54 protein-coding genes (1 of these 54 running past the window's edge) are annotated in these 57671 nt (G+C 63.9%); 35 read left to right on the forward strand and 19 right to left on the reverse strand.

The genetic code is table 11. The features are described 5' to 3' along the window. From AWB80_RS44635 to ureG, 17 genes are all read left to right on the forward strand, one after another. Positions 1-277, forward strand: a 277-nt coding sequence (locus AWB80_RS44635; protein WP_143328108.1) for a hypothetical protein, incomplete at its 5' end; no start/stop codon positions are given. Positions 278-344: 67 nt separating this feature from the next. Then, the gene (urtA, locus tag AWB80_RS21100; RefSeq protein WP_061176611.1) at positions 345-1652 is read left to right on the forward strand and encodes an urea ABC transporter substrate-binding protein; all 1308 of its coding nucleotides are present in this window, start codon (positions 345-347) and stop codon (positions 1650-1652) included. Positions 1653-1733: 81 nt separating this feature from the next. After that, on the forward strand, positions 1734-3338 hold the full coding sequence (gene urtB, locus AWB80_RS21105; RefSeq protein WP_061176612.1) for an urea ABC transporter permease subunit UrtB: 1605 nt from the start codon (positions 1734-1736) through the stop codon (positions 3336-3338). Positions 3339-3341: 3 nt separating this feature from the next. Further along, on the forward strand, positions 3342-4535 hold the full coding sequence (gene urtC, locus AWB80_RS21110; RefSeq protein ID WP_061176613.1) for an urea ABC transporter permease subunit UrtC: 1194 nt from the start codon (positions 3342-3344) through the stop codon (positions 4533-4535). Continuing rightward, a complete protein-coding gene (gene urtD / locus AWB80_RS21115) occupies positions 4532-5401 on the forward strand; it encodes an urea ABC transporter ATP-binding protein UrtD (protein WP_087131484.1) in 870 nt (289 codons plus the stop codon). Before urtC ends, urtD begins: the two co-directional genes overlap by 4 nt. A gap of 683 nt (positions 5402-6084) precedes the next feature. Then, positions 6085-6777 (forward strand): urea ABC transporter ATP-binding subunit UrtE, encoded by a 693-nt coding sequence (urtE, locus tag AWB80_RS21130; protein WP_061176614.1) that lies wholly within the window; start codon positions 6085-6087, stop codon positions 6775-6777. 29 nt (positions 6778-6806) lie between these two features. Beyond that, on the forward strand, positions 6807-7667 hold the full coding sequence (locus AWB80_RS21135) for an urease accessory protein UreD (protein ID WP_061176615.1): 861 nt from the start codon (positions 6807-6809) through the stop codon (positions 7665-7667). A gap of 172 nt (positions 7668-7839) precedes the next feature. Next, on the forward strand, positions 7840-8628 hold the full coding sequence (locus AWB80_RS21140; protein ID WP_061176616.1) for a transporter substrate-binding domain-containing protein: 789 nt from the start codon (positions 7840-7842) through the stop codon (positions 8626-8628). A gap of 13 nt (positions 8629-8641) precedes the next feature. Further along, the gene (locus tag AWB80_RS21145) at positions 8642-9319 is read left to right on the forward strand and encodes an amino acid ABC transporter permease (RefSeq protein ID WP_061176617.1); all 678 of its coding nucleotides are present in this window, start codon (positions 8642-8644) and stop codon (positions 9317-9319) included. Continuing rightward, a complete protein-coding gene (locus AWB80_RS21150; RefSeq protein WP_061176618.1) occupies positions 9316-9966 on the forward strand; it encodes an amino acid ABC transporter permease in 651 nt (216 codons plus the stop codon). Before AWB80_RS21145 ends, AWB80_RS21150 begins: the two co-directional genes overlap by 4 nt. Further along, positions 9953-10672 carry an amino acid ABC transporter ATP-binding protein gene (locus AWB80_RS21155; protein WP_061176619.1) on the forward strand — a complete coding sequence of 240 codons (720 nt, stop codon included), beginning with the start codon at positions 9953-9955 and terminating at the stop codon, positions 10670-10672. Before AWB80_RS21150 ends, AWB80_RS21155 begins: the two co-directional genes overlap by 14 nt. A 75-nt stretch (positions 10673-10747) precedes the next feature. Then, positions 10748-11050, forward strand: coding sequence for an urease subunit gamma (locus tag AWB80_RS21160; protein ID WP_008342482.1), 303 nt, complete (start codon positions 10748-10750; stop codon positions 11048-11050). A gap of 4 nt (positions 11051-11054) precedes the next feature. Next, complete coding sequence (locus AWB80_RS21165) at positions 11055-11360, forward strand: urease subunit beta (protein WP_061176620.1); 306 nt, start codon at positions 11055-11057, stop codon at positions 11358-11360. 15 nt (positions 11361-11375) lie between these two features. After that, the gene (gene ureC, locus AWB80_RS21170) at positions 11376-13082 is read left to right on the forward strand and encodes an urease subunit alpha (protein WP_061176621.1); all 1707 of its coding nucleotides are present in this window, start codon (positions 11376-11378) and stop codon (positions 13080-13082) included. A gap of 6 nt (positions 13083-13088) precedes the next feature. Further along, positions 13089-13694 (forward strand): urease accessory protein UreE, encoded by a 606-nt coding sequence (gene ureE, locus AWB80_RS21175; RefSeq protein WP_061176622.1) that lies wholly within the window; start codon positions 13089-13091, stop codon positions 13692-13694. Continuing rightward, positions 13681-14361 (forward strand): urease accessory protein UreF, encoded by a 681-nt coding sequence (locus AWB80_RS21180; RefSeq protein ID WP_061176761.1) that lies wholly within the window; start codon positions 13681-13683, stop codon positions 14359-14361. Before ureE ends, AWB80_RS21180 begins: the two co-directional genes overlap by 14 nt. 11 nt (positions 14362-14372) lie before the next feature. Beyond that, positions 14373-15023 (forward strand): urease accessory protein UreG, encoded by a 651-nt coding sequence (gene ureG / locus AWB80_RS21185; RefSeq protein ID WP_061176623.1) that lies wholly within the window; start codon positions 14373-14375, stop codon positions 15021-15023. Between the two features lie 9 nt (positions 15024-15032). Here ureG and waaA read toward each other — a convergent pair whose 3' ends face one another. From waaA to AWB80_RS21205, 4 genes are all read right to left on the reverse strand, one after another. Further along, a complete protein-coding gene (gene waaA, locus AWB80_RS21190; protein WP_061176763.1) occupies positions 15033-16352 on the reverse strand; it encodes a lipid IV(A) 3-deoxy-D-manno-octulosonic acid transferase in 1320 nt (439 codons plus the stop codon). A 32-nt stretch (positions 16353-16384) separates the two neighbouring features. After that, positions 16385-17269, reverse strand: a complete 885-nt coding sequence (kdoO, locus tag AWB80_RS21195) for a Kdo hydroxylase KdoO (protein ID WP_061176762.1) — start codon at positions 17267-17269, stop codon at positions 16385-16387. A 52-nt stretch (positions 17270-17321) separates the two neighbouring features. After that, entirely contained in the window at positions 17322-18263 is a 942-nt protein-coding gene (waaC, locus tag AWB80_RS21200) for a lipopolysaccharide heptosyltransferase I (RefSeq protein WP_244206650.1), read from the reverse strand. A 191-nt stretch (positions 18264-18454) separates the two neighbouring features. After that, on the reverse strand, positions 18455-19855 hold the full coding sequence (locus AWB80_RS21205) for a phosphomannomutase/phosphoglucomutase (protein ID WP_061176625.1): 1401 nt from the start codon (positions 19853-19855) through the stop codon (positions 18455-18457). 458 nt (positions 19856-20313) lie between these two features. On the opposite strand from AWB80_RS21205, the gene AWB80_RS21210 reads away from it, so the two are divergent. The 5 genes from AWB80_RS21210 to AWB80_RS21230 all read left to right on the forward strand — a co-directional run bounded on the left by AWB80_RS21210 (position 20314) and on the right by AWB80_RS21230 (position 25796). After that, positions 20314-21576, forward strand: a complete 1263-nt coding sequence (locus AWB80_RS21210) for an oligosaccharide flippase family protein (RefSeq protein WP_061176626.1) — start codon at positions 20314-20316, stop codon at positions 21574-21576. Then, on the forward strand, positions 21573-22379 hold the full coding sequence (locus AWB80_RS21215) for a glycosyltransferase (RefSeq protein ID WP_061176627.1): 807 nt from the start codon (positions 21573-21575) through the stop codon (positions 22377-22379). The genes AWB80_RS21210 and AWB80_RS21215 overlap by 4 nt, the downstream gene beginning before the upstream one ends. A 28-nt stretch (positions 22380-22407) precedes the next feature. After that, a complete protein-coding gene (locus AWB80_RS21220; protein ID WP_061176628.1) occupies positions 22408-23547 on the forward strand; it encodes a glycosyltransferase family 4 protein in 1140 nt (379 codons plus the stop codon). A 24-nt stretch (positions 23548-23571) separates the two neighbouring features. After that, positions 23572-24618, forward strand: a complete 1047-nt coding sequence (gene galE, locus AWB80_RS21225) for a UDP-glucose 4-epimerase GalE (protein WP_061176764.1) — start codon at positions 23572-23574, stop codon at positions 24616-24618. A gap of 68 nt (positions 24619-24686) precedes the next feature. Beyond that, the gene (locus tag AWB80_RS21230) at positions 24687-25796 is read left to right on the forward strand and encodes an MraY family glycosyltransferase (protein WP_061176629.1); all 1110 of its coding nucleotides are present in this window, start codon (positions 24687-24689) and stop codon (positions 25794-25796) included. A gap of 63 nt (positions 25797-25859) precedes the next feature. On the opposite strand, the gene AWB80_RS21235 is transcribed toward AWB80_RS21230, so the two are convergent. The 3 genes from AWB80_RS21235 to AWB80_RS21245 are packed head-to-tail and all read right to left on the reverse strand — an operon-like array spanning position 25860 to position 27495. Beyond that, on the reverse strand, positions 25860-26555 hold the full coding sequence (locus AWB80_RS21235; RefSeq protein ID WP_061176630.1) for a dienelactone hydrolase family protein: 696 nt from the start codon (positions 26553-26555) through the stop codon (positions 25860-25862). Positions 26556-26590: 35 nt separating this feature from the next. Continuing rightward, complete coding sequence (locus AWB80_RS21240; RefSeq protein WP_061176631.1) at positions 26591-27064, reverse strand: hypothetical protein; 474 nt, start codon at positions 27062-27064, stop codon at positions 26591-26593. Further along, complete coding sequence (locus AWB80_RS21245; RefSeq protein ID WP_061176632.1) at positions 27052-27495, reverse strand: ImmA/IrrE family metallo-endopeptidase; 444 nt, start codon at positions 27493-27495, stop codon at positions 27052-27054. Before AWB80_RS21245 ends, AWB80_RS21240 begins: the two co-directional genes overlap by 13 nt. 664 nt (positions 27496-28159) lie before the next feature. Here AWB80_RS21245 and AWB80_RS21255 point away from each other — a divergent pair. Next, complete coding sequence (locus tag AWB80_RS21255) at positions 28160-29482, forward strand: hypothetical protein (RefSeq protein WP_244206642.1); 1323 nt, start codon at positions 28160-28162, stop codon at positions 29480-29482. Here the strand turns inward: AWB80_RS21255 and AWB80_RS21260 are convergent. Continuing rightward, positions 29476-29934: a hypothetical protein gene (locus tag AWB80_RS21260; RefSeq protein WP_061176765.1), complete on the reverse strand. Its 459-nt coding sequence runs from the start codon at positions 29932-29934 to the stop codon at positions 29476-29478. The two genes, AWB80_RS21255 and AWB80_RS21260, sit on opposite strands and share 7 nt — an antisense overlap. Positions 29935-30133: 199 nt before the next feature. On the opposite strand from AWB80_RS21260, the gene AWB80_RS21265 reads away from it, so the two are divergent. Further along, positions 30134-30439: a hypothetical protein gene (locus tag AWB80_RS21265; RefSeq protein WP_061176634.1), complete on the forward strand. Its 306-nt coding sequence runs from the start codon at positions 30134-30136 to the stop codon at positions 30437-30439. Between the two features lie 34 nt (positions 30440-30473). Here the strand turns inward: AWB80_RS21265 and AWB80_RS21270 are convergent, their stop codons facing one another. The 5 genes from AWB80_RS21270 to AWB80_RS21290 all read right to left on the reverse strand — a co-directional run bounded on the left by AWB80_RS21270 (position 30474) and on the right by AWB80_RS21290 (position 38161). Next, positions 30474-32714 (reverse strand): polysaccharide biosynthesis tyrosine autokinase, encoded by a 2241-nt coding sequence (locus tag AWB80_RS21270; RefSeq protein WP_061176635.1) that lies wholly within the window; start codon positions 32712-32714, stop codon positions 30474-30476. Positions 32715-32787: 73 nt separating this feature from the next. Then, entirely contained in the window at positions 32788-33942 is a 1155-nt protein-coding gene (locus AWB80_RS21275) for a polysaccharide biosynthesis/export family protein (RefSeq protein WP_061176636.1), read from the reverse strand. Positions 33943-33992: 50 nt separating this feature from the next. Further along, positions 33993-35369 (reverse strand): undecaprenyl-phosphate glucose phosphotransferase, encoded by a 1377-nt coding sequence (locus AWB80_RS21280; RefSeq protein ID WP_061176637.1) that lies wholly within the window; start codon positions 35367-35369, stop codon positions 33993-33995. 117 nt (positions 35370-35486) lie between these two features. After that, on the reverse strand, positions 35487-37019 hold the full coding sequence (locus AWB80_RS21285; protein ID WP_061176638.1) for a mannose-1-phosphate guanylyltransferase/mannose-6-phosphate isomerase: 1533 nt from the start codon (positions 37017-37019) through the stop codon (positions 35487-35489). Positions 37020-37162: 143 nt separating this feature from the next. Next, on the reverse strand, positions 37163-38161 hold the full coding sequence (locus tag AWB80_RS21290) for a GlxA family transcriptional regulator (RefSeq protein ID WP_061176766.1): 999 nt from the start codon (positions 38159-38161) through the stop codon (positions 37163-37165). Positions 38162-39266: 1105 nt separating this feature from the next. On the opposite strand from AWB80_RS21290, the gene AWB80_RS21295 reads away from it, so the two are divergent. From AWB80_RS21295 to AWB80_RS21310, 4 genes are all read left to right on the forward strand, one after another. After that, complete coding sequence (locus AWB80_RS21295; RefSeq protein ID WP_061176639.1) at positions 39267-39719, forward strand: GDP-mannose mannosyl hydrolase; 453 nt, start codon at positions 39267-39269, stop codon at positions 39717-39719. Positions 39720-40029: 310 nt separating this feature from the next. Further along, the gene (locus AWB80_RS21300; protein WP_061176640.1) at positions 40030-41100 is read left to right on the forward strand and encodes a GlxA family transcriptional regulator; all 1071 of its coding nucleotides are present in this window, start codon (positions 40030-40032) and stop codon (positions 41098-41100) included. 42 nt (positions 41101-41142) lie between these two features. Beyond that, positions 41143-41730, forward strand: a complete 588-nt coding sequence (locus tag AWB80_RS21305; RefSeq protein WP_061176641.1) for a phosphatase PAP2 family protein — start codon at positions 41143-41145, stop codon at positions 41728-41730. 106 nt (positions 41731-41836) lie between these two features. Next, entirely contained in the window at positions 41837-42766 is a 930-nt protein-coding gene (locus AWB80_RS21310; protein ID WP_061176642.1) for a LysR family transcriptional regulator, read from the forward strand. Here AWB80_RS21310 and AWB80_RS21315 read toward each other — a convergent pair. The 5 genes from AWB80_RS21315 to AWB80_RS21335 form a co-directional block, all read right to left on the reverse strand. Then, a complete protein-coding gene (locus AWB80_RS21315; protein WP_061176643.1) occupies positions 42693-43787 on the reverse strand; it encodes a glycosyltransferase family protein in 1095 nt (364 codons plus the stop codon). The two genes, AWB80_RS21310 and AWB80_RS21315, sit on opposite strands and share 74 nt — an antisense overlap. A 15-nt stretch (positions 43788-43802) precedes the next feature. Further along, entirely contained in the window at positions 43803-45698 is a 1896-nt protein-coding gene (locus AWB80_RS21320; protein WP_061176644.1) for a polysaccharide biosynthesis protein, read from the reverse strand. 12 nt (positions 45699-45710) lie between these two features. After that, entirely contained in the window at positions 45711-46736 is a 1026-nt protein-coding gene (locus AWB80_RS21325) for an MraY family glycosyltransferase (protein WP_061176645.1), read from the reverse strand. Positions 46737-46931: 195 nt separating this feature from the next. After that, positions 46932-47900, reverse strand: coding sequence for an NAD-dependent epimerase/dehydratase family protein (locus AWB80_RS21330; protein WP_061176646.1), 969 nt, complete (start codon positions 47898-47900; stop codon positions 46932-46934). After that, the gene (locus AWB80_RS21335) at positions 47897-48724 is read right to left on the reverse strand and encodes a glycosyltransferase family 2 protein (RefSeq protein WP_061176647.1); all 828 of its coding nucleotides are present in this window, start codon (positions 48722-48724) and stop codon (positions 47897-47899) included. Before AWB80_RS21335 ends, AWB80_RS21330 begins: the two co-directional genes overlap by 4 nt. Before the next feature lie 260 nt (positions 48725-48984). Here AWB80_RS21335 and AWB80_RS21340 point away from each other — a divergent pair, with 260 nt between their 5' ends. Continuing rightward, complete coding sequence (locus AWB80_RS21340) at positions 48985-50406, forward strand: UbiA family prenyltransferase (protein ID WP_061176648.1); 1422 nt, start codon at positions 48985-48987, stop codon at positions 50404-50406. Positions 50407-50436: 30 nt separating this feature from the next. On the opposite strand, the gene AWB80_RS21345 is transcribed toward AWB80_RS21340, so the two are convergent. After that, positions 50437-50835: a GtrA family protein gene (locus AWB80_RS21345; protein ID WP_061176649.1), complete on the reverse strand. Its 399-nt coding sequence runs from the start codon at positions 50833-50835 to the stop codon at positions 50437-50439. A gap of 247 nt (positions 50836-51082) precedes the next feature. Here AWB80_RS21345 and AWB80_RS21350 point away from each other — a divergent pair, with 247 nt between their 5' ends. From AWB80_RS21350 to AWB80_RS21375, 6 genes are all read left to right on the forward strand, one after another. Next, positions 51083-52504: a UbiA family prenyltransferase gene (locus AWB80_RS21350; protein ID WP_061176650.1), complete on the forward strand. Its 1422-nt coding sequence runs from the start codon at positions 51083-51085 to the stop codon at positions 52502-52504. 3 nt (positions 52505-52507) lie between these two features. Then, a complete protein-coding gene (locus AWB80_RS21355) occupies positions 52508-53824 on the forward strand; it encodes an FAD-binding oxidoreductase (protein ID WP_061176651.1) in 1317 nt (438 codons plus the stop codon). Next, positions 53821-54561 carry an SDR family oxidoreductase gene (locus tag AWB80_RS21360; RefSeq protein WP_061176652.1) on the forward strand — a complete coding sequence of 247 codons (741 nt, stop codon included), beginning with the start codon at positions 53821-53823 and terminating at the stop codon, positions 54559-54561. The genes AWB80_RS21355 and AWB80_RS21360 overlap by 4 nt, the downstream gene beginning before the upstream one ends. 88 nt (positions 54562-54649) lie before the next feature. Continuing rightward, complete coding sequence (locus AWB80_RS21365; RefSeq protein ID WP_061176653.1) at positions 54650-55906, forward strand: hypothetical protein; 1257 nt, start codon at positions 54650-54652, stop codon at positions 55904-55906. Between the two features lie 54 nt (positions 55907-55960). After that, positions 55961-57481, forward strand: a complete 1521-nt coding sequence (locus AWB80_RS21370) for a hypothetical protein (protein ID WP_143328111.1) — start codon at positions 55961-55963, stop codon at positions 57479-57481. 61 nt (positions 57482-57542) lie between these two features. Beyond that, a protein-coding gene (locus AWB80_RS21375; RefSeq protein ID WP_061176655.1) for a YfhO family protein crosses the window boundary here: on the forward strand, positions 57543-57671 show its beginning. 2127 nt of this gene lie beyond the right edge of the window; 129 of the gene's 2256 nt are visible here — the first part of the coding sequence; it begins with the start codon at positions 57543-57545; its stop codon lies off the right edge, out of view.

Genomic DNA, 57671 nt, shown 5'->3' on the forward strand with positions numbered 1-57671 from the left:
CCGGCTGGAACAAGCTGTTTCTTTGGTTACTTTCTTTGCAGCAGCAAAGAAAGTGACTGCCGCCCCGCACAGGGGCAACACTAATAGACCTACACGAAAACGGGATCCGGCGAAAAACCAAGCGAACGATACAAAGGCGAACCCGCACCGCAACGATGCACGCAAGCACGAGCTTGCACCAAAACCCCACCACAAGCCGAATATCCCCTCAGTAAAAAATTCCCCCACACAAGCATCAAACCCGCGCCACTCGGGCATTTCACCCCCATTGGCATAACCCTTGCAGAACGATGCGGGCAATCGTCATTGCTCAAACAAACACATCGGCAAGGGGAACACTCATCATGAAACGACGCAGTCTGCTGAAGTTCGGCTCCATGTCGGGCGCACTCGCCCTCGCAGGTCAGCTTCCGATCACGAAAGCGCAAGCCGCCGATACGGGTCCGATCAAGGTCGGCATCCTGCACTCGCTGTCGGGCACGATGGCGATCTCCGAGACGTCGCTGAAAGACACGGCGCTCATGACCATCGCCGATATCAACAAGACCGGCGGCGTGATGGGCCGACAACTCCAGCCCGTGGTCGTCGATCCGGCCTCGAACTGGCCGCTCTTCGCCGAGAAAGCGCGCCAGCTTCTCACGCAGGACAAGTGCGCAGTCGTGTTCGGCTGCTGGACGTCCGTCTCGCGCAAGTCGGTGCTGCCGGTCTTCGAAGAACTCAACGGCCTGCTCTTCTACCCCGTGCAATACGAAGGCGAAGAGATGTCGCGCAACGTGTTCTACACGGGCGCCGCGCCGAATCAGCAGGCGATCCCCGCCGTCGAATATCTGATGGGACCGGAAGGCGGCAGCGCCAAGCGCTTCTTCCTGCTCGGCACCGACTACGTGTACCCGCGCACGACCAACAAGATCCTGCGCGCCTTCCTCCACTCCAAGGGCGTCAAGGATGCGGACATTCAAGAGGTCTACACACCATTCGGACATAGCGACTATCAAACCATCGTCGCGAACATCAAGACCTTTGCCCAAGGGGGAAAGACGACTGTCATCTCTACGATCAACGGCGATTCCAACGTACCGTTCTACAAGGAACTCGGCAACCAGGGCCTGAAGGCGACCGACGTGCCCGTCGTCGCGTTCTCGGTCGGCGAAGAAGAGCTGCGCGGCATCGATACCAAGCCGCTCGTCGGCCACCTCGCCGCATGGAACTACTTCATGTCGGTGAAGAACACCAACAACTCGAAGTTCGAGAAGGAATTTTTCGAGTACGTGAAGGCGCAGAACCTGCCGGGCGGCGACAAGCGCGTCACCAACGATCCGATGGAAGCGACCTTCGTCGGCATCCACATGTGGAAGCAGGCCGTCGAAAAGGCCAAGAGCGCCGATGTCGACAAGGTCCGCACCGCGATGATCGGCCAGACCTTCGCCGCGCCCTCGGGATTCACGCTGTCGATGGACGGCAACCACCATCTGCACAAGCCGGTGATGATCGGTGAAATTCGCGGCGACGGGCAGTTCAACGTCGTGTGGAAGACCAAGACCGCGGTGCGCGCGCAACCGTGGAGCCCGTATATCGCGGGCAATCAGGGCAAGCCGGATGTGGTCAGCTCCATTCCCGCGTTCCTGCGCCGTCAGCGCGTGCAGCTCGCGTGAAGCAGTGATGGTTTGAAGCAGTGAGGCCGCGCGCTCGTTCGTGATTCGCGCGGCCGTCCATGTCTCATCAGAAAGGCCATCATGACTGGTTCCTTGATGCGGGTCCTGCTCGCGCTCCTCATCGCGATCGCGCCATTCAGCGCCCGCGCGCTCACCAACGACGATCTCGCGCCGCTCGCCGGCGACGACTTCGACGCCAAATCCGCCGCCATCGACAAGCTCATCGCGAACGCCGACGCGCCTTCGGTCGCCGTGCTAACCGCGTTGTCCGATGGCTCGCTCGTCGCGACCGACAACGGCCATGTGTACATCCAGACCGACGACGTCAACAAGGACCCGCTCACGGGCAAGACCGTCGAAGCGCCCGATGCGCAACAGATCACGCTCTCCAACACCCTGCGCTCGAAAGTCGCGGGCGCGTTGTCGGGCCTGCAGCTCGCTTCCGCCGATACAGCGAAACGCCGCGACGCGATCGCAGCGCTCCTGAAGAACCCGGACGCCGCGATGAAGCCGATGATCGACCGCGCCCGCGCCATCGAAAAGGATCCCGACCTGAAGAAGCGCCTCGACACGCTCTGGGCGATGACCGCGCTGCACGATCCCGACGTCGGCAAGCGCCTCGAAGCGGCGCAACTCGTCGCCGCGCGGCATGACCTCGACATGTACGAGCTGCTGCGCCCGATCGTCGCGAAGAAAGCCGACGGCACCTTCAACGAGCCCGACGAGCGCGTGCGCAACGCGGCGCAGGAAGGTCTCTACGCGCTCGACTCGATTCAACGCCGCAGCGAAATCTTCGGCACGCTGTTCGCGGGCCTGTCGCTGGGCAGCGTGCTGTTGCTCGCGGCACTCGGCCTCGCGATCACGTATGGCCTGATCGGCGTCATCAACATGGCGCACGGCGAATTCCTGATGATCGGTGCGTATGCGACGTACGTCGTGCAGAACCTCGTGCAGCACTACGCGCCCGGCGCGTTCAACTGGTATCCGTTGTTCGCTGTGCCCGCATCGTTCATCGCGGCGGCGCTGGTCGGCATCGTACTGGAAAGACTCGTGCTGAAGCATCTCTATGGACGTCCGCTCGAAACGCTGCTGACGACCTTCGGCATCAGCCTCATCCTCATTCAGGCGACGCGCACGCTGTTCGGCGCGCAGAACGTGCAGGTGATCAATCCTTCGTGGATGAGCGGCGGCGTCGCGGTGATGCAGAACCTGATCCTGCCGTACAACCGTCTGACGATCCTCGCGTTCTCGGTCGCGGTCGTGCTGATCGCGTGGGCCGTGCTCACCAAGACGCGTCTGGGCCTCTTCGTGCGCGCGGTGACGCAGAACCGCCGCATGGCAGCGTGCGTCGGCGTGAAGACCGCGCGTGTCGATTCGTATGCGTTCGCGTTCGGCGCGGGCATCGCGGGACTCGGCGGCTGCGCGCTCTCGCAGATCGGCAACGTCGGGCCGGATCTCGGCCAGAGCTACATCATCGATTCGTTCATGGCGGTGGTGCTCGGCGGCGTCGGCCAGCTTGCGGGCACGGTGATCGGCGGCTTCGGGCTCGGGCTCGTCAGCAAGGCGGTCGAACCGTTCTGGGGCGCGGTGCTCGCGAAGATCGCGGTGCTCGTGCTCATCGTGTTGTTCATCCAGAAGCGGCCGCAGGGCATGTTCGCCCTGAAGGGCCGCAGCGCGGAGGCCTGAGCCATGACCGCCTCGACCAATATCGGCGCGAATCTCGACGTCGCGCCGCAACCCGATCCAGCCGCCGCGCGCGCGGGCTTCGCGCTCGGCCTTCCGCCGCGCGCAGCGCTTCTACCGCGCAACGGCTGGCTCGCGCTGATCGCGCTCATCATCGCGATGGGCATCTTCGTGCCGGTCAGCGCGCTCGTGTTGCCGGAGACGAGCACGTTCCATCTGTCGGCCTACGCGATGACGCTGACGGCCAAGCTCATGTGTTACGCGATCGGCGCGCTCGCGCTCGATCTCGTGTGGGGCTATTGCGGCATCCTGAGCCTCGGCCACGCGCTCTTCTTCGCGCTCGGCGGCTACGCGATGGGCATGTACCTGATGCGCTCGATCGGCCGCGAGGGCGTGTACAAGAGCGACCTGCCCGACTTCATGGTGTTTCTCGACTGGCACAAGCTGCCGTGGTACTGGGAAGGCACCGAGCATCTCTGGTATGCGTTGCTGCTCGTCGTGCTCGTGCCCGGCGTGCTTGCGTGGGTGTTCGGCTTCTTCACGTTCCGCTCGCGCGTGAAGGGCGTGTATCTGTCCATCATCACGCAGGCGATGACCTTCGCCGCGATGCTGCTCTTCTATCGCAACGAAACGGGCTTCGGCGGCAACAACGGCTTCACGGACTTCAAGCGCATCGCGGGCTTCGCCGTCACGCATCCGGGCACACGCACCGCGTTGTTCCTGATCACCTTCGCGGTGCTCGTGCTGGCGTTTCTCGCGGCGCGCTGGATCGTCACGTCGAAACTCGGGCGCGTCGTGACCGGCGTGCGCGATGGCGAAACGCGTCTGATGTTCCTCGGCTACAGTCCGCTCGCGTACAAGCTTTTCATCTGGACCGTGTCGGCGGTGCTGTGCGGCATCGCGGGCGCGCTGTATGTGCCGCAGGTGGGCATCATCAATCCGAACGAGATGTCGCCGGCGAACTCGATCGAAATGGCGATCTGGGTCGCGGTCGGCGGACGCGGTACGTTGATTGGACCGATCATCGGCGCGTTCGCGGTGAATGGCGCGAAGAGCTTTTTCACAGCGTATTTCGCGGAGTACTGGCTGTTTTTCCTCGGCCTCATCTTTACGCTCGTGCCCTTGCTGTTGCCCAACGGCATCATGGGTCTCATCGAACTCGCGCGCCGCAAAAAGACCGCAGGAGATGCAGCAGAATGACCGCACATAACGCACTGATCGTCGATCTGCCGCCGATTCCGCCGCTCGACGAGCGCATCGGCCTCAACAGCGTCGCGGGCCTGGGGCATGTGCTCGCGCCCGGCGAGATCGACATATCGCACGGCACGATTCTCTATCTCGAAGACGTGACCGTGAGCTTCGACGGCTTTCGCGCGTTGAACAAGCTGACGCTTTCCATCGATGTGGGCGAATTGCGCTGCGTGATCGGCCCGAACGGCGCGGGCAAGACCACGATGATGGATGTCATCACGGGCAAGACGCGGCCCGATGCGGGCAAGGTCTTTCTCGGGCAGACGCTCGATCTCGCGCGCATGTCGGAGCCGGTGATCGCGCGCACGGGCATCGGTCGCAAGTTTCAGAAGCCGACTGTGTTCGAGAATCATCCTGTGTGGGAGAACCTCGAACTTGCGATGAAGACCGACAAGCGGTGGTTCGCGTCGTTGCGTGCGCGGCTGGATGGGCAGGCGCAGGCACGCATCGAAGAGACACTGGAGCTGATTCGCCTGCAGCATCAGGCGACGCGGCTTGCGGGCGAGCTCTCGCATGGGCAGAAGCAGCGGCTCGAGATCGGCATGTTGCTGATGCAGCAGCCTTCCCTTCTGCTTCTCGATGAACCCGCCGCCGGGATGACCGATCACGAGACGATGGAACTTGCTGAGCTCTTGAACAAGCTGCGAGGTTCGTGTTCGATGATGGTCGTCGAGCATGATATGGAGTTTGTCGCTGCGCTTGCCGGGGTGAATGGGAAGGTTACTGTGATGGCTGAAGGGAGTGTTCTGGCTGAAGGCTCGCTGGATGACGTCAAACGGGACGAGGCCGTTATTGAGTCTTATCTTGGGCGTTGATGGTTTTTTTGAGCTTCTATGGAATCCTGATTTCGTGTCGGTCTATTGGCACTGCCCCTGTGCGGGGCGGCAGTCACTTTCTTTGCTGCTGCAAAGAAAGTAACCAAAGAAACAGCTTGTTCCAGCCGGAATGCTTCATACCGGCCGCGGCACAGGCGAACGAGTTTGGGCACAGCAGTAGCGAGTGCCCTCGTAAGCCCCATCGGGCTTGGACCGCGCACGGTCTGACAAGCTAGTACCCCAAGGGCGCAGGTTCAGCACGAAACAGTTCCGGCACAGCGCTACGCGCTGCCGTCGGGTATGCAAGCGAAACCAACGAGAAAACAGAAACGCAGAAGCACACGCAGACCCGATTGACCCATCGGCCGCGCAGCGGGCCGGAGCTATTTGGTGCTGAACCAGTGTGTTTTGTGGTGCGATGTGGCGGACCGTGCGCGGTCCAAGCCGGATGTGGCCTATGAGGGCACTCGCTACTGCTGTGCCCTATCGGCTCGCCTGTGCCGCGGCCGGTGTGAAGCGTTCCGGATGGGGAAAGCTGCTTTCTTTGGTTACTTTCTTTGCAGCAGCAAAGAAAGTGACCCCCGCCCCGGGGAGGGGCAGCGCCAATAGACCGACACGAATACAGGATTCCATAGAAGCACGAGCCGGAAACCCAACCAAGCCCAACCCGAGCAAAGCAAAAAATGCTGGAAGTCGAAAACCTGAACCAATACTACGGCGGCAGCCACATCCTCCGCGATGTGAGAATGACCGTCCCCGACGGTAAGCTAACCGTGCTACTAGGCCGCAACGGCGTCGGCAAAACGACGCTCCTGCGCTGCCTGATGGGCGTCGTGCCAACCAAAAGCGGCACCATCAACTGGCGCGGCAACAAGATATCGTCGATGCCCACCCACGCGCGCGTGGCAAGCGGCCTCGCCTACGTCCCGCAAGGACGCGATATCTTCGGCCGCCTCACCGTGGAAGAAAACCTGCTTGTCGGCGCAGCGAGCCGCAAGTCGCCTTCAAAAATCCCCGACCACATCTACGCACTTTTCCCGGTCCTCAAGGACATGAAAAACCGCCGCGGCGGCGATCTCTCCGGCGGTCAGCAACAGCAACTGGCCATCGGCCGCGCGCTGATGAGCGAGCCGCAACTGCTCATCCTCGATGAACCGACCGAAGGCATTCAACCCTCGATCATCCGCGACATCGGCCGCACCTTGCGACAGCTCGTCGATGAAATGGGCATGACGGTGCTGCTCGTCGAGCAGTATTACGACTTCGCCCGCGAGCTCGCCGACCGCTACTGGGTCATGAGCCGCGGCGAAATCGTCGCGGGCGGCGCGGGCGCGGAGATGGATGCGCATGGAGTGCGCGAGCTGATCGCCGTATGATTCAGGCTCAGCTCTGACACGCACCGCTCATGCACCACGAATCCCATGCAACGCTGGTCGATCCGAACATCTGGCGCGGCTCGCTCGAACTCGGCTACGCGCATCAGCACGGCCGCACGGTCTGCGTTCATCGCAAGCATGAAGGCCCCTTGCGATTGCAACGGCCGCTCTATCCCGAAGGCGATATCTGTCATTCGGTGATCGTGCATCCACCGGGCGGCGTCGCGGGCGGCGATCGCCTGTTCATCGACGTCCGCCTGCAAGAGCACACGCACGCCGTCATCACGACGCCCGGCGCGACCAAGTGGTACAAGGCCAACGGCAAGCTCGCGACGCAGCGCATCGACATCGGTCTCGCGGCGCACGCGAAGCTCGACTGGCTGCCGCAGAACAATATCGTGTTCGAGTCATCGAACGTCGAACTCGAATTCGAACTCACGCTCGATGAAGGCGCGAGCGCCATCGGCTGGGACGCGATGCTGCTCGGCCGCGCCGCCGCCGGCGAAAAGTGGACGCAAGGGCATATCAAGGCGACATCGCGTATCGCGCGCCGCGACGGCACGACGCTCTGGTTCGAGCGCACCCTGCTCGATGCAGCCGACCCGCTGCGCGATGGCGCGCAAGGGCTCGCGGGCTTCCCCGCCTACGGCACGCTCTGGGCGATCGGCCCCGCTTGCGACGATGCGCTCGCCGAAGCGCTCACCGCGCAACTGCCCTTCGACGATGAACTGCGCGCAGGCGCGTCGTGCGTCGCGCCGGGCGTGCTGATCGTGCGCGCAATCGGCCGCTCGATGGAGCCGCTGCAACGCGCGCTCACCGATTGCTGGACGCAGCTTCGGCCACTCGTACATGGCGTCGATGCGCGGCCGCTGCGGTTGTGGACTACCTAGTACGCACCAGCGCGGCGCATCGGGCTGCACATCGGTTGTGCGTGTCGCTCGACACGGAACCGGCAAACGCAGACGGCACAACAGTGAAGCATCGATGGCACGACTCTCGCTTTAAGCCTCGGCTCAAGAACCGCGCTTTCCAACGCGGCCGCTCAAGACCGAAGGATCATCGATGCTCATTACGTTCTCCCGCGCGCGACGCACCGCACTCGTCGCGCTGCTGCTTTCTCTCGCGCCCTTCGCCGCGCACGCCGACGCGCTCGACACCATCGCGAAGAACGGCACGCTGCGCGTGGCCGTGCCCGAGGACTATCCGCCCTTCGGCTCGGTCGGTGCGGACATGAAGCCGCAAGGCTATGACGTCGACATGGCCGCGCTGCTCGCGAAGTCGATGAACGTGAAGCTCGAACTCGTGCCCGTCAACAGCGCGAACCGCATTCCGTATCTCACCACCAACAAGGTCGATCTCGTGATCTCGTCGCTCGGCAAGACGCCGGAACGCGAGAAGGTGCTCGACTTCTCGACCCCATATGCGCCCTACTTCCAGGGCGTGTTCGGCCCCGCCGACATCAAGGTGAGCAATCCCGCCGATCTCACCGGCAAGACCGTCGGCGCGACACGCGGCGCGCTCGAAGAAATCGCGCTGTCGCAGATGGCGCCGAACGCGACCATCAAGCGCTTCGAGGACAACAATGCGACCATCTCCGCGTTTCTCTCGGGACAGGTGCAACTGATCGCGGCGGGCAATATCGTCGCGGCGGCGATCCTCGCGAAGAATCCGCCGCGCCGGCCGGAAGCGAAGTTCATCATCAAGGATTCGCCGTGCTTCGTCGGCATGAACAAGAACGAGCCGCGCCTGATGGCCAAGGTCGACGACACCATCGCGCAGGCGAAGAAGGACGGCACGCTCAATACGATGTCGAAGAAGTGGTTCAGTCAGCCGCTGCCCGCGAGCCTTTGATCGAGAGCACGGCATGGCCTATGAACTCCAATTCGCCGATCTCGCGCAATACGCGGGCATGTTCGCGAGCGGCGCGGCGACGACGCTCGCACTCACCGCCGTCGCGACGACGCTCGGGGTCACCGTCGGCGTGCTCGGCGCAGCGGCGCGCGGCAGCCGGCATGCGTGGGCGAGCGCGATCGTCGGCGGCTATGTCGAGGCGGTCCGCAACACGCCGTTCATCGTGCAACTGTTCTTCGTGTTCTTCGGCCTGCCCGCGCTCGGCATTCACCTGAGCGAATACGTCGCGGCCATTCTCGCGATGACGCTGAACCTCGGCGCGTATTCGGTCGAGATCATCCGCGCGGGCATCGGCGCGGTGCCGAAGGGACATCACGAAGCGGCGGCCTCGCTTGCGATGTCGCGCGGCGAGACGTTCCGCCATGTCGTGCTGCCGCAGGCGCTCGCGAAGGTGTTTCCCGCGCTCACCAGCCAGATCGTCATCACCATGCTCGGTTCGGCGGTCGTATCGCAGATCTCGGTGCCGGACCTCACCTATGCCGCGAGCTATATCCAGTCGCGCAACTTTCGCGCGTTCGAGACGTTTTTCTTCATCACGGCCGCGTATCTCGCGATGGCGCTCGTTCTGCGTACCGCGTTGAACGCCGTGGGCAAACGCTTCCTGATGAACAACCGGAGCGCCGCGCGATGATCGAATTCACCCTCGCGCAGATCGTCGAGAACCTGTTGCTCGCGGCGCGCTGGACCGTCGTATTGTCGATCGTGTCGTTCGTGCTGGGCGGCGTCGTCGGCTTTGCGCTTCTCGTGATGCGCGTGTCGAAATCGCATGGACTGCGCACGCTCGTCAAAGGCTATATCCAGATCTTTCAGGGCACGCCTTTGCTGATGCAACTGTTTCTCGTGTTCTTCGGCTTGCCCTTGCTCGGCATCGACGTATCGCCCTGGCTCGCAGCGACGGTCGGTCTCACGCTCTTCACCAGCGCCTATCTCGCGGAGATCTGGCGCGGCGCGGTCGAAGCGGTGCCGCAGAGGCAGTGGGAAGCGTCGTCGTCGCTGGCGATGAGCTACTTCGAGCAGTTGCGGCATGTGATCCTGCCGCAGGCGACGCGCATCGCGGTCGGTCCGACGGTCGGCTTCGCCGTGCAGGCCGTGAAGGATACGGCGCTCGTATCGATCATCGGCTTCACCGAACTCACCAAGGCCGGCACGATGATTTCGAATGCAACGTTCCGGCCGTTCCTCGTGTATGGCCTCGTCGCCGTCATCTACTTCCTGCTTTGCTATCCATTGACGCGCTATGCACGCACGCTCGAAAGGAAATGGAATGCCGCTCGTTGAAACACGCAATCTTCAAAAACAGTTCGGCGCGAATCAGGTGCTGAAGGGAATCGATTTTTCGGTCGAGCGCGGCCAGGTCGTGTCGATCATCGGACGCAGCGGTTCGGGCAAGAGCACATTGCTGCGCACGTTGAACGGATTGGAAAGCATCGACGAAGGCTCGATCGAAATCGACGGCGAACATGTCGATGCGCGTCACGCGGACTTGCGCGCGCTGCGCCTCAAGGTCGGCATGGTGTTTCAGCAGTACAACCTCTTTCCGCATCTCACCGCCGGCGAGAACGTGATGCTCGCGCAGACCGTCGTCAGGAAGATCCACAAGGCGAAGGCGCGCGCGACCGCGCATACGGTGCTGGAGCGCGTCGGTCTCGGCGACAAGTTCGACGCGTATCCCGATCAGCTTTCCGGCGGACAGCAGCAACGCGTGGCGATCGCGCGTGCACTGGCGATGAAGCCGACCGTATTGCTCTGCGACGAGATCACGTCGGCGCTCGATCCCGAACTCGTCGGCGAAGTGCTCGCGGTCGTCGAAGACCTCGCGCGCGATGGCATGACGCTCATCATGGTCACGCACGAAATGCGCTTCGCGCGCCGCGTGAGCGACAAGGTCGTGTTCATGCATCAAGGACGTGTGTGGGAATCGGGCGCGCCGGAAGCGATTTTCGAGCGGCCGTCGACCATCGAGTTGCAACGCTTCATCCAGTGACATGCAAGCTCGCCGAAAGCCCATCCGATGCTAGCATTGCGAGGCCCGAAACGCCTTTCTTCGTAAAAGAAGCTCATGAAACTCACGCCCAGAGAAAAGGACAAGCTGCTGATCTTCACCGCAGCCTTGCTCGCCGAACGCCGTCGCGCGCGCGGCTTGAAGCTCAATCATCCCGAAGCCGTCGCGTTCATATCGGCGGCATTGATGGAAGCGGCGCGCGACGGCAAGACCGTCGCCGAAGTCATGCACTACGGCACGACGCTCCTCACGCGCGACGACGTGATGGAAGGCGTGCCCGAGATGATCCCCGACATCCAGATCGAAGCGACCTTCCCCGATGGCACGAAGCTCGTGACGGTTCATCATCCGATCCCTTGAAAACATGATCCCCGGCGAATATTTCATCGACGATGGCGAGCACGAACTCAACGCGGGACGCGAGACCGTGACGGTCGTCGTCGCGAATCATGGCGACCGGCCCGTGCAGGTCGGTTCGCATTTCCATTTCTACGAAGTCAACGCGGCGCTCAAGTTCGAGCGCGAAACGGCGCGCGGCTTTCGCCTGAACATCGCGGCGGGCACCGCCGTGCGCTTCGAGCCGGGACAGGAACGCACGGTCGAACTCGTCGCGCTCGCGGGCGACCGGCGCGTCTATGGCTTCAATGGCCTCGTGATGGGCCCACTCTGAACAGGAAATGAAAACATGACGCTACGCATCGGCCGCCGCGCTTATGCGGAAATGTTCGGCCCGACCACCGGCGACCGCGTGCGCCTTGCCGACACGGACCTCATCATCGAAGTCGAACGCGATTTCACCACCTACGGCGAAGAAGTGAAGTTCGGCGGCGGCAAGGTGATTCGCGACGGCATGGGCCAGTCGCAACGCGCCGCCGCCGACGTAGTCGATACCGTCGTGACCAACGCGCTGATCCTCGATCACTGGGGCATCGTGAAGGCCGATATCGGCATCAAGGGCGGACGCATCTTCGCGATCGGCAAGGCGGGCAATCCGGATATCCAGCCCAACGTGAACATCGCGATCGGCGCGGCGACGGAAGTGATCGCGGGCGAAGGCATGATCGTCACGGCGGGCGGCGTGGATACGCACATCCACTTCATCAGCCCGCAGCAGATCGACGAAGCGCTCGCGAGCGGCGTCACGACGATGCTCGGCGGCGGCACCGGTCCCGCGACCGGCACCAACGCGACGACCTGCACGCCGGGTCCGTGGCACATGGAGCGCATGCTGCAGGCCGCCGATGGCTGGCCGGTCAATCTCGGCTTTCTCGGCAAGGGCAACGCGAGCTTGCCGGAGCCTCTGATCGAACAGGTGAAGGCCGGCGCGATCGGTCTCAAGCTGCACGAGGACTGGGGCACGACGCCCGCCGCGATCGACAATTGCCTGAGCGTCGCCGACGACACCGACACGCAAGTCGCCATTCACACCGATACGCTCAACGAAGCGGGCTTCGTCGAGACGACCATCGCCGCATTCAAGGGCCGGACGATCCACACGTATCACACCGAAGGCGCGGGCGGCGGCCATGCGCCGGACATCATCAAGGTGGCGGGCGAATCGAACGTGCTGCCTTCGTCCACCAATCCGACGCGTCCCTACACCATCAACACGCTCGACGAACATCTCGACATGCTGATGGTGTGCCATCACCTCGATCCGTCGATTGCGGAAGACATCGCGTTCGCGGAGTCGCGCATTCGCCGCGAGACGATCGCGGCCGAAGACATCCTGCACGATCTCGGCGCGTTGTCGATGCTGTCGTCCGATTCGCAGGCGATGGGCCGCGTCGGCGAAGTCATCATCCGCACGTGGCAGACGGCGCACAAGATGAAGGTGCAACGCGGCGCGCTGGCCGAAGACAACGCGCGCAACGACAACTTTCGCGCGAAGCGTTATGTCGCGAAGTACACGATCAATCCGGCGATCACGCATGGCATCGCGCATGAAGTCGGTTCGATCGAGCCGGGCAAGTGGGCCGATATCGTGTTCTGGGAGCCGGCGTTCTTCGGCGTGAAGCCCGCGATGATCGTCAAGGGCGGCATGATCGCGGCGGCGCAGATGGGCGACCCGAACGCATCGATTCCGACGCCGCAGCCGGTGCATTATCGCGAGATGTTCGCGACGCGCGGCGGCGCGCTCGGCAAGACGTCGCTGACGTTCGTGTCGCAACTGGCGGCGGAGTCGCGCATCGCGGATCGTTATGGTTTGAAAAAGCAGATCGTCGCGGTGAAGAACTGCCGCAATGTGACGAAGGCCGACATGATTCACAATGCATGGCAGCCGTCCATCAGCGTCGATCCGCAGACCTACCAGGTGATCGCCGATGGGCAATTGCTCACCTGCGATCCCGCCACCGTTCTGCCGATGGCGCAGCGCTATTTTCTGTTCTGAGTGCCCATGCGTACCATCGACAAACGTCTGACCGCGAAACTCGCGCCCGTGCTCGTGAAGCGCGCGCCCACCCTGACCCTGCCGTTCGACGCGCGCGGCAAGAGCCGTCTCGCCGCCACGCTCGACAACGGCGAGGAAGTCGCCCTCGTGCTGCCGCGCGGCACCGTGCTCGCTGACGGCGACATGCTCGTAGCCGATGACGGCGGCTTCGTGCGCGTGGTCGCTGCGGCGGAAGATGTGCTCGTCGTGCGCGCGCCGAGCGTGCGGCTCCTGACACGCGCGGCCTATCATCTCGGCAACCGGCATACGCCTGTGGAAGTCGGCGCGGACTATCTGAAGCTCGAAGCCGATCCCGTGCTTGAAGACATGCTGAAGCGCCTGGGCGTGCTCGTCGCGCATGAGTCGCAGCCGTTCCAGCCCGAGACGGGCGCGTATGGTGGCGGCCACAAGCACGGCCACGACGAGACCTTCAGCGAGGACTACGCGCTCGCGCAGAAGGTCTTCGACGAGCATCATGGGCATGATCACTCGCACGACCACGATCATTCGTCGTGCGGGCATGACCACAGTCACGACCACGATCATCATCATCACGGCCATGCACATCGCTGAGCTGACGGCGCTGCTGCATCTCGCGTCGCCGGCGTTGCCGATCGGCGCGTTCAGCTATTCGCAAGGCCTCGAAGCGGCGATCGAGCATGGTCTGATCCACGATGGCGACAGCGCCCGCGACTGGATTGCCAGCGGCTTGAACAACGTGCTCGCGCGCGGCGAATTGCCATTGCTCGCGCATCAGATCGGACATTGGCGTTCGCACGATGCCGCCGCTTTGCTCCACGCGAACGATGAATACATCGCGAGCCGCGAATCGGCGGAACTCAGACGCGAAACCGAGCAGATGGGCTGGTCGCTCGCGCAACTGTGCGCATCGCTCGAATGGGGCGACGCGGCACGCCGCGCGACGCTCGTCGCGATCAAGCCGATCGCGCAACCGACCGCCTTCGCATTCGCCGCGTTCGCGCACGACGCGGCACCCGATGCCGCGCTCGCGGCGTATGCGTTCAGTTGGGTCGAGAATCAGGCGGCCGCCGCGCTCAAGGCCGTGCCGCTCGGCCAGCTCGCGGGACAGCGCATCATCGTCGCGTTGCGCGCGCCGATCGAAGCCGCCGTGCGCCGCGCGCTCGATACATCGCCTGAACAGATCAACACTTTCGCGCCGCAGCTCGGCATTTTGTCGGCGCGGCATGAATCGCAATACTCGCGGCTTTTCCGCTCCTGAGACGATATTCCATGAACGCTCCCGCTTATTCTTCCGCCGCCCGCCGAACCAAGAAACTGCCGCCGTTGCGCGTGGGCGTGGGCGGGCCGGTGGGTTCCGGCAAGACCACGCTGCTCGAAATGCTCTGCAAGGCGATGCGCGAGAAATACGATCTCGTCGCCATCACCAACGATATCTACACGAAGGAAGATCAGCGCCTGCTGACCGTCGCGGGCGCGCTGCCGGCCGAGCGCATCATGGGCGTCGAGACGGGCGGCTGCCCGCATACGGCGATCCGCGAAGATGCGTCGATCAATCTCGAAGCCGTGGATCGCATGGTGTCGAAGTTTCCGGATGCGGATATCGTGTTCATCGAATCGGGCGGCGATAACCTCGCGGCGACCTTCAGCCCCGAGTTGTCCGACCTGACGATTTACGTGATCGATGTCGCGGGCGGCGAGAAGATTCCGCGCAAGGGCGGGCCGGGCATTACGAAGTCGGATCTGCTCGTGATCAACAAGACGGATCTCGCGCCTTATGTCGGCGCGAATCTCGATGTGATGGCAAGCGATGCGAAGAAGATGCGCGGCGAGCGGCCATTCGTGATGTGCAATCTGAAGGCGCTCGAAGGGCTCGATGCGGTGATCGGGTTTATCGAGAGAAAGGGGCTGCTCGTCGCGTGACGGACGCGCTCACTTCCCCGCCTCCCCCTCTTCCAGCAACGCCCCCAGCACGCTCACCGTGCGCTCCGTCGCCCCGCGATGCCGCGCCGCGAACGCCGACGCCGCCGCGCTCATCGCCAGCCGCCGGGCGCGGTCGCCGAAAATCTCGCGCAGGCCGCGCGCGAGATCCTGCGGGTCCTGCACACGCAGCGCGGCGCCTGCCGCGATCGCGTCGTTGGTCGCCTGCGTGAAATTGAACGTGTGCGGCCCGATCAGCACCGGCACGCCCGCCGCGCACGCCTCGATCAGATTCTGCCCGCCAAGCGGCAGCAGACTTCCGCCAATGAACGCGAGATCCGCCGCCGCGTAATACGCGCCCAGCTCGCCCATCGAATCGCCGAGCAGCACCTGCACGCTCGCGGGCAACGGCTCCGGCACATCCGCGCCCGATCCCGCGGCGACGGGCTTTGGCGCCCACACCGAGCGCCGCGCGCTCGTCAGCCCCAGGCTCGAAATCAGCGCGGACACTTCATCGAAACGCTGCGGATGACGCGGCACCAGAATCAGCAGCGCATTCGGCACGTTCAGCGCCGCGAACGCGCGCAGCACCAGCGCCTCCTCACCCTCACGCGTGCTGGCCGCCACCCACACCGGCCGATCGCCGATCGCCGCGCGCCACGCCTGACCGCGCGCGACGAGTTCGGGCGGCGCGGTCATGTCGAATTTCAGATTGCCGAGCACCGCCACATTGCGCGCGCCGAGCGCGGTGAGGCGTTCGGCGTCGGACGGCGTCTGCGCGAGCACGCGCGAAAAACCGCCGAACACTTCGCGCACGGCGCGCCCGAACTTCGCCGCGCGCCGGTACGAACGCTCGGACATGCGCGCATTCGTCAGCACGAGCGGCACATCGGCGCGCTTGCATTCGTCGATGAGCGTCGGCCAGACTTCCGTCTCCATCACGATGCCGAGCGACGGCCGCCACGCGCGCAGAAAGCGCCTGACGAGAACCGGCAGATCGTAGGGAAGATAGCTGCGCAGCACGCGATCGCCGAACAGTTCGACGCCCGTCGCGCGGCCGCTCGGCGTCATGTGCGTGAGCAGCACGCGCGCCTCGGGATGCGCCTTCAGCAAGGCGTCGATCAGCGGCTGCGCCGCGCGCGTCTCGCCGACCGATACCGCGTGCACCCAGATGAGCGGCGCGAGATCGTCGGCGCGGCGCGGTGCGACCCGCCCGAAGCGCTCGCCGATATGCTCGCGATAACCGCGCTCCTTGCGCGAGCGGATATAGAGCCGCAACACCGCGAGCGGCGCGACGATCCACCAGAGCGCCCGGTAGACGCGTCTGAGCACCGTCGCCGATGCGCCCGGAGAAGCCGCGCCGCTCAAACGAGCGCCCGGCCCTTCAGGCGCTCGAGGATGCCGAGCGGCGCGCACTCGGGACGCGCCATCGCCTTGACGGGCAAGAAGAAGGTCTGCTCCATCATGAACTGGCCGGACATCACCGCGTGCGACGTGTGATCGGAGAAGCAGACCCACACCGAGCCGGGCGGAAACGGCATCGTTTCCTGCGGCGAGCTTTTCTGATAGTCGAGATCGGCCTTCATCGCGTCATGCAGATTCAGCATCAGATGGTCGTACTCGCTGCGCGGCGATTTCGTGACATGCAGCAGATTCATGAGCCACGCGGAGCCGGGCATCTGCGCCTTGATACCGGGCAGAAAGCGCTGCGCCATGTCCTCGAACGGTTCGCCCACGCGCCATACGCGCGGCGCGCCTTTCGGGTTGATGTTCGTGAACACGCGCAGGATGCGCTCGCCGTAGTTCGGCCGCGACGGGAAGGCATCGACGTGCAGGCGGCTGTCGTCCTTGCGCCAGGAGGTCTCGCGCGTTTCGACCTGATGCAGCCGGAGGCTCGTGGGCGCGACCCGCAGTGTGCCGTCGTACTCGGGAAAGAGCCCGTCGACGAGCGAGCGCGCATGATCCTGATAACGCTTGATAAGCGAGCGCACCGCCGATTGCATCACGTCGTCGCCGAGCACGCCGGCAAGCGCGCCGCCGTTCGGCGCGAGGCTGATGTTCTTGCGCTTCGGGTCCGCGATCTGCGGATCGAGCAGCGCGCGTTCGCCGCCTTCGATCGGAAACCGCAAATTGGGGAAATACAGCACCTTGCCGTTTTCGACGCCGGCAAGGAGCGTCTCGCGCGGCACGGACAAATTCTTGCCCTGCCAATCGCCAGACGCGACTTCGATGATTTGAGATTCCGTCATTGTGTCTACGACCTTGAGTTGTCCGCGCACGGCGCCGCGCACGATGGACACGCTACAGCAGGCCGAAGCCCGCGAGCGCGGTCTTGACTTCGGAGAGCGTCGGATGCCGGCTCGCGTCGCCGAGATTGACCACTTGCGGCGACCAGTAGCCGCCGGTGCGCCATGCGGTCGAGAAATTGTACAACTCGACGGTCGGACGCTTCAGCGCCGCGGCAATATGCACCAAGCCCGTATCCACGCCGACGGTCGCAGCAGCCCCGTCGATCAGTCCGACGACCGCGGGCAGCGACATCTTCGGCGGCACGATCGCAGCCGCGCCGAACTCCTTCGCGAGCTTTTCGCTCGTTTCGCGTTCGGCGTCGCTGCCCCACGGCAGCACGATCGACGCGCCGCGCGTCACGAGCGCCTGCCCGAGTTCGATCCACAGGGCCTGCGGCCATTGCTTGTCGGCGCGCGAGGTGGCGTGTACGAACACGACATACGGCACCGGCAGGTTCAGCCCGAGTTCGGAGACCGCGAGCGTCGCGCGGCGTGTGTCGAGGCCGAAGTCGATGTCGTCGGTCATCTGCGGCTTCGGCAGATCGAGCGCCGCCGCCACCAGTTGCCGCGTGCGCTCGACCACGTGCGTGCGCGGCTCGATCGGCACGCGCCGGTCGTAGAAGAAGCGCACCGGCCATTCGTAGCCTGCGCCGTCGGTCCGGTTGCCGAGGCCGACGAGCGGCCCGCGCGCCCAGCTCGCGACCCACGCGGTCTTGATGAGCCCCTGGCAGTCGATCACGAGATCGTATTTCTCGGCGGCGAGTTCGCGCTTGAACTTGCCGATCTCGCGCCAGTTCGCGGGCGATGCGAACGCGCGGCGCCAGCGCCTGAGCGAGAACGGGATCGCGCGGCGCACGCCGTGAACCAGTTCGACGAGACTCGCGAAGCTTTCCTCGACGAGCCAGTCGATCTGCGCATCGGGATAGCGGCGGCGGATGTCGGCGATGGCCGGCATGTTGTGGACGACGTCGCCGAGCGACGACACGCGGACGATCAGGATCTTTTGCACGCTGAAATGGGGAGGCGCGGACTGCGCGGCGGAAGTGAGCGGGGAAACGGGGATTTTAGCGCGGCGTACGCTTCACATAAGCAAAAAACGGCACGGTGGCAAAACCGTGCCGCTTTATCATCCACCGCCGAAGCCGTTCAGAACGGCAACTTCGCGTCCGGCTTCTCCGCCAGAATCACGCGGCGAAAATCTTCCTGAATCCGCTTGAGCGCCGCGTCGCTATCCGCCTCGAAGCGCATCACCACCACCGGCGTCGTATTCGACGAACGCGCGAGTCCGAAACCATCGGGGTATTCCACGCGCAAACCGTCGATCGTCAGCACATCGTCCGCGCCGGTGAACTTCGCGTTCTGTTGCATCTTCGCAATCAGCGCGAAGTTTTCGCCTTCTTCAAGCTTCAACTGCAACTCAGGCGTCGACAGCGAATTCGGCAGATCGTTGAGCAGCTTGCTCGGGTCCGCCACGCGCGAGAGGATTTCCAGCATGCGCGCGCCGGTGTACAGGCCGTCGTCGAAGCCATACCAGCGGTCCTTGAAGAACACGTGGCCGCTCATCTCGCCCGCGAGCGGCGCGCCCGTCTCGCGCAGCTTCGCCTTCACGAGCGAATGGCCGGTCTTCCACATCACCGGCTCGCCGCCCTGCTCGCGCACCCACTTCGCCAGATTGCGCGTGCACTTCACGTCGTAAATGATCTGGCCGCCCTTGTTGCGCGACAGCACTTCCTGCGCGAACAGCATCAACTGGCGATCCGGATAGATGACCTGCCCGTCCTTGGTCACGACGCCGAGACGGTCGCCGTCGCCATCGAATGCGAAGCCGACTTCGGCATCCGTTTCCTTGAGCGCCTTGATCACGTCCTGCAGGTTTTCCGGATGCGCCGGGTCCGGGTGATGGTTCGGGAAGGTGCCGTCGATCTCCGTGAACAGTTCGACCAGCTCGCAGCCGAGCGCCTTGAACAGCTTCGGCGCGAGCCCGCCCGCGACGCCATTACCCGTATCGACGACGATCTTCATCGGACGCACCGGCTTCACGTCCGACACGATGCGGTCGAGATACATCTGCGACACGTCGAACTCGGTGTACGAGCCCTCGCCCGCCGTGAAGTCGCTGTCGACGATGCGCTTGTACAAGCCCTGAATCTGATCGCCGTAAATGGCCGCGCCGCGCAGCACCATCTTGAAGCCATTGTAGTCGGGCGGATTGTGGCTGCCGGTCACGACGATGCACGAATCCACGCGCCGCTCGCCCGCAGGCAACGGCAGCGGCACGTTCGCCGCGAAATAGCCGACCGGAGTGGGCACCATGCCGACATCGACGACATCGACGCCTGCCGCGCGCAGGCCATCCGCGAGCGCGCCGACGAGTTCCGGGCCCGACAGACGGCCGTCGCGCGCGACCACGACCGAGTCGCCGCCCTGCTTTTTAATCTCGCTGCCGAAGGCCTGGCCGATGCTCTTCGCAACGTCCGTGTCGACCGTCTTGCCGACGATGCCGCGAATGTCGTAGGCCTTGAAGATGGATTGGGATACTTGGCTCATGAGATGGCTACCTCTTCTCTATTAATTGATGGATTCTCGGCGATGCAGCCATGAGGGCGTGCAGGTCGTGACGGTTGGCGCACCGCTGCAGCGGGAAACGCGCGAACGACTGCCAGATGACGTATCGAATTCTGCCTATGCGTCTGATAAATCAACACGAAAGATACATTTGGAAGCAATGGATGCAGAACCGGAGCCGCGGGCGGCGAGTGTGCTTCGGGATCGCACTTATAATCGCTGTCTTTCAGCGCTCTCAGGATTGCCGCGCGCCGGAACAAACCCAGTTCAAGCCTGCGCGTTCATTCTAATCCAATGCTCAAACGCTCTTTCGCCTCGATGCCTTCGAATGAGGCGCGTCCGCGCGCAAACACACAAAAGTTGACGGATAACGCGCACCTTTCAGGTCATCAGCCTGCGGTAGCACGCCGCATGCCCGTTTTCACGGCGGGACTCGCCGCATGAAGGCGCTGATGCGCTCCGGCAATCCGGACGTCGCCCGCGCGCTCACCAATATCGTGTGGCTCGGGCTCGAACGGCTTACGCAGATCGCCGTCGCCATCGTCATTTCGGGTCTGCTCGCGCGCTATCTCGGCCCCGACGATTTCGGCAAATGGCAATACGCGAACACGCTTTTGCTCGTGATCGCGCCGATCACCTGGGTGTGCGGCGCGGAGATTCTCGTGCCGACGATCGTCAACCGCCCGCCCGCCGAAACCGGCGCGGTGCTCGGTAGCGCGTTCGTGCTGCGCATGGGCGTTTCGGTCGTCGCGCTCGCGCTCACCTGGACGTGGATCGCGGCGGGCGGCACCGATCCGATGGTCGGGCTGATGCTCGCCGGTCTCGCCGTCACGCTGCTGTTTCGCGAGCCGTTCATCGGCGTGGTGAATTCGTGGCTGCAGAGTCTCACGTACAGCAAACCGCAGCTCATCGCGAGCATGACGGCCGCCATCGTCAAGGCGGCGCTCGTGTTCGCGCTGGTGCGCGCAGCCGCCCCGGCGCCGAGCTTCGGCTGGCTCTGGGCGCTCGAAGCCGCGGCGATCAGCGCCGCGCTCGTCGCGTACTACATGCGTCGTCACGGCGGCAAGCTCGGCTGGCGTGTCGATCGCGCGCTGTTCCGGCATTTCGCGAGCGCGGGCACGGTGTTCTGGCTCGGGCTCATCTGCATGTATCTGTTCCTGAAGCTCGACCGGCTGATGCTCGCGCATCGCGTGTCGTTCGCGGAACTCGGGCTGTACTCCGCCGCGCAGCAGTTGAACGAGAACTGGATCGCGCTCGCGCTGATGCTCTCGCAGACCATCGCGCCGGCGTTCGTCTATCGCGTGCAGGAAACCGCGCGCCTCAGACGCAACCTCGTGCGCCTGTTCGCGATGACCGCCGCGCTGATGATCGCGGGCGCCGCTGTCCTCGACGCGCTCGCGGGCTTCATCATCGCGCGCGTGTTCGGACCGAACTACGCCGGCGCCGCCGATATCCTCCGCTGGGCCGTGTGGCTTTCCGTGCCGGCGGGCATCGAGGCGATCGGCAATCTCGTCGTGCTGAAATATCAGGCGAAGTACGTGCTGTTGTCGAAATGGCTGCTCGCGCTCGCGGTCGCGTTCGCGGTGAACTGGTTCGCGATTGCCCGCTTCGAAGGCTACGGCGCGCTGCTCGGCCTCGCGGCGGGCTATGTCGCGGCGGCGTCGGTGAACTTTTACTACATTCGCTTCCGGCTGCGCGCATGAACGATCTCTCCGATGTGACCGTCCTGATGCCCGCGTTCAACAGCCAGGCCGAGGTCGAACGCACGCTCGCGTCGTTCGGCGAAACGTCGACGGTCGATGTGCTGATCGTCGACGATGGCAGCACGCCGCCGATCGCAGCGCCGGTCATCGAGGGCATGCGGATCGATATTCTGCGGATGCCGCGAAATGGCGGCATCGAGCGCGCGCTCGAAGCGGGCGTCGCGGCGCTCGCGGCGCGCGGCGTACGCTATGCGGCGCGCATCGACGCGGGCGATCTCGCCACGCCCGGCCGTCTCGCGAAGCAGCGCGCGTATCTGGACGCGCATCCGCGAGTCGCGGTGCTGGGCATGTGGACGCACGTCGTGTCGACCAGCGGCGCGCCGCTCTTCGACCTCACGCCGCCGGCCGAGCCCGCCGCGATCCGCCGCATGATGCTCGCACGCACGTGCTTCACGCATCCGTCGCTGATGCTGCGTGTCGATGCCGTGATCGACGCGGGAAACTATCGCGCGCAGTACCGCGCCGCCGAGGATCTCGATCTGATCCTGCGGCTGCTCCAGCGCCACGACGGCGCGAATCTGCCGGAGTTCGGCCTCTTCTACGAACTGAACGAAAGCGGCATCAGCGCGACGAAGCGGCGCGCGCAGGTAATCTCCACGCTGCGGCTTCAGTTGCGCCACTTGCGCGTGTCGAATCCGCTCGACTGGATCGGCGTGACGAAAAGCATCGCGCATCTGGTGTTGCCGTATCGCGCGCTGCGCGGCCTGAAGGCGCGCTTTCTGAAAAGCACCTCTTCCGCGTGAAATTACCAATGTTTGAGCGCTCTTCCGGATGACGAAAGAAAAGTCGAAGCTTCGCATCGCCCTCGTGTGCAACACGGCGTGGGCGATCTACACCTACCGGCGCGGCGTGCTGCGCATGCTGGCCGCGCGCGGCGCGCAAGTGACGATCATCGCGCCGCGCGACCGCACCTTCGAGCCGCTCACGGAAATGGGCTGCCGCTGCGTCGAACTGCCGGTGGCGTCGAAGGGAACGGACCCGCGTCAGGATCTGAAGACGCTCGCCGCGCTGTATCGCGAATATCGCGCGACGCGTCCGCATATCGTGTTCCACTACACGATCAAGCCGAACATCTACGGATCGCTGGCCGCGATGCTCGCGCGCGTGCCGTCGATCGCCGTCACGACGGGTCTCGGCTACGTGTTCATCCAGAAGAGCCGCACGGCGCAGGTCGCCAAGCGGCTGTACCGTTTTGCGTTCCGCTTTCCGCGCGAAGTGTGGTTTCTGAATCGCGACGATCACGACGCGTTCCTGCACGAGAATCTGCTCGCGCATCCGGATCGCGCGCGGCGTCTGCATGGCGAAGGCGTCGATCTCGATGAATTCGCGTTTCAGCCGCTGCCCGCGCGCGAGGATTTCGTGTTCATCCTGATCGGCCGGCTGCTGTGGGATAAAGGCGTCGCGGAATATGTCGAAGCCGCGCGCCGCATTCGCGCGAAATTTCCGCACGCGCGTTTTCAGTTGCTGGGGCCGGTCGGCGTCGACAATCCGAGCGCGATCAGCCGCACGGACGTGCAGAAGTGGGAGGCGGAGAATATCGTCGAATATCTGGGCGAAGCGAACGATGTGCGCCCGCTCGTGGCCGAAGCCGATTGCGTCGTGCTGCCTTCGTATCGCGAAGGCGTGCCGCGCACGCTGATGGAAGCGTCGGCGATGGGCCGACCGATCGTCGCCACCGATGTGCCCGGCTGCCGCGAGGTCGTCGAGCACGGCGTGAACGGCCTGCTTTGCGAGGTGAAGAGCGCCGACAGCCTGACGCAGGCGCTCGAACGCATGCTGACGCTCTCCCACGATGAACGCGAAGCGATGGCGCAGCGCGGGCGCGCCAAAGTCACCCACGAGTTCGACGAAAAAAATGTCGTCGAGCGCTACAAGGGCACAATACATGCCATTACCGGCATTTCACTCTGATTCGAGTCTTTTGGAGAACGCATGATGAATGGCAATCAGTCGCCGAACACAGGTACGAAGGGCACGATTCTCGTCACGGGCGGCGCGGGCTTCATCGGTTCGCATACGTGTGTCGAACTGCTCGGCGCGGGTTACGGCGTCGTGGTCATCGACAATCTCGTCAACAGCCGCGCTGAAGCGCTGAAGCGCGTCGAGCGCATCGCGGGAAAAAGCGTCGCGTTCTACGAAGCCGATGCGCGCGACGAAGCCGCGCTCGACCGCATCTTCGACGCGCACGAGATCACCGGCGCGATTCACTTCGCCGCGCTGAAGGCCGTGGGCGAATCGGTCGCGAAGCCGGTCGAGTACTACAGCAACAATATCGGCAGCCTGCTCGCCGTGCTCAACGTGATGAAAGCGCGCAACGTGCGCAACTTCGTGTTCAGCTCGTCCGCGACGGTCTACGGCGTGCCGCAAAGCGTGCCGATCGACGAATCGTTTCCGCTTTCGGCGATCAACCCTTACGGCCAGTCGAAGCTCATCGCCGAGCAGATTCTGCGCGACCTCGAAGTCGCCGATCCGTCGTGGCGCATCGCGACGCTGCGCTATTTCAATCCGGTCGGCGCGCATGAGAGCGGTCTGATCGGCGAGGATCCGGCGGGCATTCCGAACAACCTGATGCCGTATGTCGCGCAGGTGGCGGTCGGCAAGCTGGAACGCCTGCGCGTGTTCGGCAGCGACTACGATACGCACGACGGCACCGGCGTGCGCGATTACATTCATGTGGTGGATCTGGCGCGCGGGCATATCGCGGCCATCGATGCGCTGAAGACGCTCGACCGCAGCTTCGTCGTGAATCTCGGCACGGGCCAGGGCTATAGCGTGCTCGATGTCGTGAAGGCGTTCGAGGCGGCGTCGGGCAAGCAGGTGCCGTATGAGCTGGTGCCGCGCCGTCCGGGCGACATCGCCGCCTGTTACGCCGATCCGGCCGCCGCCGCGAAGCTGATCGGCTGGCGCGCGGAGCACGGCATCGAACGCATGTGCGCGGATCACTGGCGCTGGCAGTCGCAAAATCCGCAAGGGTTCGCGTAAAGTCTCGCTGCGGCCTGCGTCGCCGTGTTCGACGATGCGGGCCTGCTTCCCCCAACCGGTTCTATTTCATGCTTAGTTTCGCGCTTGCTTTTCTGGTCTCGCTGCTCGTGACCTTGTTGATCGTGCGCTTCGCACACCTGCAGGAGGGCGTGCTCGGCGACACCGATCTCGCCGGCGTGCAGAAGTTTCACGCGCGGCCGGTGCCGCGCATCGGCGGCGTCGGCATCCTGTGCGGGCTGACGGCATCGGCCGTGCAATTGCGATGGGGCTATCCGGCCGTGTCGGGCGGGATTCTCGGCATCGTCGCGTGCGGGCTGCCGGCGTTTCTCTCCGGGCTCATCGAAGACCTGACCAAGCGCGTCTCGCCGCTCGCCCGCCTCATCTGCACGATGGCCGCGGCGGGCCTCGCCTACGCGTTCCTGAATATCGCGGTCACGCGCATCAGCGTGCCGCCGCTCGATTTCCTGCTGTCCTACGCGATCATTTCGTGCGCGGTGACGGTTCTCGCGGTCGCGGCGCTCGCGAACGCGGTGAATATCATCGACGGCTTCAACGGCCTCGCGTCGATGGTCGGCTTCATGATGTTCGCCTCGCTCGCCTACGTGGCGTTCCAGGTACACGATCCGGTCGTGCTGTCCGGCTCGCTCATCATGATGGGCGCGGTGATGGGCTTCTTCATCTGGAACTTCCCCGCCGGCCTGATCTTTCTCGGCGACGGCGGCGCGTACTTCGTCGGCTTCATGCTGGGCGAACTCTCGATCATGCTCGTGATGCGCAACCGCGATGTTTCCGCGTGGTATCCGGTGCTGCTCTTCATGTATCCGATCTTCGAGACGTGTTTCTCGATCTACCGGAAGAAGTTCATTCGCGGCATCTCGCCGGGCATTCCGGACGGCGTGCATCTGCACATGCTCGTCTACAAGCGGCTGATGCGCTGGGCCGTGGGCGCGAAGAACGCGCACGAACTCACGCGGCGCAATTCGCTCACGTCGCCGTATCTGTGGCTGCTGTGCCTGATCGCGGTGATTCCCGCGACGCTTTTCTGGCGGCACACGGTGCATCTGTTCTGCTTCGTCGTCGTGTTCGCGGCGACGTATGTGTGGCTCTACATGAGCATCGTGCGCTTCAAGGCGCCGCGCTGGCTGGTGTTCCGCCGGCCGCATACCGCGAAGAAATGAACGTTTTTTTCCGCGATGAGAACGCCGCCCCGCTCCGGGCGGCGTTTTCGTTTGCGGCCTCGCTTACTTCAGATGCTTGCTGAAGAAGTCTGCCGTGCGGCCGTTGGCGAGCTGCGCGGCTGCCGCATCGTAATGCGCGCCCTGGTTGCGCGCGAACGCGTGATGACAGCCGGGATACGTGAACGCCTCGACGTTCGCATGCCCTTTCGCCGCCGCGAGCACGCGATTGCGCGCGTCGGCGGGAATGAACTCGTCTTCTTCGGCGAGATGCAGCATGAGCGGCACCTTGATCTTCGGCAGTTCGGCGAGATATTGGTCCGTGCCGCCGCCGTAGTAGGAAACCGAAACATCGACGTCGGTGCGCGCGGCGCTCAGGAACGACAACAGGCCGCCGAGACAGAACCCGACCGAACCGATCTTGCCCTGCACCTGCGAAAGCCCGCGCGCGAAGCCGATGGTCGCCGCGATGTCCTCGACGCCCGTGTTGACGTCGAACGCGTTGTAGTATTTCAGCGCCTGCTGCCATTCGGCTTCGGTGCGGTCGGTGAGCTCGACGTTCGGTTCGAGCCGCCAGAACAGGTCGGGACATAGCGCGACGTAGCCTTGACGCGCGTATTCGTCACAGGTTTCGCGCATGTCGGCGTTGATGCCGAAGATTTCCTGAATCACGACCACGGCGGGCGCGGGCGTTTGCGCGGGGTACGCAACGTAGGCGTCGAAATTGCCGTCTGGGGTGGAGATGCTGAGCATGTCGGACATGGGAGTCTCCTGGGTGAGGGTGAGGTTGCCTGATGTCATGCGGTGGGTCGGGATCGGCCCACGTACTGCTTGAGCAGGTCGGCCAGCTCCTTGACCAGAGTCTGCCAGATTGTAAGACTGTCTTTGTCGTCTTCCTTGCCATCGCCTTCACGAAACACCAGTCGGACGGTCGGAAGCAGGGACACCGCAACCAGCGAAGCAATAACAACGATCGGCGCAATAAACAACAACGCCTGAGAGTGGTCGATCTGCACTGATCCGCCGAAAATCCGCAGGCCGAACGAGCGAATCCACAAAGCAAGAATGGCGACGAGCGTGATGATCAAACCAGCGACCCCAAAGAATGCAATGTGCCTGAATTTTCGATATTGCCGACGGTCCGCGATGTATTCTTCTACCAGAGACAAACGCCTGATCGACAACTCCTTGCTCGAAAAATCGGTCTGACCGACAGGCGTTTCACCGCGTCGGCGTTGGTCATTTCGTGATCCAGCAGTCATGGCGCCCATCCCAGTTTCTTAAGCTTGAATTCCAGTGCGAGGTCGCTGACCTTGAACATCTCGGTCAACGTCCGGAAGCTGCTGATGTTTCTCTTGCCGAGCAGAATTTCGACGGCACAACTGGGAATCAGCAATTCGAGTGCAAAAAGGTTGGCTTGCCTTTCGACCGTATCGAGTTGCACCTTCGAAAATTCATTCTCTGTGTCGATGAACCAGTTGCCATGTTCGAGCGCGTAGTGCCCCAACTCATGAGCGATAGTGAAGCGCTGACGCACGTCCGGTTCATTCGGGTTCGTATAGATATGCGGCCTTCCATCCACGAATTCGAAGCGTCCGAAAGCCTCACCCAGCCCGGGATCGTGCTCGACCGTCACGTCTGCGGCGCGCGCGATGACGGCCGGATCGACCGGTAGAAACCCATCCCAATACTCCGAAAGCATGTACCGCGCAGCCATAGTCGGCATGATGATTGTCCTCCATCAGCAAGTCATTGCTCGCAGCAGACGTTTCGTTATCCTGTGCGATCTTGCGATGAAGCATATCATCGGCCTTTGGTCGTCTCCATGCACCTAGTCCGAATGGCTAGTCGTGAGCAAAAGTGGCGCGCGCGCCGAAGCACGCGTGCAGGCGCGGCGATGATCGCGAGTCCCCGGATGAAATCGACTTCGATCGACCGATCGGGTCCTTGCATGCGTGTCGCGCCGAACAGGCCCGTGCCGTTCCCCTTCTGCGAGGGTCGCTCGTTCTCGTATGGCTCGCGCGGCCGAAGCCGCGCGTCCTCGTGGGCCTGCTTGTCCCGCAGATGCGGGTGACCTCGTACCGGCACGCGCACGCACATCGCGCTTATTGAGTGGTCCGACGCCGGACCGAACCGCTTCCGGCGATTCAATCTTCGGTCGGGAAAACCGGGACGGTCCGCCAGAATCCCGTGCTTTGCGGACACACGCCCGACACGCGCGCCTCCACCGCAAGAAACGTGCTGCGGCACACATGCGCATCCGTCCTTTCGCGCCGAAGCCTAGTCGCGAGACGCCGCCGCCACGGCGCACGCGAAGGGCCGCTGATATATTCGATCGCAAAAATACGGGGTTTTCCGGGGACGTCATGCGCAACAAGTTCGCCGTCGTCTGGATCTGGCTTTGTCTGCTTCCGCTCGCCTTCGTCTTCCGTGGCGCGGGGCCGTACAGCAAGGTCGTCGAGATACTGCTCACCGTGGCTTCGATGGCCGCGGCCTGCGCGATCCTGCTGATCGCGCCACGCTTCGCGCGACGCTCGCGCATGCGCACGCTCGTCACCGCGCTCCTGTTGCTGACGCTCGTCGGCAGCGTCGCCACGCAATGGCTGCAAGGCAACGATCCGGGCAACTATCTGCGCGTGATCCTGCCGTTCCTGCTGATGCTGCTCGGGTTTTTCGTGGGCTGCCGTCCGTGGGACCCGCAGCGTCTCGAACAGATGGAACGCGCGATGGTCTGGTCGATCATCGCATCGCTCGTGTTCGGCTACGGCGTCGGCATCGCGGCGGACGGCGGGATCGGGAATGTCGGCGCGATCGGCGTCCCGGTCACGTTCCTCTGCCTGCAAGGGCTCTTGCTGCATGAGTTCGTCTTCGCGAAGCGCATCACGATATTCGCCGTGCTGCTGTTTCTCGCGACCATCGCCATCGAACTCGTCAGCATGACGCGCAGCGTGCTCGTCGGCACCGTGCTGCTGCTCGCTTATGCGACGTGGCTCGCCGCGCCGTCGATCAGACCGTTCTTCACCCGCGGCCTGCGCGCGGTCATGATCCTGACTTTGCTCGGCGCGACGGCGGCGGCCTCGGCGGCGTTGTTCCCGGCCGTCGCCGAGCAATGGGCGCAGCACGTGCCATTCGCGCAAGATGCACGAATCGTCCGCGATCCGGCCACCATCACGCGTCTTGCGGAGATGAAGGATCAGTACGAGCAGACGATGTCATCGGCGCTCTCGATGACCGTGGGCATGGGCTACGGCCACGACTACGCGATCCGCAAATGGACGGCCGGCCACGACTTCTGGGTCTATCAGTTCTTCGCGGGCGGTCTGTTGTTCGGTCTCGCGCTGCCGATCGCGATCCTGTGGGCGCTCTGGCGCGGCTCGATGGCGTATCGTGCGTGGCGGCATCGCACACCCGATGCGCCCGGTCTGCCCGTGCTCGGTCGCGCGCTCTTCGTGCTCGCGGCGCTGCCGGCGACATCAATCGGCGGCAATCCGCTGGGCGACCGTTTCTCGGGGCTCGTGTTCGGCGTCGCGCTTGGGCTGGTCGTCGCGTCGTATGCGCGCATCTCGCACGCGATGCACGTGCGCGCCGCCGAAGCGGCCGGACGGCCCGCGCAGCACGCGACGCCCTTCTATGGCGTGCCGCAGGACGCGTCGCTACCCGCGCAATCGATAGTGCCCCTGCGTCACTGAGCGGGCATATGCGCCCGCAGATACGGCGCGAAACCGTTCTGCACAGCGATGATCTTCGTCGCGCAGTCGTCGAAGTCGGAGCCTCGCGCGCGTTCATCGCCAAACATGCCCTTGCATTGCGCGAAGAGCGAGATGGTCGCGCCATTGCCGCTGGCGATGCGCGTCGCCGAAAACACCGGCTTGCCGGAACCCGAAGGCACGTCCGTTTCGATGGCGGCATCGTCGGCGCGCGTCAGTCGCTCCTTCGAATTCTGCTCGACGTAGGTCTTCGTGAGCTTCCACGCCGCGTCGCACTGCGCGGCGTCGCGGCATGCGATGGTCGCATTGCGTTGCGCCGTATCGAGCGACTGCTGCGAGAGCAGGAACGTGCGTTCCTTCTGCTGTTCTTTCTCGGCGGACGAGCAGGCGGTGAGGACGATCGAAGCAACGGCGAGAGCGATGAGCTTTTTCACGGGCGGACAGCCAAAAAACCAGGTCGGACGGCGATTATAACGACGCCCGCTTTCGCCGCGCCGAAAGCGCCGCCGTGACGCGCGCCCGCCCGCGTGAAATGGCCGCTCGCGCATGGCTTTTGGCGTCGATCGGCGGCGGCGCGCAATATGCTGTTTTCATGCATGCGCGCCGACGCATCGAAAACACCCGGAGGAGATCATGAAGCACGCGCTACGCACGGCCCTGCTGTCGATGACGATGATCGCTCTCGCGCCTACGGCCGCGCACGCGGGCGATGTCGCCGACGCATCCTCGACGGACAAGCTGCTCGCGCAACAGAACGGTTATGTGGGAAATCCTGCGGGAGGCGCGCGGCTTCGCCCAAGTGGGCGCAACGCGGACGCCAAGTCGATGATGATGCCCAGGAGCGCGGCCGCGACGCTCTATCCGGTGCCGCCGGGTCTGAAAGCTCCCGCGGCGAACAACCCGGCACGCGCACGCGATATCTACAAGTCGCCGTATTGAGCATCCGGGCCGGCGCGCCCGGATGCCGGAGCTTTCATTCCGCGATGCTTTCGTAGCCGTAATATCCGGCGTAGGTGCTGCCCATCAGCACCTTCGACTGCGGCACATCGGTGAGCAGCACGCCTTTCATGTGCACGCCGCCGTTATGCAGGCGCTTCATCGTTTCGCCGATCTCCTGCACCTGATTCTTGCCGTGCCGAACGACCAGCAGGCTCGTGCCCGCGTGTCTGCCGATCACCGTCGCGTCGGTCACGGCGAGCACCGGCGGCGTATCGATGACGACGAGGTCGTAGTACTGCTTCAGCTCGGCGAGGATTTCACCCAGCCGGTCGCTCGCCAGCAGCTCCGAAGGATGCGAGGGCAGCGAACCCTTGGTGATGAGATCGACGCCCGGCAGCACGTCGTGCAGGATCGTGCTCCTTACGTCGGCGCCCATCAGCACGTCCGAGAGGCCCGGCGAATGGCGCACGCCGAAGTGCGAGTGGATATCGCCACGGCGCATGTCGCCGTCGATCAGCAGCACGCGCTTGCGCGTCGACGCAACCAGCGTCGCGAGGTTCGCCGAGAGGAACGACTTGCCCGCTTCCGGACGCGAGCCCGTCATCATCACGACGTTGTTGCGCGCTTCGCCGAGTTGCAGTTGCAGCGACGTGCGCAGGCTGCGGATGCCTTCGACCGCCGCATCCTCCGGCGCCTGCGCGGCGAGCACGTGCAGCCCTTCGCGCCGCATGCCGACCTGGCGTTGCAGGCGAAGCTGCTGCGTGCTGCGCGGCACGATCGCGAAAACACGCGTGCCCAGTTGCCGTTCAATGTCTTCCGGACGCTCGACGCCGCCATAGAGCGCCTTGCGGATGAACGCGACGATGACGCCGAGCACGAGGCCGATGCCCGCCGAGATCAGGATCACGAGGATGCGCTTCGGGCGCACGGGGTCATCGGCGGCCTGCGCGAGATCGACGATGCGCACGTTGCCGACCTGTCCCGCCTTCACGATGCGCAGTTGCTGCGCGCTGGCGAGGAGGTTCGTGTACAGCTCGGTGTTCACGCGCACGTCGCGCATATAGCGCAGCGCGGTCTGCTCGGTATCGGGCAGCGTCGACACGTTCTTGCCGAGGCGCGTCTGCGCAGCGGTGAGCGCGGCGATCTGCGCATCGAGCGCCTGCACCGACGGATGATTCGCCGTGAAGCGCAGCGACAGTTCCGCGCGCTGTTGCTGCAGGTCCGTGAGCTTGGTCCGGTTATCGACGATCTGCTGCAACAGGAGACGGCTTTCCTCGGTGAGATCCACCGTGCCCTGCTTGTTGCGGAATGTGTTATAGCGCTGCTCGGATTCGTCGAGCTGTTTTTTCACGAGCGGCAATTGCTGATCGAGGAACGCGAGCGTGTGCTCCGATTCGGCGGAACGCTTCGACGCGTCCTGCTGCACGTAGCGGTTCACGATGCTGTTGACGATCTGCGCGATTTCCTTCGCATTACTACCTTCCAGCGATACGCCGATGATGCCGGATTGCAGCGCGGTTTCCGCCACGGCGAGACGCTGCTGAAGACGGTCGATGGTCGTGAGCGTCGAGAAACGCTGCAACTCGAACTGCACGCCCGGATGACCGACGAGCCGGTCGACCTTGAGCGTCACCGGTCCGTGCGGCGTCATTCCCGACACTTGCTCGCCGACGCGGCCCGACAGGATCGCGACGCCTTCGGGATCGTTCACCACATAAGCGCCGTGTTCGCCCGCGACGAGCGTGAATTTTTTCTCGTAGAGATCCTTCGGCGTATCGAAGAGCGGCACGTCGATCTGCTCGCCGCCCCACGCGAAGCGCGACAGATAACCCGGCGGTAGCGGAATGCCGAACTTCGAAAGCACGTTGCCGATCAACGCGCCCACGACCGGAAAGCCGCGCGGCGCCGCGCCGATGTCGAGATGCAGGCGCCGCACCGTGTCGTCGATGACCATACGAGAGCGCAGCAGCTCGATCTGCGCGGCGGTCGCGGACTTCGCATCGGCCATCTGCGGGAGCGGCTGAACCGTGTTCGCGTTGGCGTTGAGGTTGACGTTGGTGTTGTTGTTCTTGTTGCCGTCGTCCACCTGGATCAGCGCGTCCGCCTTGTAGACCGGCGTCGCGGTGTAGGCGTAAGCGGTGCCGAGCGCGATCACGGCGAGCATCACGACCGTGACGAGCTTCCAGTTGCGCATCACCGCCGCCAGATAGTCGGACAGCCGCAACTCGTCGCCCGTCGATACGTCCGCGTATCGTGAATCAAAGTTCATCGCCATGATCTCGCTCGCTTGCTTTTTTTAAGTCGAACAATGATTTCCCGGCGCGCCCCCGCGCGCGCCGGTCAGACGCTTACTTCGTCAGCACGGCCGCCGTCAGACCCGCGTTGATCGCCGGCAGGAGCAGGTTCAACACGCGCGAGAAGCGCACCAGGCCGTTGTTGTCCACGTAGACGACGTCATGCGGCTGCAGCTCGAAGTTGTTCGCGAGCAGCATCGACACCGGCGAATGCGCGTCGAGGTGATACACCTCGGGCTGGTCCGTCGCGCCGTTGCGAATCACGTACACCTCGCGCGGGTCCGACGTTTCCGCATTGAAGCTGCCCGCCTGCGAGACCGCGTCCGAGAGCGAGAGCCGGCCGCTTCGCATCGGAATGACGGTTGCCGGGCGGGTCACTTCACCCATCACGTAGACGCCGTTTTCGTCGCGCGAATCGACGCGCAGCGCATCGCCCGGCTTGAGCATGATGTCCGACGGGCTGCGGCCCTTCGCGGTCATGCCGGCCATGTTGATCTTGTACGTGACGCCATCGCGGATCAGCGTGACGCGGCTCTGGTCCGCCGTCGGCGCGAAGCCGCCCGCACGGCCGACCGCCTCGGTGAGCGTCATCGGAATGTCGTTGATCTGCTGCGCGCCCGGCGTGCGCACGTCGCCGTCGATATACACCTGCGACGCACGGAACGAATTGACGCGCACCGTCACCTGCGGCTTCACGAAGACCTTCGACAGCTCCGCGTACAGGTCGCGCTGCACCTGCGTCTCGGTCTTGCCGACGACGTGCAGCGGCTTGCTCACGTACGGGAACTGGATGTTGCCCTCCGCATCGACGACGAAGCCAGGCGCGGCATCGGACGTGCGTGCCTGAGCGAGCGGCTGACCCAGCGCCGCAGCGAGCTCGGGGTGATCCCAGACCGTGATCTGCAGCACGTCGCCGATGCCGAGCTTGTACGGTCCCGGCTTGCCGTAGAGCGACGCGTTCGGATCGGTCGCGGCGGAAGGCTGCGCGGTGCGCATCTTCTTCACGAGAGCGGCATCGATCTGCATGATCGGAATGTTGGTCGTGCTCGCCGGATCGCCCTGGTCGTTCGACGTCTCGACGAGCGCGGCCGGCTTTTCCATGTGCATGCCCGGTGCGAGCCCGCAGCCGGTCAGGATCACGGAGATGGAAGCTGCCGCAGCCAGGCTCGTGAGGCGGAAGATACGCGACACGTTGGTATTGGCGGCCATGGAGGTGGTGCCTGGTTGTTGTTGGTTATGCATGATGGTCGTCCCCTGCTTCAGTAAGCGTTGGTGTGGCGTAGTCCCTTGAAGATCGTTGCGGCGATGATTCTCATATCGAGTCCGAACGACCAGTTACCCAGGTAGTACAAATCGTGAGCGACGCGTCCTTCCATCTTTTCGATCCGATCCGTTTCTCCACGAAAACCGTTGACCTGGGCCCAGCCGGTAATGCCTGGCTTGATCCGGTAACGATGGATATACCCCGATACGACCTTCTGATACAGGTCGTCATGTTCGAGCGCGTGTGGACGCGGGCCCACGACTGACATGTCGCCGCGCAGAACGTTGAAGAACTGCGGCAGCTCATCGAGGCTGGTGCGGCGCAGGAACGCTCCGACGCGGGTCACGCGCGGGTCGTCGCGCGTGGCCTGGCGGAGCACTCCGGCCTGTTCCGTGTGCATGCGCATCGAACGGAACTTGTAGATGGTGAAGACGCGGCCGTCCGCGCCCTTGCGGCGTTGCCTGAAGAACACGGGCCCGCGCGATGTCAGCTTGATCGCCAGCGCGATGCAGATCAGCAACGGCGCGACAGCGATGATCGCGCCGAGCGCGAACGCGCGGTCGAAGAGTTCCTTTTGCAACTGCGCCGACGGCGACATCGGCGAGGCGACCAGATTGATCGCGGGCTGGCCGAGCAGGTCCGTCACGCCGCTTTCGAAGAGCGCGAGGCTGCGCACGTCGGGAATGAAGCGCACGTTGACGAGATCGTCGCGGAACTCGTTCACGAAGCGCAGGATCGTGCGCTCCTCGGAAAGCGGCAGCGCGAGCCACACTTCGTGCACGTTCTGCGCGCGCACGAAGCTCACGAAGGCATCGAAATTGTCGTAGACCGGCACGCGCGTGTTGAGCCGTTTGCCGGGCGCGGCGTTGAAGGCCACGCTCGCGCGAAAGCCGGTGTCCTGCGAGCGCTCGATCTTGCGCAGTATCGAATCGCAATGCCTGCCGCAGCCGATCACGGCCACTTCCTGCAGGTTCATGCCGGCGTTGCGCATGCGCGCGAGGATCACATGCGTGATGAGACGCCCGGCGATCATGAGGCCGCCGGACATCGCGGTCCAGTAGGCGAACCAGAGCCGCGACACATAGTCGAGACGATGCAGGGAGAACATCAGCGCGAGCGCGCAGCCTTGCACGACGAGCCAGCCGAGCGACACCTGACAGGCGAGCTGGAGCTTGCTGCGGCCGCGCCACGACTGGTAGACGCCGAAGCCAGGAAAAAGGGCGAGCGAAAACGCCGCCGCGAATGCGACGAACGCCATCGAATAGGTGTGAGCCTCGATGTACTCGAACCTGATTTGCGACGCTACCGCCGCGCCGCCGACGATCATCAAGACGTCGAACAGGCGTGCGAGCAATCCCTGTAAATCGCGCATTTCCTCTCCCCGAACGCAATCAGCCCTTTACCGCCCCGCCTGTCTCCTCTTCGCGTGTGCCCGTCTTTTCTCGATGAAAGCCGTTGCAGACAAGTCTCTCCCGCCGCGCTTCAAACTTCAGTTGCATCGCCCATAGTTGTCGTCGAAACGCACGATGTCGTCTTCGCCGAGATAACTGCCGGACTGCACTTCGATGATTTCGAGCGGCACCTTGCCCGGGTTCTCCAGGCGATGCCGCACGCCGAGCGGAATGAACGTCGATTCGTTCTCGCTCAACAGGAACTGTTCTTCGCCGCGCGTGACGAGCGCCGTGCCGCACACGACGACCCAATGCTCCGCGCGATGGTGATGCATCTGCAGCGACAGCTTCGAACCCGGCGACACCACGATGCGCTTCACCTGGAAACGCTCGCCGTGCTCGATCGAATCGTAGAAACCCCACGGACGCCGCACCTTGCGATGCGCGTCGGCTTCGGGCGCATGCTGCTCGCGGATGCGCGCAACCAGCCCCTTGATGTCCTGCACGCGCGAACGGTCCGCGACCAGCACGGCGTCATCCGTCTCCACGACGATCACGTTGGTCGTGCCCACGCACGCGACGAGCCGCCCGCCCTCGGAGCGCGCATAGCTCGACGTCGCGCCTTCGAACACGACGCGCCCGCTCGCGACGTTGCCGGATTCGTCCTTGTCCATCGCGTCCCAGACGGCGTCCCACGAGCCGAGATCCGACCAGCCCGCGACGAGCGGCACGACCACGCCGTCGCACGGCTTGCTCGGCGTGCCGATGTGCTCCATCACGGCATAGTCGATCGAATCGGACGGCGCGCGGCCGAACTGCGCGGCCTGCGGACGGAAGAACTTGCCGTCGTCCTCGCCTTCGTTCGCCGCGGCCGTGCAGGCCGCGAGCATGTCGGCATTGAGCTGGCCGAGCGCCGCGAGCCACACGCTCGCGCGCACGACGAAGATGCCGCTGTTCCACCAGTACGTGCCGGCCGCGACGTATTGCGCGGCGAGTTCTGCAGCGGGCTTCTCGACGAAGCGGTCGATCGTGTGCGCACCGTCATCGAGCGCCGCGCCCAGGCGGATATAGCCGAAGCCGGTGTCGGGGCGCGTCGGCGGAATGCCGAGCGTGGCGATCACGCCGCGCTCCGCGTGCTCCGCCGCGATCGCGATCGCCTGATGCAACGCGGGAATATCGGCGATCGAGTGATCGGCGGGCATCGCGACCATGATCGCGTCCGCGCCGTTCTTCACCGCGGCGAGCGCCGCGAGCGTGAGCGCGGGCGCAGTGTCGCGGCGCGCCGGCTCGACGATGATGTGCGCGTCGACGCCGCTCTCGCGCATCTGCTCCTCGGTAGTGAAGCGATGCTCCTCGCCACACACGATGATCGGCTCGCCGTCGACCTTGAAGTCGCCCGCGAAGCCTTTCAGCCGCGAAACCGTAGCCTGCAACAACGAGTCATGCCCGATGACGCCGATCAACTGCTTCGGGAATTGTTCACGCGACATCGGCCACAGGCGGGTGCCCGAGCCGCCGGCGAGAATGACGGGGACGAGGCGTCGGCAAGGCCCGGCCATCACGGCCGGGCCCGCCTCCACACCTGCCGCTCCCTGCGCCACTCCACCTTCCGTGCGTGCTTCATTCGTCATAAAGGACTCCTGCCTGCATGTTCATCCGGCCGGCGTGAGCCGTCCGGGAATGATTAAGTGCCGAACCGATGAGGTCCGGCCAAATGTCCGACGCTTTACGCCATAGTTGGCGTGTCAGCGACCCGCGTCACACTTCGCGCGTTTCAGCCGTTCGCTTCGCGCCTGCTCTGCATCCGGTATTCGGTCGGCGAGATCAGAAGACGCTTGCGGAAGATCTTGGCGAGCCTGTCGCCGTTGCCCATGCCGCTTCTGCGCGCGATCTTGTCGACCGGCAGTTCCGAATCCGTCAGCAGCGCGCAGGTCACGGCGAGACGCGCCTGCAGCAAATAATCGGATGGCGTGATGCCCATCTCGATCTTGAAGCGGCGCAAAAAGTTGCGCTCGCTCATCGCGGCCACCTGCGCCGCATCGACGACCGAAATCGGCCGTTCACAGTTGTCCTGCAACCAGCGCGCCGCCGCGCGGATCTTGTCGCCCGCCGACGCCGCGCCGCTGTCGCCGAGAATCGACACCAGCTTCGCGGCGGAACCCGGCATCAGGCGCTCGGCCACGCTGCGCGACACGTCGATGCCCAGATCGCGCTTGACGATGATGAGCGCGCCCTTCATCGATTCGTAGCGGTCGCCCGCATCGCCCTGCTGCTCGTCGCGCACGAGATGAACCATCGCGTTGCCGTAGCGTTGCGACTCCTGCGCGTGACCGATGCCGGCGGCGTCGAGCACCTTGCGGCCCTCGGAGATGGCGCGCACGACCGTCGTCTTCGACTGCACGCGGCGCAGCCACTCGATGATGCGATCGTCCTTCGCGGCGTCGTCGGCGCCGCGGCCGCCCGCGACGAAGAGCGCGTCGAAGCCGCCGTAATGACGCGCATCGAGGCCGTCGGTCCACACGCGCACCGACGACGAGCACGCGACATTGCCGCCTTCGACCGACAGGAAGCGCACGTCATAGGTGCAGTCCGGCCGGGACTTCGCAGACGACAACTCGTTCGCCATGTGAAAGACCTCCGCGACGATCCCCGCGCCGAGCAGGGAAAAACCGTCGAACAGCAAGATTGCGATGCGGCGGACCTCGGCCTGCGAGGCTCTCGTCGCGGGTGGTGTCCAACCCGTGACTGCGGGTTCTACATTGGCGTAAGGCATGGTCATCCTCTGCTGCTTTGTTTCCTGGAGTGCGCGGAAGAGTTTCTCGGCCATTGCGGCGCATCAATGGACTATCCCGAACTCCGCCGGGTTGCCGTGACCGATTGGAACGAAGTGATGGCGGATTCGATCCGCTGGCTTGAATAATAAGCAGACAATGTTTTTTGTGCTCTGGAATTTCGCGTTCGAACGACAGAATCTGTTCCGCTGTGAGGGTGACCGCACATTGGTATGCCATTTCCAAATCGCGACACCCCGCATTTTTCAGTGGATGAAAAATACGATTGGTTTTGTCATACAAAGTGTGCCTGCAGAGGTTAGCGCAATTCGCCCGCCGAGCCGCCGGATCGGACAGCCAGATGACCCAGACGCCATGATACACGGCCCTGTGCGGCTCTCCGGGCAGCGTAGCGGCCCGGTAGGATCATTGAAATTGATTCAAAAATGAAACATCGATCTCCGGCTTTGCGACCGGTGGAATCGATGAAATCGGAAAATTTTGGCTTTATCGTTACATTTATAAACCCCGAATAATTAACATTTAATTAGCCTATTTAAAGGCACGACTGGATCGCCTTTCGATTAACCGCGATTTTCAATTAATCGAACGCGAGGACGAAACCTGATTTTCAGATCGCCCTGGCGATTTTTATTCAACGACATAATGCGGTGTTTTCATATGAATTGAGATGCTGCGGCGCAATATCGTGTGCGTGGCTGCGACGCCGCGTGCACGCGGACCGGGCGGGCGTTCATTTCCATGTGCGCCTCATATATTTGCGGCGGCGCACGTCTCGACGCCGTTTTTCGAATGACCGAATGTCCGACGGCGTAATCATCGGGCGAATGGTTTTTATTTTGTGCGAACCGTCGGCGTTCGCGGCAGCGGGATTTAGTGCGGTGACCGCAACGGCGGATCGGTCAAGTTTGCTGCCCTTACGTGCTGCGGGATCCGCGTGGCGGCATCCGTCGGATGTTTCAGTTGTGAGAATCGACCTCCCCGATCGATCGGACAAAACACGCCGCCGCGTGCCCGCGCGCACGGTCGCGCGGCGGCGCAGGCGTCATCGTGTGCGCTTGAGCGCGCGACAGACACGGAGCGAAGATGCTGAGCAACGGGGATTTTCTGACGGTGGTTAGACTGACGCCGCTCGTGGCGATCGATCTGATCGTCACCGACGGCAAGCGGCGCTTTCTCGTGGGCCGTCGCCGCAACCGCCCGGCGCAGGGCACCTGGTTCGTGCCGGGCGGACGCATCGTCAAGGATGAAACGCTCGACGCCGCGTTCAGGCGCATCGTGCACAACGAGCTGGGCGTCGCGAGCGCGGAGCGTTCGGCCACGCGCTTCTTCGGCGTGTACGAACATCTCTACGAGGACAACTTCGCGGGCGCGTCGGACATCGGCACGCACTACATCGTGCTCGCCTACGCGATGACCTTGAGCGGCAGCGTGCCGATCGGACGTTTCGATCAACACAGCGAATATCTCTGGCTTGGCGCCGACGATCTGCTCGCGCGCGCCGACGTACACGAGAACACCAAGGCCTACTTCCGCTGATCCCCGGCAAACGCGCGCGCCGGAAGGACAAACGGCGCACATTGCTGCGCGCCGCCCGCCCCTTCCGCCAAGAAACCTTCCGCCGCGATCGTCCGGTTTCATCAGACGTCACGGATGATGCGAGCATATTCCCCGCGTATCGAGATCATCTGCCAACAGTTCGTCAATTTCGGACTTGCGGCCCGGGGACTGTTGGGCGCCGCGTATAGTGCGAGCCATGTAACTCGCTTTCCCGTACTTTCGTTCCTTCATGGATGGGACCGGGACACGCCGCCGACATGCCGGCTCCGGTCCGCACAGGGAGACGTCGATGGTGTATGCCAATGGCTCGGGCAGGCTTCAGGTCGTGCGCGGCGTCGCGCCCGACGCGCCGCCCGCCGATATGGCCAGCGCGGAGAAGCGGATCGGCATTCTGATCTTCGAGGACTTTTCGCTCGTCGAAGTCAGTTCGATCTCCGAGGTGTTCTCGCTCGCGAATCAGGTTCGCCTGCCCGCGGATGCCGCCGGGCGTGCGGCGTCCCCCAACTATTCGCTGCTGTTCCTGTCGAGCGAAGGTGGCAGCGTGGCGAGCAGTTGCTCGATGCGCATCTGGACCGAGAGTCTCGAAACGCGCTGGATGAACGAGTGCGATGCGCTCTTCATCGCGGGCGGCGTGGGCGCGCGGCATGCGCGCAACGACGCGGCGCTGAGAAAGCGCCTGGGCCGCATCGCGCCGAAGATCCCGTTCATCAAGGCGATCGGCGAAGGCGCGCATATTCTCGCCGCGGCCAGTCTCTCCGTGCAGAACCGCTCGCTCGATTTCACGCCGAAGTCCGCGGAGCACGCGCGCTCGCCCGCGCTCACGTCCACGTTGACGAACCCGCTGTTCATCGCCGAGCAGACGCTCACGCTCGACGATCCGAAAGGACCGATCGCGGCGGCGCTGTCGATCGTCAAGCGCGATCACGGCGCGGCGGTCGCGCGGGAAGTGTCGGAGCGTTCGATTCCCGGCGCGTGGCAAAAGCTCGCGACCGTGCTCGACGATGCCGACGCTGGCGGCGTGCGCCAGAAGATCGAGACGGCCGCGCGCTGGATTCGCGAAAACTACGTGCGGCCGATCTCCATCACGGATGCGGCGCGCGTCGCCGCGATGAGCGAGCGCAATTTCCTGCGCCGCTTCAAGGCGCAGATCGGGCTGACGCCGTCGGAATATCTGCTGCGCGCCCGGCTCGATGCGAGCTGCATGCTGCTCGCCGCAACCGATCTGCCGGTCGACAAGATCGCGCGGCGATGCGGTGCGGGCAGCGGCGACGGCCTCGCGAAAATCTTCCGCAAGCGGCTTTCCATCTCGCCGACCGAATACCGGCTGGCGGGCCGTCGAAAACAGGGCGACGGCGCATAAGCGGGTTCGACGGGCCCGCGAGATTACCTACAACGGATACGCATGGAATCAAAGGTACTCTGGATCCTTTCGAACCTCGGCGACGCGGCCTTTTTGCTCCCGCTCGCACTCGTCTGCGCACTGTGGCTGCGCTCGGTCGACACGCGCCTCGCGCTGCGCTGGGCCGTGCTGCTCGCGATCGGCATGGGCTTCGTCGGTCTCTCGAAGATTCTCTACGCCGGCTGCGGCGTCGAAATAACGGCCATCCAGTTGCGCATGATCAGCGGTCACACGATGCTCGCCGCGTCCATCTACACGGTCGCGGGCGGACTGCTGTTCGGCGGCTTCGGCGGCGGGTGGTATCGGCTGGGCGCGGCGGGCGGGCTGGCGCTCGCGGCGGCGATCGGCGCGAGCCGCATCATGCAGGACGCCCACACGCCCGCCGAAGTCGTCGCGGGCTGGGTGCTCGGCGCGGCCATCGCCGGGCTGTTTCTCGCGCGCGTGTTCGATCGGCCGCGCAAGATGCCGCGTGCGCTCGTCGCGGGCGTCGGGCTGCTGGCGGTTTCGTCGATCGCCTACGGTCATCACGCGCCGTTTCAACGCATGATCGAACACTACTCGGGGTGGCTCTGCCAGGGATTCGGGTTCTGAAACGGCGCGGGCGCGGGCGAACCCAAGTATGATCGTCGCTTGAAAAAGCTGGCTGATTCTTCGCGCGCGCCGTTCGGGGCGCGCGATTACGTTCCGGACCCCGAGCATGGACCGCTTTCTTGCAATGAAAGTCTTCGCGCGGGTCGTCGAGGCGGGCAGTTTCTCCAAAGCCGCCGACGCCCTGCGCCTGCCTCCCGCCAGCGTCTCGCGCACGCTGCAGGCGCTCGAAGCGCATCTGGGCGCGCGCCTCATCAATCGCACGACGCGCAGCATCAGCATCACCGAAGACGGCGAGGCCTATTACGAGCGCTGCGTGCGCGTGCTGGGCGAAGTGGACGACATGGAAGCGTCGCTCTCGCATTCGAAGCTGAGTCCCAAGGGCAACGTGAAAGTCAGCCTGCCGCAGGTGATGGCGAAGAACACGATCATTCCCGCGCTGCCGGAATTCTTCGCGGCGTATCCGGATATCGGCGTCGAGCTGCTGCTCACGGACCGGCAAGTCGATCTCGTCGAGGAAGCGGTCGATTGCGTCGTGCGCGTGGGCGCGGTCGGTGATGTCGGGCTCGTGGCGAAACGCGTCGGCGCTTATACGCAGATCACGTGCGCCGCGCCGGGCTACATCGAGAAACATGGCGAGCCGGCTTCGCTGGAGGATCTCGAACAGCATCTCGCTGTCGGCTATGTGCTGAACAACTCGGGGCGCGTGCGCAATTGGGAGTTCGTCGTCGATGGAGAGACGCGCACCGTCGCGATGAAGCACAAGATCGCCGTCAATGATGGCGATTCGTATATCGCGGCGGGGGTCTCGGGGCTCGGGCTGATTCAGAGTTCCAGCTATACGCTCGCGCCGCTCATCAAGAGCGGGGCGCTCAGGGAAGTGCTCAGCGACTATCCGTCGTATCCGCGGGTGGTATCGGTGTTGTATGCCGCTAATCGCCATCAGCCGCGGCGCGTGCGGGTGTTCATCGACTGGGTGGCGGAGTTGTATGCGCGGTTGCCGACGTTTCAGGTCGGTGGCGGTGCGGGGCGGGGTTAGGGTTTTCTGCGAACGGCATCGCGCGCCAATCGTATTCGCGATACGCACATTCGACCGCATGAAGATCCGCCGGCCGCGCGCTCGCATGAACGCCTTGCAGATGCGGCAGCGGCATGTCCACTCCGACGCAGTTCGCGTAATCGCGCGCGCGCATGAACGCGGGAATCGTCGTGAAGAACGCGGTCGTCGGCACGCCAAAACCCGCAGCGACATGCAGCGCCGCCGTATCCGCCGTCACCAGATAGCGCGCGTGGCCTACCCACGCGAGGAAATCATCCGTATCGACGGAAAGCGACGCGATGTCGCGATAGCGCGGATGTTCGACCGCGCCGAAGCCCATCACCGGCAGGCCGGTTTCATCCGCGAGCCGCGCGACGATGCCCGCACGCACCGCCGCCGGAATGCTGCGCACCGGCGTACTGGCGTCGGGACAGAAAAGCGCGTACGGCTCGCTTGCACACGCGGGCAGAGGCACATTGGCGAGCCAGCGATTGCGTTTGTCATCGGCATCGATGCTCTGCGGCGCGACGCCCAGCGCCCATAAGAAGAAATCGATCATCGGCATCGAGGCGAAGCGCGGCCAGAAAAGCTGATTGCCGATATCGATCTTCGGCTCATCGAAAGGCAGACGCGCGAGCGGCACGGGCAAGTCGAGGATATCGCCACAACGCGGCGCTGCGAGTTCGTAAAGACGCTGCACATAGCGTGGCGCACGCGCCGGACGGTAGATCGTGAACGCGAGATGCGGATGCAGACGCCTGAGCGCGAAGAGCGCCGAAAGCCCGATGATCGAATCGCCGAGCGTGACGCCGAATGCGTTGACGAGATGAACGCGGCTCGCGCTAGCATAGTCCGCCTCGAAAGGCGCGCGGCCCGCGTTCAGGATATCGGCGGGCAGCGGGGAAAAACCGGCGGCGTCGGCATGCGTGACTTCGAGATCGTACGGCGCGACGATCTCGCCGCTCTGCGACAACAGTGAGCCCGCGTGGGTCAGCGCATGAACTTCGTCGAGCGTCGTCATGCGTGACCGCCCGCGTCAGCCCGCCGCGCCGCGCTCGGCCGCCACCTTCGCGACCTGCACGCTCTGCAGCACGGGCATCGTCGTCGTCTGATACTCCGGCACCCAGCGGCGCAGATCGCGGCGCACTTCTTCATCGGACAGCACGCGATGCTGCATGAGCCACGGCAACAGTTCGTCGATGAAATGATCCGGCACGCCCCGCGCCTGCGCGATGCGCAGCTTCGGATGCGGCGTGCGCGTAGTGGTTTCGTCGTCGGCGAGCAGTTCCTCGTACAGCTTCTCGCCCGGACGCAGCCCCGTGAACACGATGCGGATCTGCTCTTCCGAGAACCCGTAGAGGCGAATCAGATCGCGCGCGAGATCGACGATCTTCACGGGCTGGCCCATGTCGAGAATGAAGATTTCGCCGCCACGCCCCATGCTCGACGCCTGCAACACGAGCTGCGCGGCCTCGGGAATCGTCATGAAGAAGCGCGTGATCTCCGGATGCGTGACCGTGACCGGCCCGCCCTTCGCGATCTGCTGCTGGAACTTCGGAATCACGCTGCCCGCGCTGCCGAGCACGTTGCCGAAACGCACCGTCTCGAACTGCGTGCGCGGCGCGGATTGCTGCAGCGCCTGACACGCCATCTCCGCGAGACGCTTGCTCGCGCCCATCACGTTGGTCGGATTAACGGCCTTGTCGGTGGAAATCAGGACGAAGTGGCGCACGTCGTGGCGGATCGCCGCGCGCGCGACGCGCAGCGTGCCGAGCACGTTGTTGCGCACCGCCTGCCATGCGTTCTGCTCTTCCATCAGCGGCACGTGCTTGTAGGCCGCCGCATGGAAGACGATGTGCGGCGTGAAGCGCGCCATCGTCTGATCGAGCAGGAGCGAATCCTTCGCATCGCCAACGACCGGAATCACCGAGCACTCGGGAAAGCGCTCATGCAACTCCTCGATGAGACGATACATCGCGTATTCGGAGAGATCGTAGGCGACCAGTTGGGCCGGCGCAAAGCGCAGGATCTGCCGGCACAGCTCCGAGCCGATCGAACCGCCCGCGCCCGTCACCATCACGACGCGCCCGTGCAGCAGTTGCTCGACGTGCGGCATGTCGATCTTCACCGGCTCGCGGCCGAGCAGGTCTTCGAGGTCGATCTGCCGCACGCGCGACAGGAAGTTCTGGCCTTGCGTGAGCGGCGTGAGCGCGGGCAGCACCATCACCTTGACGCCCGCGCGCACGCACAGCGTGGCGACGCGCCGCTGCTCCTCGACCGACGCCGACGGAATCGCGATGATCACGTAATCGACCTTCAGTTGCTCCGCGATGCGCGGCAGATCGCCGAACGAGCCGAGCACCTTGTGCGCGAGCACTTCGCGGCCTTGCTTGCCGGGATCGTCATCGAGCATGCCGACGAGGCGCCATTCGCTCGAGCGCGCCAGTTCACGCGCGAGCATCGCGCCCGCCGTGCCCGCGCCGAGCACGATCACGGGCTTGCCCTGCCCCACGAGGCCGCCGTACAGATAGAACTCCTTGGCCGCGCGATACAGCGCGCGCGCGCCGCCCATCGCGAGGAACAGCAGCAGCGGCGAAACGATGAGCACCGAGCGCGGAATGATGGGTATCGGCTGCGACATCACCGCGCCCACCATCACGACGAGCGCGCCGACGATGATCGACTTGGAAATGCGCATCAGGTCGGGCAGGCTCGCGAACACCCACATGCCGCGATAGAGACCGAACACGCGAAACACGACGGCGTAGACCGGCAGCACCCAGACGAGCGCGGCGAGCGCGCCTTCGCGGAAGTCGTGGGGCACGGCGCCGTTGAAGCGGATCACATACGCGGCAAGCCAGGAACCGGCCACGGCGGCCAGATCGAAGAGGAATGCGCCCGCCGATAGCCATGATGCTTTTATTCGATTCATCAGCCCGGCCCCTCAAGTTTGTTCGGAATGGCGCGTCTCATGACGCCGCCAACGCGCATCCACCGCCGCGCCCGCTGCCACGACCACGACGGCCCAGCCCGCCACTGCCGCCCACTGCCCTGCGAAGGAAAAGCGCAATGCGCAGTTGGCGAGCATTATGCCCACCAACATCAGCACATACCATGCAAGCGCGGTACGCGCGTGTCCGACGCCGGAGCGCACCATGCGCTGATAGTAATGCTCCCGATGCGCCTGCCAGAATTTTTCGCCACGCGCGAGACGCCGCGACAGCGTGACGGACGCATCCGCAATGAACGGCGAGAACACGACCGCCGGAAACCAGACGGGCCACGCGCCTCGCTGCCAGCCCCAGTATCCGAGCGCGCCGGCGAGAAAACCCAACGGAATAGACCCGGCGTCGCCGAGAAAAATCCGGGCCGGATGGAAATTGAGGGTCAGGAAGCCGGCCGCGGCAGCCGCGATCGCCGCGCTCGCGAGACCCAGATCGGCGTGCGGCGCGGGTCCGGCGAGCGCGGCGAGCGCGTAGCCGCCGAAGCCGAACAGCGCCATGCCGCCGGCGAGCCCGTCGGAGCCGTCCATGAAGTTGTAGAGATTGACGAGCCACAACATCAGAAAGCCGACCAGCGCGAGCGCCCACCACGGCACGTCCGCCGGATGCGCGACGATGACGAGCGCGACCGCGACCATATGCGCCGCGAAGCGCACGCGCGCAGGCAGCCCGCGGCGGTCGTCGATCTGCGACACGGCCGCGAGAAAGACCGCGCATGCGGCGACGAGCCACATCGACGGCGCGGCGAGCACGAGCGCGATCACGGCGACCGGCACGACGCCCCAGCCGCCGACGCGCGGCGTTGGCCGCTCGTGCAGCGAGCGCTCATTGGGGATATCGGTGGCGAGACGCCACGCGAGGCCGGTGCGGATCAGCGTCTGCAGAATCAGCGCGCACGCGGCGAACGCCAATACCACGACCGCTGTAGCGGTCAGCAGCGGCGAAGCGTCAAAATACGAAAGCAGCATGCAATGTCATCGAGTTGTCTAAACGAGGCCCGGATCGTCTGGCAATTCTTTTTCTCGGAAAACCCGAAGCATACGCGAACGCTCGCCAGCTTTTATTTTAAATATCTGACGAATAAGGAAAATCGCGCTGACAGAAGCTGTCAGAAGTCTTGCAATGCCGATGTCGAAACAGCGTGTATTTTAACTTTTTTACTTTTATGACTGGCTGTTTCGAAACCACGCGGCCGTGGCGGCGAGCCCTTCGTCGAGCGATTGGGGCGCCTGCCAGCCGAGCGCGTCGCGAATGCGCTGCGAATCCACTCGCAGGCTGCCGGTCAGGCGATCGATCTGCGCCGTCTTGCCGGTGAGCGACGCGATGCCGCGCAGCAACCCGGCCGGCACCGGCACGAGCCGCGCCGGCTTGCCGAGATGCTCGCCGAGTTTGCGCGCGAGTTCCGCCACGCCTGGATCGTAGCCGTCGGTGACATGGAACAGGCGGCCCGCGGCGACCGGATTCAGTGCGCATTCGATGGTCGCACTCGCGAGGTTGTCGACGGAAACGAGACTGCGCCGCGCATCGATGGCGCCGAGCGGCAGCGGCAGGCCGCGCGCGATCGCGCGCATCATCGCCAGAAAATTGGCGCGCACGCCGGGGCCGTAGACGAGCGGCGGCCGCACGACCGCAATTTCGAGTCCCGTCCGGCTGCCGAATTCGAGCAGCTTCACTTCGGCTTCGGCTTTCGAGACGCCGTAGGCATCGGGCGGATCGCGTTCGTCGTCTTCCGTGAAGGGCCGGCCCGGATCGCGCTCGCCGAGCGCCTTGATGCTGCTCATCAGGACGAAGCGCGTGACGCCCGCGCGCCGCGCGGCGTCGGCGGCGGCAAGCGTGCCGTCGACGTTGGTGGCCCGATAGGCGTCGAGCACCGCCCGCGCCTGCGATTTCGCATCGGCCATCACGTGCACGCGCGCGGCGAGATGGATTGCCGCGTCGCAGCCCGCGAACGCGTCCGGCGCGAGCGCGTCGAGGCTGTTTATGGCGCGTGCGTCGACGCCCGGCTCGCATTGCGCGTCGCGCCGCACGAGCCCTGTCACGGCGATGCCGCGTGTGAGCAATGCACGGCTCACCGCGCGGCCGACGAAGCCGTTGGCGCCGGTGATCGCGATGCGTCGGCCGGTTTCGCTCATAGCCACTTCCAGCCGAAGCGGCTGAAGAACCGGTACGCGGACGTGACGAACAGCCTGATATGCGTCGAGCCCTTCTTCGCCGCGCCGCCGCCGTGATGCAGGATGCGCACCGTCGGCACATACGCGATGCGCGCGACGCGACGCGTGCGCAGGCTCAGGTCGTAGTCCTCGAAATAGAGAAAATAGCGCGGATCGAAGCCGCCGAGCGAGGTGAGCACATCGGTGCGAAAGAGCATGAAGCAGCCGCTCACGATCGGCGGGTCCCACACGATGTCGGTTTCGCCGATGACATCGCGCATTTCGTAGCGCGCGAGCCGCCGCGCGAACGGCTTGCGCAGCGCGGACGGCAGGAAACCGCGCACGAAGAGATCGAACACGGATGGATAGCGGCGGCAGAGAAACTGCTGACGGCCATCGTCGCCGCCGATCCACGGCGCGAGCAGGCCCGTCTGCGGCGAATCGCGCAGGAAGGCGAGCGCGCGGCGCAGGCCGTCGGCATTGAGTTCGACATCCGGATTCAGGATCAGATGGAAGCGGCTCTGCGCGCGTTCGATCGCGAGATTGTGACCGCGGCCGTAGCCGACATTGCCGTGCCCCTTCAGCACGACGGTGTCGAATTCGGCGTCGGAGGTCGGCGGCAGGTCGGCGAGTTCGCCGGGGTTGCCGTTGTCGATCAGATACAGGCACGGGCGGCCGGCGACGTCATGCAGTTGCGCGAGCGCGGTTTCGAGCGTCTCGACGGTGCGCGCGAGCAAGGCGGCGTCGGGCCGGTAGACGACGATCGAAATGCTGAGCGTGATGGCGGACTGCGGGTTCGTGTTCATCGGACCAAGGGGGCGTCCGCGCCACGAGAGGAAAACGGACCGCATCGACGGGTGGAAAACGCCAAGATTGTCCTCAATGTCGGGGGATTCGGCAACCGCGCGACATCAGGCGTGGCGAGCGGCGGACGAATCGATGCCATTACACATTGTGCTAAATTCCGCCAGCAAGTGGAGTATTCTGTCGCGCCCGCAACGAACCCGGTCCTTCTGGTTCAGGCCGGGCGCGCTGTGGGCTTAACCGATCTCCTATCGCGTATTGTATGAACAAGCCCATCGTCGTCGATCTGGACGGTACGTTGATCCACTCCGACATTCTCGTCGAGAGCGGCTTCGCGTTTCTCAGATCGTTCCCGCAGCAGTTCTACAAGCCGCTGCAATGGCTGTCGAGCGGCGGCAAGCCGGCGCTGAAATCGCGGCTCGCCGAGCATGTGAGCATCGACGTCACGACGCTTCCCTACAACGCGCAGGTGGTCAATTGGCTGCGGGACATGCGCGCCGCGGGCCGCTCGATCGCGCTCGCGACCGCGAGCCACGAGTCGTTCGCGCAGCGCATCGCGGAACATCTCGGCATCTTCGATCGCGTGTTCGCCACCGACGAGCACGTCAATCTTTCTTCGCATCGCAAGCGTGACCGGCTCGTCGCCGAGTATGGCGAGAAGGGTTTCGACTATGTCGGCAATTCGCACGACGATGTCGCCGTCTGGGCCGCCGCCGACCGCGCCTACGTGGTCAATCCGCACAGGGGCGTGGTGCGCGCGGCATCGAAGCACGACAACATCGCGGAAGTCTTCGAGAACCGCCCGCCGGCGCCCAAGGTCTGGGCGAAGTCGCTGCGCCTGCATCAGTGGCTCAAGAACGTGCTGGTGTTCATTCCGTTGCTCGCGGGGCATCAACTGAATTCGTCTGCCGCGATCGGGCTTGCCGTGCTCGCGTTCTTCGCGTTCGGACTGTGCGCATCGAGCGTGTATCTGCTCAACGACCTGCTCGATCTGCAGGACGATCGCCAGCATCCGGTCAAGCGCAAGCGCCCGCTCGCCGCCGGCACGATGCCGCTCGCCTGGGGCGTGGCGCTGTGCCCTATTCTGCTCACCGCCGCCTTCGCGATCTCGCTGACCTTTCTGTCGTGGAAGTTCAACGCGGCCCTCCTCGGCTACTACATGCTGACGCTCGCCTATTCGCTCGCGCTCAAGCGCCAGGTGATGATCGATGTAGTCGTGCTCGCCGCGCTGTACACGACGCGCATCGTCGCCGGGGCCGCCGCGATCCATGTTCCGCTGACCTTCTGGCTGCTGGCTTTCTCGATGTTCGCCTTTCTCAGCCTCGCGCTCGTCAAGCGTTACACCGAACTTCACGCGATGCAGAAGGCCGGACGCGAGGGTGTGCGAGGACGCGGCTATCTGGCGAGCGATCTGGCCATTGTGTCGTCGCTCGGGACGTCGTCGGGCTACATCTCGGTGCTCGTGCTTGCGCTGTATATCCAGGACGAGCGCACCACGATGCTCTACCGGCATCCGCAATTCATCTGGATGGTCTGTCCGCTGATGCTCTACTGGTTCAGCCGGACCTGGGTCATCACGCATCGCGGCAGAATGCACGACGACCCCATCGTGTTCGCCGCGCGCGATCGCATGAGCCTGCTGGTCGTCGCGCTGTGCGGCATCGCATTCTGGCTCGCGATCTGACCGATGAGCGTATCGGCGGGCCGCAGGGGTTCAGGAGAAGCTGCGGAACACGAAGCGTTTGTCGAGCCGGTACTTGATGACGTAACCGATCGCCAGGCCGATGCACGCGCCGACGTAGCGCGCTTCAGTCGTCTTGAAGAGATAGTCGAAGCCGAATTCCACGCCCCAGAAGATCGCGGTCGTGACGAGGCCCATCGTGACGTAGAGCGTGAACATGGTCGCATCGTGGCGCGCGTTTTCCGCCTTGAAGCGGAAGATCCATTTCTTGTCGAGCACGTACTTCACGACGAGGCCGACGCCCGTGCCGATGATCACCGACAGCAGAATATGCCACGGGCCGCTGTAAGCGCGCGTGGTGAGGTCCTGCGCGCCGATGTTGGCCAAGGTAGCGATGGCTGCGAAGAAGGTGTAGAGGAGGGCGAGTTGCATGTATCCAATCCAGGACCGGAACGGTCATTCGACATTTTCAGCGGCCCTTGCATCTGCGGATTCGAACGCCTTTCGGCTCGAGATGTCCTGGCGAGCGGGTGAGTATATCTGAACGAATAACGCTCCCGTTTGTGATAAATTCCCCACAAAACGCAGCATCCTTCCGCGTCAAGCGGCCCGTGGTTTCTGCTCAGGTCCAGTTCGGGGCCTCGCTGTGGGCTTACGCGATCATCTCATCGTGAACTGAATGACCAAGCCCATCGTCGTTGATCTCGACGGCACCTTGATTCACTCCGACATTCTGGTCGAGAGTGGATTCGCGTTCGTGAGATCCTTCCCGCACAGGTTCTATAAGCCGCTGCTCTGGTTGTCCAGAGGCGGCAAACCGGCGCTCAAATCGCGACTCGCGCAATACGTGAGCATCGACGTTACGACCTTGCCGTACAACACGCAGATCATCGCGTGGCTAGAGGAAATGCGTGCGGCCGGCCGCAGCATCGTGCTTGCGACCGCCAGCCACGAATCGTTTGCGCACCGGATCTCAGAGTATCTGGGCATCTTCGACCGCGTGTTCGCCACCGACGAGCAGGTCAATCTCTCTTCGCACCGCAAGCGTGAGCGGCTCGTCGCGGAATACGGCGAAAAGGGCTTCGATTACGTCGGCAATTCGCACGACGATATCGCCGTCTGGCAGTCCGCCGACCGCGCCTATGTCGTCAATCCGCACGCGGGCGTCGTGCGCGCAGCCGCCAAAGGCGAAAATATCGAGCAGGTTTTCGAGAGTCGTCCGCCGTCGCACAAGGTCTGGGCGAAGGCGCTGCGCCTGCATCAATGGCTCAAGAATCTCCTGATCTTCGTGCCGCTGCTCGCGGGACACAAGCTGGATTCGCCCGCGCTCGTCGGGCTGGCCGTGCTCGCGTTCTTCGCGTTCGGACTCTGTGCGTCGAGCGTCTATCTGCTCAACGATCTGCTCGATCTCGAAGACGATCGTCATCATCCGGTCAAACGCAAACGCCCGCTCGCCGCCGGCACGATGCCGCTTCTGTGGGGCGTGGCGCTCTGCCCCGTTCTGCTCGCCGCCGCGTTCGGAATCGCGCTCGCCTTTCTGCCGTGGCGCTTCAACGCAGTGCTGCTCGGGTACTACGCGCTGACACTCGCATATTCGCTCGTGCTCAAGCGTCGCGTCATGGTCGATGTCGTTACCCTCGCCGCGCTCTATACGACGCGAATCATCGCGGGCGCAGCCGCGATCAGTGTGCGTCCGACGTTCTGGCTGCTCGCCTTCTCGATGTTCTTCTTTCTGAGCCTCGCGCTCGTCAAGCGTTATACCGAACTGCACGCGACGCTCAGCGCCGGGCGTGAAAAGACGCGTGGACGCGGCTATCTGGCGAGCGATCTTTCCGTGGTGTCGTCGCTCGGCACGTCGTCGGGCTATATCTCGGTGCTCGTGCTGGCGCTGTACATTCAGGACCAGCACACGGCGGCGCTGTATCGGCATCCGCAGTACATCTGGATCGCCTGTCCCGTGATGCTCTACTGGATCAGCCGCACGTGGGTCATCGCGCATCGCGGCAAAATGAACGACGACCCTATCGTGTTCGCCGCGCGCGATCGCATGAGCCTGCTGGTCGTCGCGCTATGCGCCTTCGCCTTCTGGCTCGCGGCCTGACCGATGAGCGAACTCCTCTCCTGGGGCCGCTACCCCCGCCTGCCGCAGACCGCGCACGCCGCGTACTGGCGCGACGAGGCGCAGGCCCACTGGCGCGACGTGCAGGCCGCGCACGGCACGACGCTCGCCTTCGGCAACGGCCGCAGCTATGGCGACGTGTGCCTCGCGAGTTCGGACCACGTCTTCCAGACGCTCGCGCTCGATCGCATCATCGCCGCCGACTGGACGCGCGGCATCGTGCGCGCCGAACCGGGCATCACCTTCGAGCAGATTCTCGCCCTCGCGGTGCCGCGCGGCTGGATGCTGCCGGTCACGCCGGGCACGAAGTACGTGACGCTCGGCGGCGCCATCGCCAACGACGTGCACGGCAAGAATCATCATGTGCGCGGCACGTTCGGGCGGCACGTCCGCGCGTTCGGCCTCGCGCGCAGCGATGGCTCGCTGATCGAGTGTTCACCCGAAACGAACACGGAACTCTTCAACGCGACGATCGGCGGGCTCGGCCTCACCGGGCTCATCCTGTGGGCCGAATTTTCGTTGATGCCGATCCGCACGAGCCTCATCGATGTGACGAGCATCCGCTTCGGCAAGCTCGACGAGTTCTTCGATCTGTCCGAGACGTACGACGCGAAGCACGAATACTGCGTCGCATGGGTCGATTGCGCGAGCCGCGGGCCCGCGCTCGGCCGCGGCATCTTCATGGCGGGCGATCACGCGATCCACGGCTCGCTCGATGTCGTGGAACGGCCCAAACGCCGCGTGCCGTTCACGCCGCCCGTCTCGCTCATCAACGGGCTCACGCTGCGCGCGTTCAACGAACTGTATTACCGGCGTCAGCGCAAGCCCATCGAGATTTCGCGCGTCGGTTACGACGGCTATTTTTATCCGCTCGACAGCCTGCTCGAATGGAACCGCATCTACGGGCCGCCGGGGTTTCAGCAGTATCAGTGCGTCGTGCCGGCGGCGAGCGCGCGCGATGCGGTGCGCGCGATGCTCGATCGCATTTCATCGAGCGGCACGGGCTCGTTTCTCGCGGTGCTCAAGCGTTGCGGGGACATTCCATCGCCCGGACTGCTGTCTTTTCCGATGCAAGGCACGTCGCTCGCACTCGACTTTCCGCAGCACGAGCTGCGCAATTCGCACCTCTTCGCCGCGCTCGATGCGATCGTGCGCAACGCGGGCGGACGCATCTATCCGGCCAAGGACGCGCACATGTCGGGCGCCGATTTTCGCGCCGCCTATCCTCAATGGCAGCAACTCGAGTCGCTTCGCGATCCGGCCATGCTGTCGCATTTCTGGAAACGAATGACCGGCTTATGAAGAATATCGTCATCGTGGGCGCCACGTCCGCCATCGCCATCGCCTGCGCGCGCGAATGGGCCGCCAAAGGTGCGCGCTTCTTTCTCGTCGCGCGCAATCGGGAACGCATGGAACAGGTCGCCGCCGATCTGACCGCGCGCGGGGCGGCTGCGGCCGCAGTGCATCGGCTCGACATCGACAGACTCGACGATCACGCCGCAATGCTCGCCGACTGCGCCGCGCACATGGATTCGATCGATATCGTGCTGGTCGCGTCGGGCACGCTGCCGGATCAGGCGGCGTGTCAGAGCGATGCGGCCGTTGCGGTGCGTGAGTTTCACACCAACGCGCTCTCGCTGATCGCGCTGCTCACGCCGATCGCCAACCAGCTCGAAACGCAGCGGCATGGCGTGCTCGCCGTCATTTCATCGGTGGCGGGAGATCGCGGGCGTCCGTCGAATTATCTGTACGGCAGCGCGAAGGCCGCGTTGCAGGCGTTTCTGGAAGGCTTGCGTGCGCGGCTTTTCAAGGTGGGCGTGCATGTCGTCGATATCAAGCCGGGCTTCGTCGCCACGCCGATGACCGCGGGCCTGCCGCTGCCCGGGCCGCTCGTCGCGACGCCGGAGAAGGTGGCGAAGGATATCGTGCGCGGTATCGAACGGAAGAAGGACGTGCTTTATACGCCGTGGTTCTGGTGGGGCATCATGTTCATCATCCGCAACGTGCCGCGCTTCGTGTTCAAACGGGCAAGTCTCTGAAACCTTGAAGCAGACTCCCCACCTCTTGTCGAGCCCGGATTGATGAACAGTGCGACGCACATGCCGATAAATTCGAAAGGACAAGACCGTGAGTGAGAATCTCTGTCCGTCGGCTGGCGAGCGCGCCCGCGCGCCTTCTTCACTCGCTGCCGACATCGTGCTGACGTACTTCATCGTCGTCGTGCTGTTGCTCTACAGGATGCCGGAGAGACTACAGCAAGGCTATCTTTGGGCGGAAGACGCTACCGTATTCATTGGGCAAGCGTACAAGTTCGGCGCACATTCCATCCTGATGCCGTACGCGGGGTACCTTCACGTCATTCCGCGACTGGTCGCTTTTACGTATCGAGCCCTCGGTGCAGATCCGCAGGGAATTGCGATAGCTTTTGCGTGGACGTGCGCACTCCTCACAGCATCGGTCTGTAGCTATCTTTACGCCATAGCCGTTCGATATGTTCCGCGCCCCGCCGCGTTCGTGATTGCGCTAGCTCCGGTTCTATTGCCGCACACAGGGGAGAGCTGGCTGAACCTCACCAATCTGCAATGGACTCTGGGGCCGTTGTTGATGGTCATGTTGCTGGACACGCTGGGACGCGAGCATAGCGACCACCTCTTTGCTCGATGCTTCATCGTTCTCGTGCTGGCGTTCACTGGGCCATTCAGCGCCATCCTCGTGCCGCTCGCAGTTCCTGGCGCGCTGGTGGCGTCCAGACGCGAGAAGGGACTTCGACGCCTTGCGCCGTTCTTGATCGTACTCGTAGCAGGCCTCACTCAGTTGGCGATATATAAGTTCGCAAACGACCGCCACCCGCAACACCCGTTATCGGAGTACTTCCACTATCCGTGGATCGAGACCTTCCTGAATAACTTCGTGATGGAGTCCCTGTTCGTTCCGCAGGTGCTTCCCGCCACCGGTGACTCGTCGATGTACGCGGCGCTGGCTACTTTGGTTATATTTTTGGCCTGCGTGCTCTCGCCAGCAGGACGGTGGCGCGCCGTCAATATCATCGCGCTTGCCATGACCGTGGCCCTCTGGATGCTGGGCGTAGTGAGAAACGATGCCCCTGCGGTCGCAGTGCAGTGGTTCTACGATGGCGTCGCCAGGTACACTTTCACGCCCTTTGTGCTGTGCATCTGGGCACTCGCAATTGCCGCGGCAAAAAGTCCGCTGAAGCTGTCGCGTTATGTGGCAGTTGCATTTCTCGTGCTTCTATTCGCAAACGGCGCTACGCGGTTCCATGCGCCAACCATGCCCTCGAAGATAACCGTTCAGCCGGACGGCGCGTATCTCATCGAAGCTGCGCCAGGCAGCCCCTGGCATACGACAGTGAAGCCAGGCCGCTGATCACTTCTCCTCCGACACGCGCCGCAAGCCTCGTGACAGGTCGAAACTTCGAATTTGATCGAGCCGGGGAATTTTATCGACGCGATGCGACCAAACCGTCCGAGGCACATCGGGCGCTCTGCAAGCGCCGGGAAAACCAGTCACCATACGCTGTCGTTACGAGTGAGGAATCAAGAGGTGGAATACCTATCGAGGTATGACTCGGTCAAGAAAACATTGTGGTATGTCAGTCTCGCGATCTGCGCGCTGAGCCTTGCGAGTTACGTCACAATCATCGGCCGCTCGTACTTCTTTCAGGACGACTTCCAGTTCTGGCCAGTCTACGCGACGATCAAGTTGCCGGAGCTCTTCAATCCCGCGACCAACTTCGGACGCCCCGTCACGCGCGACCTCTACTTCTATCTGGTCTCGCATCTGCTGGGCATGGACAGCAGCAACTTCTTCTACTTCAACCTGGCGGTCATCGCCGGGGTCTGCGTATTCATCTACCGGACCCTGCGCGGCTTCGGACTCGATCCCTACATAGCCGCCGCGGCAGCTTCGGTCTACTTCTACATGCCGCCGACCATCCCGCACGCGTCATGGATATCGAACTCGCAGCACACGATCGCCCATCTGTTTTCGTTCTGGTTCATCTCCTCGATCGTACGCAGCGTCAATGCAGGAAGCTTCCGGATCATCCGCGCGTCGCTGGTCTACCTGCTGGCGATGTTCTCGAACGTCTCGTCGTTCTTCGCCCTCGTTTTCGTTGGCATATACCTACTTCTTCGCCACCGCCGCACACCGGTTCCACGATTCATCCCGGTCATGGCGACGCTCGCCTTGCTGGCTGCGTGCACGATTGCGTGGTCGCTTGCGATTTCCCATAGTGCGCCCGTGTACTACAAGCTCGATCTGTCGCTCGGGCACTCGATCATGCGCGCGCGCTACTACGACGACCTGTTGAGCAAGGGCATGATCGGCGCGTGGTATCGACTGCTCTTCGCGGCCATGATCGCGCTGACGCTCGCCAATCTCAGGCGCAATTACCTGCTGACGCTCCCGCTGGCGGGCGCTTTCGTCACCGCGTTCGCGATGCTCTTTTTTCTCGGCGACCAGCGCACTCTCGGCTATCTGGCGATCCCTTACATTGCGCTGGCGCTCATGCTGTTCAGCAATTACGCCGTCCCGGTTCAACGGGCGGGCGACTGGCGCTCGCGGAGTCTGTTGTTATTGAGCTTTGTTTTTATTTTCTATTCGACGGAGAACGGCGCGCCGTTTCGCAATGACTTCATGTCGTCGCCGTATGGAGCCGGCATCAGGGAGGTGCAGAATGCCGTCCGAAACGTTCGGATCACGCACGACACGACATTCTGCTTCGCGCCAGACGAGCCGCCGCAAGATTCGGGTGTCGCTCACTTCTGGCTTTTCCTCGGCAGTGGAAATGCGTTCTCGCTCATCGATTACGGCGACACCCATGCGCGGCAGTTCCTTTACTACACGGACCCACGTTGTTCCGCCCCCGACGTGGTGCGTGTGAGCGTCGGCCAGCTGAACTCCATGGTGACGGTGACGGGAATCACGATGCCCAAATAGTCCCGCTGGTCTGTCGGGGTGTTAGGATCGCTTGCCCAATGAAATCCCGATTGCGTCAACCATGCTTCGCACACACATCGACGGATCTGCCGCCCGCCTGAACACCGCCCTGCTGTGCGTCGGCATCCTGGTGCTCGCGCCCGTTCTCGTGCGCGCGCCGCTGCTTCTCGGCCTGCTGATCGCCGACCCG

Origin of the sequence: Caballeronia pedi, from assembly GCF_001544915.2 — a bacterium.
GTDB lineage: Bacteria > Pseudomonadota > Gammaproteobacteria > Burkholderiales > Burkholderiaceae > Caballeronia > Caballeronia pedi.

Bases quoted from the DNA above. Each gene is read 5' to 3' on its own strand.
- AWB80_RS21315 (WP_061176643.1), bottom strand. From the start codon at position 43,787: ATGACGACGCTCGACGAAGTTCATGCGCTGACCCACGCGGGCTCACTG.
- AWB80_RS21135 (WP_061176615.1), top strand. From the start codon at position 6,807: ATGCACCACGAATCCCATGCAACGCTGGTCGATCCGAACATCTGGCGC.
- urtD (WP_087131484.1), top strand. From the start codon at position 4,532: ATGACCGCACATAACGCACTGATCGTCGATCTGCCGCCGATTCCGCCG.
- AWB80_RS21245 (WP_061176632.1), bottom strand. From the start codon at position 27,495: ATGCTTTCGGAGTATTGGGATGGGTTTCTACCGGTCGATCCGGCCGTC.
- AWB80_RS21265 (WP_061176634.1), top strand. From the start codon at position 30,134: ATGAAGCACGCGCTACGCACGGCCCTGCTGTCGATGACGATGATCGCT.
- ureE (WP_061176622.1), top strand. From the start codon at position 13,089: ATGCGTACCATCGACAAACGTCTGACCGCGAAACTCGCGCCCGTGCTC.
- AWB80_RS21160 (WP_008342482.1), top strand. From the start codon at position 10,748: ATGAAACTCACGCCCAGAGAAAAGGACAAGCTGCTGATCTTCACCGCA.
- AWB80_RS21150 (WP_061176618.1), top strand. From the start codon at position 9,316: ATGATCGAATTCACCCTCGCGCAGATCGTCGAGAACCTGTTGCTCGCG.
- kdoO (WP_061176762.1), bottom strand. From the start codon at position 17,269: ATGACGGAATCTCAAATCATCGAAGTCGCGTCTGGCGATTGGCAGGGC.
- AWB80_RS21305 (WP_061176641.1), top strand. From the start codon at position 41,143: ATGGAATCAAAGGTACTCTGGATCCTTTCGAACCTCGGCGACGCGGCC.
- AWB80_RS21155 (WP_061176619.1), top strand. From the start codon at position 9,953: ATGCCGCTCGTTGAAACACGCAATCTTCAAAAACAGTTCGGCGCGAAT.
- AWB80_RS21280 (WP_061176637.1), bottom strand. From the start codon at position 35,369: ATGCGCGATTTACAGGGATTGCTCGCACGCCTGTTCGACGTCTTGATG.
- AWB80_RS21335 (WP_061176647.1), bottom strand. From the start codon at position 48,724: ATGAACACGAACCCGCAGTCCGCCATCACGCTCAGCATTTCGATCGTC.
- AWB80_RS21165 (WP_061176620.1), top strand. From the start codon at position 11,055: ATGATCCCCGGCGAATATTTCATCGACGATGGCGAGCACGAACTCAAC.
- AWB80_RS21360 (WP_061176652.1), top strand. From the start codon at position 53,821: ATGAAGAATATCGTCATCGTGGGCGCCACGTCCGCCATCGCCATCGCC.
- ureC (WP_061176621.1), top strand. From the start codon at position 11,376: ATGACGCTACGCATCGGCCGCCGCGCTTATGCGGAAATGTTCGGCCCG.
- AWB80_RS21220 (WP_061176628.1), top strand. From the start codon at position 22,408: ATGACGAAAGAAAAGTCGAAGCTTCGCATCGCCCTCGTGTGCAACACG.
- AWB80_RS21210 (WP_061176626.1), top strand. From the start codon at position 20,314: ATGAAGGCGCTGATGCGCTCCGGCAATCCGGACGTCGCCCGCGCGCTC.
- urtE (WP_061176614.1), top strand. From the start codon at position 6,085: ATGCTGGAAGTCGAAAACCTGAACCAATACTACGGCGGCAGCCACATC.
- AWB80_RS21215 (WP_061176627.1), top strand. From the start codon at position 21,573: ATGAACGATCTCTCCGATGTGACCGTCCTGATGCCCGCGTTCAACAGC.
- waaC (WP_244206650.1), bottom strand. From the start codon at position 18,263: ATGCCGGCCATCGCCGACATCCGCCGCCGCTATCCCGATGCGCAGATC.
- AWB80_RS21320 (WP_061176644.1), bottom strand. From the start codon at position 45,698: ATGAATCGAATAAAAGCATCATGGCTATCGGCGGGCGCATTCCTCTTC.
- AWB80_RS21275 (WP_061176636.1), bottom strand. From the start codon at position 33,942: ATGGCCGCCAATACCAACGTGTCGCGTATCTTCCGCCTCACGAGCCTG.
- AWB80_RS21145 (WP_061176617.1), top strand. From the start codon at position 8,642: ATGGCCTATGAACTCCAATTCGCCGATCTCGCGCAATACGCGGGCATG.
- AWB80_RS21355 (WP_061176651.1), top strand. From the start codon at position 52,508: ATGAGCGAACTCCTCTCCTGGGGCCGCTACCCCCGCCTGCCGCAGACC.
- ureG (WP_061176623.1), top strand. From the start codon at position 14,373: ATGAACGCTCCCGCTTATTCTTCCGCCGCCCGCCGAACCAAGAAACTG.
- AWB80_RS21295 (WP_061176639.1), top strand. From the start codon at position 39,267: ATGCTGAGCAACGGGGATTTTCTGACGGTGGTTAGACTGACGCCGCTC.
- urtA (WP_061176611.1), top strand. From the start codon at position 345: ATGAAACGACGCAGTCTGCTGAAGTTCGGCTCCATGTCGGGCGCACTC.
- galE (WP_061176764.1), top strand. From the start codon at position 23,572: ATGAATGGCAATCAGTCGCCGAACACAGGTACGAAGGGCACGATTCTC.
- AWB80_RS21235 (WP_061176630.1), bottom strand. From the start codon at position 26,555: ATGTCCGACATGCTCAGCATCTCCACCCCAGACGGCAATTTCGACGCC.
- AWB80_RS21230 (WP_061176629.1), top strand. From the start codon at position 24,687: ATGCTTAGTTTCGCGCTTGCTTTTCTGGTCTCGCTGCTCGTGACCTTG.
- urtC (WP_061176613.1), top strand. From the start codon at position 3,342: ATGACCGCCTCGACCAATATCGGCGCGAATCTCGACGTCGCGCCGCAA.
- AWB80_RS21140 (WP_061176616.1), top strand. From the start codon at position 7,840: ATGCTCATTACGTTCTCCCGCGCGCGACGCACCGCACTCGTCGCGCTG.
- AWB80_RS21350 (WP_061176650.1), top strand. From the start codon at position 51,083: ATGACCAAGCCCATCGTCGTTGATCTCGACGGCACCTTGATTCACTCC.
- AWB80_RS21270 (WP_061176635.1), bottom strand. From the start codon at position 32,714: ATGGCGATGAACTTTGATTCACGATACGCGGACGTATCGACGGGCGAC.
- AWB80_RS21240 (WP_061176631.1), bottom strand. From the start codon at position 27,064: ATGGGCGCCATGACTGCTGGATCACGAAATGACCAACGCCGACGCGGT.
- AWB80_RS21300 (WP_061176640.1), top strand. From the start codon at position 40,030: ATGGTGTATGCCAATGGCTCGGGCAGGCTTCAGGTCGTGCGCGGCGTC.
- AWB80_RS21330 (WP_061176646.1), bottom strand. From the start codon at position 47,900: ATGAGCGAAACCGGCCGACGCATCGCGATCACCGGCGCCAACGGCTTC.
- urtB (WP_061176612.1), top strand. From the start codon at position 1,734: ATGACTGGTTCCTTGATGCGGGTCCTGCTCGCGCTCCTCATCGCGATC.
- AWB80_RS21310 (WP_061176642.1), top strand. From the start codon at position 41,837: ATGGACCGCTTTCTTGCAATGAAAGTCTTCGCGCGGGTCGTCGAGGCG.
- AWB80_RS21325 (WP_061176645.1), bottom strand. From the start codon at position 46,736: ATGCTGCTTTCGTATTTTGACGCTTCGCCGCTGCTGACCGCTACAGCG.
- AWB80_RS21255 (WP_244206642.1), top strand. From the start codon at position 28,160: ATGCGCAACAAGTTCGCCGTCGTCTGGATCTGGCTTTGTCTGCTTCCG.
- AWB80_RS21345 (WP_061176649.1), bottom strand. From the start codon at position 50,835: ATGCAACTCGCCCTCCTCTACACCTTCTTCGCAGCCATCGCTACCTTG.
- AWB80_RS21205 (WP_061176625.1), bottom strand. From the start codon at position 19,855: ATGAGCCAAGTATCCCAATCCATCTTCAAGGCCTACGACATTCGCGGC.
- AWB80_RS21285 (WP_061176638.1), bottom strand. From the start codon at position 37,019: ATGACGAATGAAGCACGCACGGAAGGTGGAGTGGCGCAGGGAGCGGCA.
- AWB80_RS21290 (WP_061176766.1), bottom strand. From the start codon at position 38,161: ATGCCTTACGCCAATGTAGAACCCGCAGTCACGGGTTGGACACCACCC.
- AWB80_RS21180 (WP_061176761.1), top strand. From the start codon at position 13,681: ATGCACATCGCTGAGCTGACGGCGCTGCTGCATCTCGCGTCGCCGGCG.
- AWB80_RS21340 (WP_061176648.1), top strand. From the start codon at position 48,985: ATGAACAAGCCCATCGTCGTCGATCTGGACGGTACGTTGATCCACTCC.